Annotated in this window: 42 protein-coding genes and 1 tRNA gene; 35 read left to right on the forward strand and 8 right to left on the reverse strand. The window is 42.5% G+C overall.

Annotated elements, in window-relative coordinates:
• Positions 1-329: 329 nt before the first annotated feature.
• From A9Z07_RS12420 to A9Z07_RS12575, 32 genes are all read left to right on the forward strand, one after another.
• The gene (locus A9Z07_RS12420; protein ID WP_069578989.1) at positions 330-1,601 is read left to right on the forward strand and encodes a glycosyltransferase family 4 protein; all 1,272 of its coding nucleotides are present in this window, start codon (positions 330-332) and stop codon (positions 1,599-1,601) included.
• Between the two features lie 32 nt (positions 1,602-1,633).
• A complete protein-coding gene (locus A9Z07_RS12425) occupies positions 1,634-2,185 on the forward strand; it encodes a phosphatase PAP2 family protein (RefSeq protein ID WP_004775631.1) in 552 nt (183 codons plus the stop codon).
• A 107-nt stretch (positions 2,186-2,292) separates the two neighbouring features.
• Positions 2,293-2,493, forward strand: coding sequence for a Fe-S cluster assembly protein IscX (iscX, locus tag A9Z07_RS12430; RefSeq protein ID WP_004775630.1), 201 nt, complete (start codon positions 2,293-2,295; stop codon positions 2,491-2,493).
• Positions 2,494-2,601: 108 nt separating this feature from the next.
• Positions 2,602-3,033 (forward strand): nucleoside-diphosphate kinase, encoded by a 432-nt coding sequence (ndk, locus tag A9Z07_RS12435; protein ID WP_004775629.1) that lies wholly within the window; start codon positions 2,602-2,604, stop codon positions 3,031-3,033.
• A 121-nt stretch (positions 3,034-3,154) separates the two neighbouring features.
• Positions 3,155-4,390, forward strand: coding sequence for a 23S rRNA (adenine(2503)-C(2))-methyltransferase RlmN (gene rlmN, locus A9Z07_RS12440; RefSeq protein ID WP_004775628.1), 1,236 nt, complete (start codon positions 3,155-3,157; stop codon positions 4,388-4,390).
• 17 nt (positions 4,391-4,407) lie between these two features.
• Positions 4,408-5,214: a type IV pilus biogenesis/stability protein PilW gene (gene pilW, locus A9Z07_RS12445; protein ID WP_004775625.1), complete on the forward strand. Its 807-nt coding sequence runs from the start codon at positions 4,408-4,410 to the stop codon at positions 5,212-5,214.
• Positions 5,205-6,002: a helix-turn-helix domain-containing protein gene (locus A9Z07_RS12450; protein ID WP_069578992.1), complete on the forward strand. Its 798-nt coding sequence runs from the start codon at positions 5,205-5,207 to the stop codon at positions 6,000-6,002. Before pilW ends, A9Z07_RS12450 begins: the two co-directional genes overlap by 10 nt.
• A 22-nt stretch (positions 6,003-6,024) precedes the next feature.
• Positions 6,025-7,140 (forward strand): flavodoxin-dependent (E)-4-hydroxy-3-methylbut-2-enyl-diphosphate synthase, encoded by a 1,116-nt coding sequence (gene ispG, locus A9Z07_RS12455; protein WP_005259644.1) that lies wholly within the window; start codon positions 6,025-6,027, stop codon positions 7,138-7,140.
• Positions 7,137-8,429: a histidine--tRNA ligase gene (gene hisS / locus A9Z07_RS12460; protein WP_047429258.1), complete on the forward strand. Its 1,293-nt coding sequence runs from the start codon at positions 7,137-7,139 to the stop codon at positions 8,427-8,429. Before ispG ends, hisS begins: the two co-directional genes overlap by 4 nt.
• Positions 8,430-8,458: 29 nt before the next feature.
• Complete coding sequence (locus A9Z07_RS12465) at positions 8,459-9,157, forward strand: YfgM family protein (protein WP_004775619.1); 699 nt, start codon at positions 8,459-8,461, stop codon at positions 9,155-9,157.
• A complete protein-coding gene (gene bamB / locus A9Z07_RS12470) occupies positions 9,157-10,299 on the forward strand; it encodes an outer membrane protein assembly factor BamB (protein ID WP_047429262.1) in 1,143 nt (380 codons plus the stop codon). Before A9Z07_RS12465 ends, bamB begins: the two co-directional genes overlap by 1 nt.
• A gap of 378 nt (positions 10,300-10,677) precedes the next feature.
• A complete protein-coding gene (der, locus tag A9Z07_RS12475; protein WP_004775614.1) occupies positions 10,678-12,087 on the forward strand; it encodes a ribosome biogenesis GTPase Der in 1,410 nt (469 codons plus the stop codon).
• A 253-nt stretch (positions 12,088-12,340) separates the two neighbouring features.
• Positions 12,341-12,955, forward strand: a complete 615-nt coding sequence (locus tag A9Z07_RS12480) for a beta-ketoacyl synthase chain length factor (protein ID WP_069578996.1) — start codon at positions 12,341-12,343, stop codon at positions 12,953-12,955.
• Positions 12,940-13,761 (forward strand): lysophospholipid acyltransferase family protein, encoded by an 822-nt coding sequence (locus tag A9Z07_RS12485; protein ID WP_139126642.1) that lies wholly within the window; start codon positions 12,940-12,942, stop codon positions 13,759-13,761. Before A9Z07_RS12480 ends, A9Z07_RS12485 begins: the two co-directional genes overlap by 16 nt.
• Positions 13,745-14,005 carry a phosphopantetheine-binding protein gene (locus A9Z07_RS12490; protein ID WP_004775609.1) on the forward strand — a complete coding sequence of 87 codons (261 nt, stop codon included), beginning with the start codon at positions 13,745-13,747 and terminating at the stop codon, positions 14,003-14,005. Before A9Z07_RS12485 ends, A9Z07_RS12490 begins: the two co-directional genes overlap by 17 nt.
• Before the next feature lie 11 nt (positions 14,006-14,016).
• The gene (locus tag A9Z07_RS12495; protein ID WP_004775608.1) at positions 14,017-14,265 is read left to right on the forward strand and encodes an acyl carrier protein; all 249 of its coding nucleotides are present in this window, start codon (positions 14,017-14,019) and stop codon (positions 14,263-14,265) included.
• On the forward strand, positions 14,262-14,813 hold the full coding sequence (locus A9Z07_RS12500) for a septation protein IspZ (RefSeq protein ID WP_069579000.1): 552 nt from the start codon (positions 14,262-14,264) through the stop codon (positions 14,811-14,813). The genes A9Z07_RS12495 and A9Z07_RS12500 overlap by 4 nt, the downstream gene beginning before the upstream one ends.
• Positions 14,814-14,819: 6 nt before the next feature.
• Positions 14,820-16,493 (forward strand): AMP-binding protein, encoded by a 1,674-nt coding sequence (locus A9Z07_RS12505; RefSeq protein ID WP_069579003.1) that lies wholly within the window; start codon positions 14,820-14,822, stop codon positions 16,491-16,493.
• 8 nt (positions 16,494-16,501) lie between these two features.
• Entirely contained in the window at positions 16,502-17,242 is a 741-nt protein-coding gene (locus tag A9Z07_RS12510; protein WP_069579009.1) for a glycosyltransferase family 2 protein, read from the forward strand.
• A 4-nt stretch (positions 17,243-17,246) separates the two neighbouring features.
• Positions 17,247-18,176, forward strand: coding sequence for an acyltransferase (locus A9Z07_RS12515; protein ID WP_069579013.1), 930 nt, complete (start codon positions 17,247-17,249; stop codon positions 18,174-18,176).
• A 1-nt stretch (position 18,177) separates the two neighbouring features.
• The gene (locus A9Z07_RS12520) at positions 18,178-19,743 is read left to right on the forward strand and encodes an HAL/PAL/TAL family ammonia-lyase (RefSeq protein ID WP_069579087.1); all 1,566 of its coding nucleotides are present in this window, start codon (positions 18,178-18,180) and stop codon (positions 19,741-19,743) included.
• A gap of 9 nt (positions 19,744-19,752) precedes the next feature.
• Entirely contained in the window at positions 19,753-20,181 is a 429-nt protein-coding gene (locus tag A9Z07_RS12525) for an acyl-CoA thioesterase (RefSeq protein ID WP_004775601.1), read from the forward strand.
• Entirely contained in the window at positions 20,174-20,845 is a 672-nt protein-coding gene (locus A9Z07_RS12530) for a LolA family protein (RefSeq protein WP_069579017.1), read from the forward strand. Before A9Z07_RS12525 ends, A9Z07_RS12530 begins: the two co-directional genes overlap by 8 nt.
• Positions 20,820-23,132, forward strand: a complete 2,313-nt coding sequence (locus tag A9Z07_RS12535) for an MMPL family transporter (RefSeq protein ID WP_069579023.1) — start codon at positions 20,820-20,822, stop codon at positions 23,130-23,132. The genes A9Z07_RS12530 and A9Z07_RS12535 overlap by 26 nt, the downstream gene beginning before the upstream one ends.
• 24 nt (positions 23,133-23,156) lie before the next feature.
• Entirely contained in the window at positions 23,157-24,452 is a 1,296-nt protein-coding gene (locus A9Z07_RS12540; RefSeq protein WP_069579027.1) for an NAD(P)/FAD-dependent oxidoreductase, read from the forward strand.
• A 1-nt stretch (position 24,453) separates the two neighbouring features.
• Positions 24,454-25,008: a DUF3261 domain-containing protein gene (locus A9Z07_RS12545; protein ID WP_069579032.1), complete on the forward strand. Its 555-nt coding sequence runs from the start codon at positions 24,454-24,456 to the stop codon at positions 25,006-25,008.
• The gene (locus tag A9Z07_RS12550) at positions 25,005-26,207 is read left to right on the forward strand and encodes a beta-ketoacyl-[acyl-carrier-protein] synthase family protein (protein WP_069579037.1); all 1,203 of its coding nucleotides are present in this window, start codon (positions 25,005-25,007) and stop codon (positions 26,205-26,207) included. Before A9Z07_RS12545 ends, A9Z07_RS12550 begins: the two co-directional genes overlap by 4 nt.
• Positions 26,208-26,645 carry a 3-hydroxylacyl-ACP dehydratase gene (locus A9Z07_RS12555; protein ID WP_069579043.1) on the forward strand — a complete coding sequence of 146 codons (438 nt, stop codon included), beginning with the start codon at positions 26,208-26,210 and terminating at the stop codon, positions 26,643-26,645. It abuts the gene before it with no gap.
• 8 nt (positions 26,646-26,653) lie between these two features.
• A complete protein-coding gene (locus tag A9Z07_RS12560; RefSeq protein ID WP_004775592.1) occupies positions 26,654-27,379 on the forward strand; it encodes a 3-ketoacyl-ACP reductase FabG2 in 726 nt (241 codons plus the stop codon).
• Positions 27,379-28,602 carry a beta-ketoacyl-ACP synthase gene (locus A9Z07_RS12565; protein WP_069579050.1) on the forward strand — a complete coding sequence of 408 codons (1,224 nt, stop codon included), beginning with the start codon at positions 27,379-27,381 and terminating at the stop codon, positions 28,600-28,602. The genes A9Z07_RS12560 and A9Z07_RS12565 overlap by 1 nt, the downstream gene beginning before the upstream one ends.
• A gap of 14 nt (positions 28,603-28,616) precedes the next feature.
• Complete coding sequence (locus tag A9Z07_RS12570; RefSeq protein WP_004775590.1) at positions 28,617-29,051, forward strand: hypothetical protein; 435 nt, start codon at positions 28,617-28,619, stop codon at positions 29,049-29,051.
• A 25-nt stretch (positions 29,052-29,076) separates the two neighbouring features.
• Positions 29,077-29,730, forward strand: coding sequence for a 4'-phosphopantetheinyl transferase family protein (locus A9Z07_RS12575; protein WP_069579055.1), 654 nt, complete (start codon positions 29,077-29,079; stop codon positions 29,728-29,730).
• A gap of 84 nt (positions 29,731-29,814) precedes the next feature.
• Here A9Z07_RS12575 and secF read toward each other — a convergent pair whose 3' ends face one another.
• From secF to queA, 7 genes are all read right to left on the reverse strand, one after another.
• The gene (gene secF, locus A9Z07_RS12580; protein ID WP_047429292.1) at positions 29,815-30,783 is read right to left on the reverse strand and encodes a protein translocase subunit SecF; all 969 of its coding nucleotides are present in this window, start codon (positions 30,781-30,783) and stop codon (positions 29,815-29,817) included.
• 10 nt (positions 30,784-30,793) lie between these two features.
• The gene (gene secD / locus A9Z07_RS12585) at positions 30,794-32,695 is read right to left on the reverse strand and encodes a protein translocase subunit SecD (protein WP_005259597.1); all 1,902 of its coding nucleotides are present in this window, start codon (positions 32,693-32,695) and stop codon (positions 30,794-30,796) included.
• A gap of 51 nt (positions 32,696-32,746) precedes the next feature.
• Complete coding sequence (gene yajC, locus A9Z07_RS12590) at positions 32,747-33,076, reverse strand: preprotein translocase subunit YajC (RefSeq protein WP_004775585.1); 330 nt, start codon at positions 33,074-33,076, stop codon at positions 32,747-32,749.
• Positions 33,077-33,174: 98 nt separating this feature from the next.
• A complete protein-coding gene (gene tgt, locus A9Z07_RS12595; RefSeq protein WP_005289237.1) occupies positions 33,175-34,305 on the reverse strand; it encodes a tRNA guanosine(34) transglycosylase Tgt in 1,131 nt (376 codons plus the stop codon).
• 176 nt (positions 34,306-34,481) lie between these two features.
• Positions 34,482-35,051, reverse strand: a complete 570-nt coding sequence (locus A9Z07_RS12600; RefSeq protein WP_004775583.1) for a LemA family protein — start codon at positions 35,049-35,051, stop codon at positions 34,482-34,484.
• A gap of 62 nt (positions 35,052-35,113) precedes the next feature.
• On the reverse strand, positions 35,114-36,142 hold the full coding sequence (locus tag A9Z07_RS12605; protein ID WP_069579062.1) for a hypothetical protein: 1,029 nt from the start codon (positions 36,140-36,142) through the stop codon (positions 35,114-35,116).
• A gap of 175 nt (positions 36,143-36,317) precedes the next feature.
• Positions 36,318-37,355 carry a tRNA preQ1(34) S-adenosylmethionine ribosyltransferase-isomerase QueA gene (gene queA, locus A9Z07_RS12610; protein WP_069579068.1) on the reverse strand — a complete coding sequence of 346 codons (1,038 nt, stop codon included), beginning with the start codon at positions 37,353-37,355 and terminating at the stop codon, positions 36,318-36,320.
• Between the two features lie 180 nt (positions 37,356-37,535).
• Between queA and A9Z07_RS12615 the strand changes: the two genes are divergently transcribed.
• Together A9Z07_RS12615 and A9Z07_RS12620 are read left to right on the forward strand one after the other, a co-directional pair.
• Positions 37,536-37,622: transfer RNA gene (locus A9Z07_RS12615), tRNA-Leu, on the forward strand.
• Between the two features lie 157 nt (positions 37,623-37,779).
• Positions 37,780-39,078 (forward strand): tyrosine-type recombinase/integrase, encoded by a 1,299-nt coding sequence (locus tag A9Z07_RS12620; RefSeq protein WP_069579073.1) that lies wholly within the window; start codon positions 37,780-37,782, stop codon positions 39,076-39,078.
• A 3-nt stretch (positions 39,079-39,081) separates the two neighbouring features.
• Here the strand turns inward: A9Z07_RS12620 and A9Z07_RS12625 are convergent, their stop codons facing one another.
• On the reverse strand, positions 39,082-39,483 hold the full coding sequence (locus tag A9Z07_RS12625) for a hypothetical protein (protein ID WP_004775576.1): 402 nt from the start codon (positions 39,481-39,483) through the stop codon (positions 39,082-39,084).
• Positions 39,484-39,655: 172 nt separating this feature from the next.
• Here A9Z07_RS12625 and A9Z07_RS12630 point away from each other — a divergent pair, with 172 nt between their 5' ends.
• Positions 39,656-40,231, forward strand: coding sequence for a hypothetical protein (locus A9Z07_RS12630; RefSeq protein ID WP_227516942.1), 576 nt, complete (start codon positions 39,656-39,658; stop codon positions 40,229-40,231).
• Positions 40,232-40,423 lie beyond the last annotated feature (192 nt).

The raw sequence follows: 40,423 nt of genomic DNA on the forward strand, positions 1-40,423 counted from the left end.
AGCCTGCGGCTCGCCCTACTTTTCTTTTGGGAAAAGTAGGCAAAACCATTGTCATCAGCAAAACCTGTTCACTTTTGGAATTTATTCCAAATGTATCGCAAAAACATTATCTTGCTTAAATCGCGCAGGTTGCTGATGACCTTTCCGAGTACCATATTTCTGATCAAATTTAGGTTAAGTATTTATTGTGTTATGTATAAATACCCAGTTTCAGGTTGGGTATTTTTTATTTTTAGACTGTCAAAAAACTGTCATACACTGATCATTAAAGTGTCAAAAAATGCTTTTAAGCTGAAAGCATGAAAATAACGACACAAATGGATGGCGATATGCAGAGTACATACGCGACATCTCTATTAAAGCAAGAGTTTCCTGAAAATTTTAAATTTTACTTTAAAAGGAAACAACTCAAAAATAAACAAGATGAATTGTCTGAACTTCAAGATTTAGTTCGTCCTCGTCTCAGAATTGCAATTGTGACAGAAACCTGGCCCCCAGAAATTAATGGTGTGGCTTTATCAATGATGCAATTGTGTCAGGGTTTACAGCGACTTGGACATAAAATTTTACTGGTACGACCAACACAAAAAGCAGTATGTACCGAATTCCACCCAGATCAGGAATGTCTGGTGATGTCACAGCCGATTCCTAAATATCCAAGTGTACAATTCGGATGGCCGCAATACCTCAAGGTTTCAAAAGCCTTTGAAAAATTTATGCCTGATGTAGTGCATATCGTCACAGAAGGGCCATTGGGTCTAACCGCTTTGCAGGCCGCAAAATCGCGAAAGGTTGCAGTTTCTAGTGGCTTCCATTCAGCCTTTCATGATTTTAGCCGTTTCTTTGATCTGGCTTTTCTGGTCAAGCCGATTCAGCGTTACTTAACATGGTTTCATAACAGTACAGATGTGACCTGCGTACCAAGCCAATATACAGAGCAGGCCTTACGCGGTTTTGGCGTAACGTGTCCTTTGGTGGTGGTGGGTCGTGGTGTGGATACCGAAAAGTTTTCACCGAAACATCGTTCAGAGCAGCTGCGCCAACAATGGGGCGCTGATGCTGACACCCGTGTCATGCTATATGTTGGACGCTTATCACCTGAAAAAGAAGTCGATGTGTTGGTGAAAAGCTTCCATGCTTTACAGGCACGACAAGGTAAAAATATTAAATTCGTGATTGTTGGAGAAGGGCCAGATCAGACACGTCTGAGCAAGATGGCGCAATCCAGTGATGTTGTCTTTATGGGGAGCTTGAGTGGAAAGGAACTTTCAGCGGCTTATGCCAGTGCCGATGTATTTACCTTTGCCAGCCAAGCCGATACATTCGGGAACGTCGTTTTAGAGGCCATTGCCAGTGGCCTACCTGTGGTTGCCTATGACTATGTCTGTGCGCATCAACATGTGAGACATGAAGTGACAGGCTGGCTGAGTCAGCTTGGAGAGACGACTGATTTTATTCAATCGATTTGTCATTTACCTGCGCTGCCACAGTTGAGACAAATGGGATTGCTTGCCAGCGAAAGCGTACAACAAAGCAGTTGGCAGTTTCCGGTACAACAATTAGAACACGCATTTTATCAGGTCGTGAGGAGTCTCCCATGACGACGACCTAAATCCTGAAGAGGAGAAAGAGTATGAAATTTCAAAATGCAAAAATAAAAATGCTGGATCTCGATTTAAAAGGGTGTGTCTACCTGAATCATCTTTCACAGTCGCAACGTGTCGCTTTATTTTTTAAGACGATCAGTCGTTTGGGCGATGGTCCATTTTGGTATGTCATGTTGTTGTCGGTATGGGTGATGCACGGTTTGGCGTACGGTGTGCAGATCTTGTATCTGATTGGGGCAGGGTCGGTGGGAACCTTAATTTATAAGTTTTTAAAAAATAAAACCACGCGTCCAAGACCTTATCAGGTACATCAGGTGATCATCTTGGGAGAGCGACCACTAGATCATTTTAGCTTTCCCTCTGGTCATACCCTACATGCTGTTATGGTGACCATCACATTGGGCTATATTGAGCCGTTGTTATTGATCCTGATGTTACCGTTTACGATCTTGGTCGCATTGTCCCGCATGATTCTGGGACTACACTATCCAAGCGATGTCATTGTGGGTGCAGTGATTGGTGCATCGGTTGCAAGTGCAATCATTTTGCTGGCACCGAGCTTTAATCTCATTTTGTAACGCATTATATAAATGTTTTAGCGACAATTTAGCACTTCAACACTATCTCTTAAATCTGGTGTTTTGTTAAAGTACGCTCAATCACATACTTTTATTCAGGTTGTTATATGGGCTTACGCTGGACAGATACGATTGATATTGCGATTGAACTCACTGAAGCGCATCCAGAAGTCGATCCACAGTGGATTCGATTTACGGATCTACATGCATGGGTGTGTGCTTTACCAGACTTTAGTGATGATCCTACTAAATCAACTGAAGGTTTGCTTGAAGCCATTCAAATGGCTTGGCTGGATGAAGTTCGTTAGAAATTCGTCAGAAATCGCTGAACTTTTGCATATTCAAGCTGATTATTAGCGATGACATCGGTATAATGCGGCAAATTTTTTTAGTTTAAACCATAATAGGAGTCAATCATGGCGATTGAACGTACTTTATCTATCGTAAAACCAGATGCAGTTTCTAAAAACCACATCGGCGACATCTTTGCTCGTTTCGAAAAATCAGGTTTGAAAATCGTTGCAACTAAAATGAAACACCTTTCTCAAGCTGATGCTGAAGGTTTCTATGCAGAGCACAAAGAACGTGGTTTCTTTGCTGACCTCGTTGCATTCATGACTTCTGGTCCAGTTGTTGTTTCAGTTCTTGAAGGCGAAAACGCAGTTCTTGCTCACCGTGATATCTTGGGCGCGACTAACCCTAAAGAAGCGGCTCCAGGCACAATCCGCGCTGACTTCGCTGTAAGCATCGACGAAAACGCTGCTCACGGTTCTGACTCAGTTGCTTCTGCTGAGCGCGAAATCGCTTACTTCTTTGCTGATAACGAGATTTGCCCACGCACTCGTTAATCCAAAGTATTCGAGCCAGATAAGTGGTATACTACTTATCTGGTTTTTTATTTTTTATAGATTGTATTGTGTAAATAATGCACAGTATTTTTTAGCGCTGATATTGTTTAGGTAAATATACATGAGTTCTGCAGTGGTCGTTTCATCAGAAAATTTAGATGAAAAACAACAGTCTGTTCCTACGCCTGTCGTTCAAGCTGCCGATAATAAAGTAAATTTACTTGGCATGTCTCGAGCTGAACTGGAAAAATTCTTTGAAGATCTGGGCGAAAAAAAGTTTCGTGCGGGTCAGGTCATGAAGTGGATTCATCAATATTTTGTGACAGATTTTGCCGAGATGACCAATATCTCGGGAAAATTACGTGAAAAATTAGAAAAAATTTGTGAAATTAAAGCGCCTGAAGTGGTGCATCGTAACTATTCCAAAGATGGTACCCGTAAGTGGGTATTCCGTGTCGGTGATGGTGATGGTTCGCTGGTTGAAACCGTATTGATTCCAGCAGATGATAAAACTGGCGCGCGTAAAACCTTGTGTATTTCTTCACAAGTGGGTTGTGCACTGGATTGCTCATTCTGTTCTACCGGTAAGCAAGGTTTCCAGCGTGACTTAACTCCAGCGGAAATTATTGGTCAGTTGTGGATGGCGAACTACTCCTACATGGAAGATGTTCCTGTTGCAGAGCGTGAACGTACCGTGACCAATGTGGTTATGATGGGTATGGGCGAACCTTTACTCAATTATGATGCTGTTCTAAGTTCTATGCAGTTGATGCTTGATGATTTTGCTTATGGCATGTCTAAGCGCCGTGTGACCTTATCGACTTCTGGTGTTGTTCCGAAGATTGATCAACTGGCGCAGGATATTGATGTTGCATTGGCAATTTCACTGCATGCACCAAATGATGAACTGCGTAATGAATTGGTGCCGATCAATAAAAAATATCCGTTACAGCAACTGATTGCGGCTTGCCAACGTTATTTGGGCAAAGATGGCAATGAAAGCTCTCGTCGCCATGTCACGATTGAATATGTGATGCTTGAAGGGGTCAATGACCAACCTGAGCATGCACAGCAATTGTTAAAATTATTGAAAAACTTACCAAGTAAAATCAACCTGATTCCATTTAATCCGTTCCCGCATGCACCATATGGCCGTTCGAGCCGTAACCGTATTATTTCGTTCCAAAAAACTTTGTCGGATGCCGGATTTGTGTGTACGATTCGTCAGACACGTGGTGATGATATCGATGCGGCGTGTGGACAATTGGTAGGACAGGTTGCTGACCGTACTCGTCGTGCTGAACAGTGGAAAAAGAAAGTGGCGCAACGACAAGAAATATTGCGCACACAAGGATAAAACTTGGGGAAAAAGCGTTGAATACAACTCGATCAAAAACGATTATAGCGACAGCTGTTGTGTTTACTTTACTGGGCTTAACAGCTTGCCAGACGCCATCTACAACATTAAAAAAAGATCCGGAAAAAGCGGTGCAGGTTCGTACACAACTTGCGGCAGAATATATTCGTACACGTGATCTGGATTCAGCCAAGCGTTCGCTTGATCAGGCGTTAAAACTGAATTCCCGAGATGCCAACGCCAATATGATGATGGGCATCTTGCTGCAACAAGAAGGTAGTGCAGCAAATATGGAAAAAGCGGAGTCTTATTTTAAGCGCGCTATTTCTACCGAACCGGATAACGCTCAGGCTCGTAATAATTACGGTACATATTTGTACCAGCAGCAACGCTATAATGAAGCCATTGAGCAATTTACCCGTGCGGGCGCAACCCTAGGTTATGATCAGCGTTTTCAGTCGCTGGAAAATCTGGGGCGAATCTATTTAAAACTTGGCGATGTTGCGAATGCTGAAAAATCATTCAAACAGGCGCTACAAGCGAATCGAAACGCAACAATTTCAATGTTAGAGTTGGCGGAAATTTTCTATTTGCAACAAAATAATAGAGATGCATCGCAACTATACGAACAATATGTTCGTAATGTAGGTCAGAAAAACCAGGGTGCCCGTGCGCTTTGGATTGGTTTACGCATTGCTCGCGCAAATGCGGATCAGTTAGGAATGCAAGTGTTAGTCAATCAGTTACGCGCTTTATTTCCTGATAGTCCAGAATATCAACGTTATTTGCAATTACAGTACAGTACTGAGGCCGTATGGAAATAAATCCAAATTCACATCAGCCAACTGGCTCAACCTCGCCATCGTCTGCGTTAGGAAATATTCAACGACCTGGTGAGTATTTGCGTCAAATTCGTATTGCACAAAAGAAAGAAATTGAAGAGATTGCAAACGTATTGAACATGCCTGTCAAAACCTTGACGGCATTAGAGCAAGATGATTATAAGTCATTGCCAGAAGCGACTTTTATCAAAGGTTATTATCGTGCTTATGCAAAGCATTTAAATGCGGATGCAAGTGCGATTATTCAGCGTTTTGATGAAATCTATGTTAATGATACAGGTCTTAAAGCCAGCCATGCCTTGAATAATTCTCCGATTAAAATCATGGGGAAATTATCAGGCTCAAAAAGCGTGCGTAACCGTAAATGGTTGAAACGCATTGCGATTGTGGCGGCTGTTGCATTGTTGGCATGGTTAGCAGTCCTGGCTGTACAGAATTGGACATCAAGCCATAAGGATGATGCGGATGTACCAAAGATTAAAAACTCTGAAGTTGAAATTCTGCCAATGAGCGGAAATACAACGGCAGCAACATCTGGTGACCAATTAGTCCTGAACTTTAACCGTCCAACCTCTGTGCATATTGTGGACGCAACAGGTAAAGTATTGGCAACAGGTCGTCAGGCATCGACATTGAATTTGAGTGGTCAGTCTCCATTCCAGATTCGTTTAGATGATGCGACCGCTGTATCTCTGGTGCTAAATCAGGAACAAATTTCGTTGTCTCCATATACCGTCAATGGAAAAGCAGAATTCCGTTTGTCTCGTTAATGACAAAGAGTAGAGCTATACGATGATTGTGAACCCAATTAAACGCCGTCCAACACGTAAAATCCGTGTCGGTTCAGTGTATGTCGGTGGTGATGCCCCGATTAGTGTTCAAAGTATGACGAATACTGAAACTTGTGATGTCGATGCGACCGTGGCGCAAATCCAGCGCTGTGCAGATGCTGGTGCAGACATCATGCGTGTTTCTGTTCCTTCAATGGAAGCGGCAGAGGCATTTGGTGCAATCCGTAAACGTGTGAGCGTGCCGTTGGTTGCGGATATTCATTTTGATCATCGTATTGCTTTGGCTGTCGCGGATTATGGCGCGGATTGTTTGCGTATTAACCCCGGCAATATCGGTTCAGATCAGAAAGTACGTGAAGTGGTTGCTGCGGCAAAACATCATGGCATTTCGATCCGTATCGGTGTAAATGCGGGTTCATTGGAAAAAGACTTACAAGCAAAATATGGTGAGCCGACAGGGCAGGCTTTGCTTGAGTCTGCAATGCGTCATATCGATATTCTAGACCGTTTAGATTTTCATGAGTTCAAAGTCAGCGTAAAAGCGTCGAATGTGTTTTTGACCATGGACGCTTACCGCTTATTGTCACAACAGATTGATAATCCGTTGCACCTCGGTGTTACAGAGGCAGGAATTTATCGTACAGGTACGGTGAAATCGGCGATTGCGCTTGGTGGATTATTGATGGAAGGCATTGGCGATACCATGCGTATTTCGCTTGCTGCCGAACCAGAAGATGAAATTAAAATCGGTTTTGATATTTTAAAATCGTTGGGCTTGCGCTCAAACGGCATTAACTTTATTGCTTGCCCAAGCTGCTCACGTCAAGAATTCAATGTGATTCAGGTGATGCAGGCGCTGGAAGAGCGTTTAGAAGATATTCGTACTCCGATGGACTTGTCTGTCATCGGATGTAAAGTGAATGGTCCAGGTGAAGCCAAAGAAGCGGATATCGGGATCGTGGGAGCATCTCCTCGTTCACTGGTCTACCGTAATGGCGAAAAGAGCCATTTAATTGACACAAATCAGTTGGTTGATGAAATTGAAACAATGGTTCGTCAACGTGTTCAAGAGCTTGAAGAAGCAAAATCTAAAGAAATTATTCGTAGTTCATCATGAGTTCAATCGTCGCTATCAAAGGTTTTAATGACATCCTTCCAACGCAAACAGCGGCTTGGAGAAGTCTGGAACAACAACTTGCATCTTTAATGGATGCTTATGGTTATCAACAGATCCGCTTACCGATCGTTGAGCAAACCGGTTTATTCAAACGTGCTATTGGCGATGCGACCGATATCGTTGAAAAAGAAATGTATACCTTTTTCGACAAAGGTAATCCGCCTGAATCACTAACCTTACGTCCAGAAGGGACTGCGGGCTGTGTACGTGCGTTGCTTGAACATAATTTGTTGCGTGGCGCGACACCGCGCGTGTGGTATATGGGACCCATGTTCCGTTATGAAAAACCGCAAAAGGGCCGTTACCGTCAGTTCCACCAGTTTGGTGTGGAAACCTTTGGTGTGGCAACCCCAGATATCGATGCAGAGTTAATTTTACTCACCGCGCGTTTATGGAAGCGTATGGGTGTTGCTGACAAGGTTCAACTTGAGTTGAATACTTTAGGTGAAACCGACGAGCGTGCAGAATACCGTGCAGCATTGGTTGAGTTTTTAAATCAGCACAAAGATGCTTTGGATGAAGACTCTCAACGTCGTTTGACCACCAATCCATTGCGTATTCTGGATTCTAAAGTCGAATCAACGCAAAAGATTCTGGAAAATGCGCCAAAGTTGCATGATTTTCTCAAAGAAGATTCAATCAATCACTTCCAGCAATTACAGCAATATTTAACCGATGCTGGTATTGAGTTTGTGATTAACCAAAAGTTAGTACGTGGTTTGGACTACTACAACAAAACCGTATTTGAATGGACCACCACTATGTTGGGTTCACAAGGTACGGTATGTGCCGGTGGTCGCTATGACGGCTTGGTTGGACAGCTAAAAGGTAAAGCAGATCAGTCTGTCCCTGCGGTTGGTTTTGCGATGGGAATGGAGCGTTTGCTACTGTTACTTGAGCAAGTTGAACAAGCCAAAGCTGTACGTGATTGCGAAATCTTCTTATTGGCTGAGCCTGCTTATCAAGCCAAAGCTTTGGTTTTGGCTGAACAGATTCGTGATCAGTTAGAAGCGGCAAATAGCCCGATTCGTTTAAAAACAGGTTCACAAGGTAGCATGAAAAGCCAAATGAAAAAGGCCGATCAGTCTGGTGCGATCTTTGCGATGATCTTGGGTGAGCGCGAGTGGGAATCACAGCAGCTTCTCATTAAAGAACTTGCGACAGCAGAACAGTCACAGGTTGCCTTAACTGAGCTAACGCCATTTTTGATCGAAAAATTTAAACAATAAGTTGAAAAATTTAGGAAAAGGACAATCACATGAGTTTAAGTGATGATGAACAGCTCGACAGTTTAAAGTCGTTTGCCAAAAAATATGGTTCTGCAATCATTAGCGGAATTCTCATTGCCTTGATTGCCTTTTTCGGATGGGAATACTGGCAAAAAAAGACCCTTGCTGAATCTCAGAACCAGACCGCGAAGGTACAGAAGTTGATGGATGAGGCCAAAGCTGCCACGGGTCAGCCAAATGCCTTTGCAACCTTATCTGAAGCTGCAGATAAAATTGTGAAAGATGATGCTGATTCTGCTCAAGCGATTCAGACGCAATTTATCATGGCGAAGCTTGCGTATGAAAAGCAAGACTATGCTGCTGCTGAGAAAGCTTTGAAGAAAGTTGAAAACTCAAAAGTGAAAGATGAGGGTTTGCTACAAGTTGTTAAATTACGTTTGGCTGATGCTCAGTTGGCACAAAACAAGTTTGATGATGCGTTAAAAACTTTATCTGCTGTGACAGAGCCTGCGTTCAAGGCCACTGCTGATGAGCTTCGCGGTGACATTTTTGTTGCGAAAAAAGATAACGAATCTGCGCGTAAAGCGTATCAAAGTGCATGGGATAACTTGCTCGAGCGTAAACAAGAGCGTCAGCTTTTACAAATTAAACTCGAAAGTGTTGGCGTTTTAGTAGATGATCCTGAGTTTGAGCGCCCGATCTTAGATACCAAAGTGGATGAGTCTTAATGCAGAATAAACTAAAACTTCCTTTGGCAATTGCAATTGCTTCAGCTTTACTTGTTGGATGTTCGAGCAATAAAGTAAAAGAGGCAAAACCAAACCCATTGCCAAAAATCACGCAAGAACAAAGTTTAAACCTTGTTTTTTCACAAAGTGTTTCGTCTACAAAAGCTGCTGAAGCATTGCGCTTGCAACTGGATACAGACAATGGTGTGATTTTTGCGATTGACCCTGATGGTCAGGTTTCTGCTTACAAAGGTAAAGAACGCCTTTGGAAAAGCAAGATTACCAAACAAGAACTGACTGCGGGTGTTGAAGCCGGAGAAGGGATTGTTGTAATCGGTAATCGCAAAGGACAGTTATTTGGTTTAGATCAGGCCACAGGCGAGCAAAAGTGGACAGCAAAATTGTCTGGTGCAATTCTGTCGCCATCTTTGATTCAGTCTGGTCGCGTCATTACCATTGCCAATGATGGTACTGTGTTTGCACATGATACGGTAACAGGTCAGCAAGTCTGGGCTTATAAACTGCCAAACGTACAGTTTAGTTTACGTGGTCAGCCAGCCCCAGTTCGCTTGGATGATCGTACCGTGTTGATTGGTTCTGCAAATGCTTATGTGTATGCGCTAGATATCATCAGTGGTGTACCTCGCTTCCAGCGCCGTGTTGCGATTAGCGATGGTCGTTCAGACATTCAACGTTTGATTGATGTGGTTGGCGATCCAGTGGTTGCTGGTCAATTCCTTGTAACGACCAGCTTCCAAGGTCAGGTAACCGTGACAGATCTTGCTTCACAACGTGTGGTGTGGAGTGAAGATGCAAGCAGTACCAACAGTGCTGAAGTTGCCGAAGATAAAGTATTTGTGACTACAACCGATGGTAAGTTAAACGCTTATAGCTTGGCGACTGGCGAGTTGGTTTGGCAGAATGAAGAATTGTTAAATCGTCAGTTGAGCAACCCTGTGATGTTGGGACAAAACCTTGTTGTTGGTGACTTGGATGGAGTACTTCATCTGATTAATCCAGCATCAGGCAAGTTGATCGGTCGTGCGAAAACCAGCGGTGAAGTCCGTTCATTACGTGTGATTGATAATCAGCTTTATGTTGCCACTCGAAAAGGTGCATTAACCATTTGGCAGAATCGATAATTTTGCCTTAGCTTGTGGTAAAATGCTCAATTAGCTATTGCTAGACAAAACATATATCGGGGTGTTTGATTATCAAAGCCCCGAATTTTTATTTTATTTACTTGAGTTCGGTATCAAATTTTAACTGAAATATGGTACTCGAAAACGTCATCCGCAACTGTTTGAGACAGGACTACATTGATTAGATGTGGTTTCTGTGATGGGTCAAGAGACTCGATGACAATGAACGAGTTTTGCGGATGACAATGGTTTTGCCTACTTTTCCCGAAAGAAAAGTAGGTCGAGCCGACGGCTTATTCCAAAATAGGATGAGTACTCGGCAAGATCCCATTATGATCATTCATACCTCAAGGTTATTCTCTATATCAAGGTTAATCTATGAAACCCGTTATTGCGCTCATTGGTCGTCCAAACGTCGGAAAATCAACGCTATTTAACCAAATCACCAAAAGTCGTGATGCTTTGGTTGCTGACTTCGCTGGTTTAACTCGTGACCGCAAATATGGCGATGCGGTTTATCAAAATAAATCATTCATTGTCGTAGATACGGGCGGTATTGGTGAGAATGAAGGTGGCATTGACTCCTACATGGCAGAGCAGTCAAAAACTGCAATCCATGAAGCAGACATCATTGTTTTTGTCGTTGATGCACGTGCTGGCTTATTGGCTTCGGATGAGCAAATTGCTCGTGAGCTACGTACATTGGGCAAGAAAGTACATTTGGTTGCCAATAAGGTCGATGGTGTACATGCAGAAGCTGCATTAGTTGAATTCTATAAGCTCGGTATGGGCGAACCGATGCAGGTTGCGGCCAGTCATGGTCGTGGGGTGCAGCAAATGCTTGAAGAAGTGTTGGCTGAAGTTCCAGAAGATGAAAATCCAGACGAGCACAACAAAAATACAGGTTTACGTTTAGCGATTATTGGTCGTCCAAACGTCGGTAAATCGACTTTGGTAAACCGTTTACTGGGCGAAGAACGTGTTGTTGCGTTTGACCAGCCGGGTACAACGCGTGACTCGATTTATATTCCTTATGAGCGTGATGGTCGTCAATATACCTTGATTGATACTGCGGGTGTACGCCGTAAAGGTAAGGTTGATGAGATGATTGAGAAATTCTCAATCGTTAAAACCTTGCAAGCGATGAAAGATGCGCATGTTGTGGTTGTGGTTGTCGATGCACGTGAAGGGATTGTTGAACAAGACTTACATTTGATTGGTTATGCGCTCGAAGCGGGCCGTGCCATGGTCATTGCGATCAACAAATGGGACAACATGACCGAATATGATCGTAAGCAATGTAAACTTGATGTTGAACGCCGTTTTGACTTTATTCCATGGGCAAAAATCCATTTAATTTCAGCTTTACATGGTACTGGTGTAGGCGAGCTTTATCCTTCGATTCACCGTGCTTATGAGTCAGCAAACTTAAAAGTTTCACCTGCAAAACTGACTCAGATTCTAAGTGATGCAACTGAGGCACATCAGCCGCCAATGATCAGTGGTCGTCGTATTAAAATGCGTTATGCGCATATGGGCGGACAAAATCCACCAACGATCGTCATTCATGGTAATAAGGTGGATAAGACCCCAGCGGATTATCGTCGTTATCTGGAAAATGTATTCCGTAGAGTGTATAAGCTTGAAGGTACACCCGTTCGTATTGACTTTAAAACTTCTGAAAACCCATTTGAAGGACGTAAGTCGCAAGTGGATGAACGCGTTGCAGCACGTAAACGTCGTTATGTTCAGAAATTTAAAAAAGCAGAAAAGAAATTCAAGCGTTAAGCCGTACTTAATGCTCAAAAGCCCAAAGTTTGCTTTGGGCTTTTTTTGGTTCTATTGTTTTATTAATAAATATTAATAATCAGGTTTTTTGTTTAGCTAGACTTTAGAGAAAATTGACAATAAGTATTTAGGTGTAAGTTATTGAAATATAATGAAAATATATTTTTTGTTAATTTTCGTGCTAGTGCTATAATGCCACCGCAAAATTTCCTTAAATTGTCTATTTTTTAAACCAGATTGGATTGTGCATTGCATGTTTAAATTACATCTAACGCAGCCTCAGCTTACCTATGCACAGCAAAACTATGCTGCGCTAGAGGCTATTCCTGCAATGCAACGTCGTCGTTTATCTCCATTGGCAAAAATGGCTCTCCATGGCGCATTAACCGCTTTGGCAGGCAAGCATGCAGATTATATCGTCTGGGTTTCAAAATACGGGGATGAGCAAAAAACTTTAGATATTCTAAAAGATGTATTACAAGAACAAACACCATCACCTACACAATTTTCAACCTCTGTCCATAATGCGATTGCAGGCTTATATTCGATTTTGTGTCAGGACGATACACCTTCTACAAGCCTGAGTTGTGAATGGACCGAAGCCTTGATCGAAGCCTATGCCATTTTAAAATCCAGCACCACAGTAAAGCGTGTTTTGGTGGTGGCTTATGATCAAGCTTTACCTGATCTCTATAGTGATGCATCTGATTTTCCAGCATTTTCGTTGGCAACGGTTGTGAGTCTGGAAGAACCTAATTTAGAGGTTCTAGCATTATCTGGTTCAGAACACATGGAAAGTTTGGCTTTTTACCAATTTTGGCAATCTGTAGAAGAAAACCTGTCTGTAGTGAGATGGAAAAAATGTTAAAGCTCAAGCAGATTAAACAAAAAACCAATTATTTTTGGCGTGTTGCCGCCACAGGATTTAGCTTTGCAAGTTTTGGTGCAGGCGGTATCGGCATTGCAACATTGGTTGCGCCTCTGGTTCATGTGACCAGCCGTGATCCACAAATCCGCCAGCAACGTGCACAGCAAGTGATTCGTTATAGCTTTAAAGGCTTTACCGAAATGATGGTTAAGTTAGGCGTCATGACCTATTCGGTAGAAGGGCTGGAAAAACTACAAAATAGTCGCCAAGAACTGGTGATTGCCAATCATCCCACCTTGATTGATGTGGTGGTAATGATTGGTCTGATGCAACAAGCCAATTGTGTGGTTAAGCAATCGCTATGGTCAAATCCCTTTACGCGTGGGCCAGTCCGTAGCGCAGGTTATATTCTAAATGCAGGTTCGCAGCAGTTTATTGAGGATTGCGTAGTTCGCTTAAAAGAGCAGGGCGCAGCTTCATTATTGATCTTTCCTGAAGGAACCCGCACGGAAAAAGGCGAATCTCTGAACGAGTTTCAACGCGGTGCTGCAAATATTGCCATCCGTGCCAATGTGCCAGTGCGTCCAGTGTTGATACGTTGTACACCGTCGACCTTAACCAAAAATGAAAAATGGTATCATGTGCCTGCGCAGCCTTTTCATATTGAAATTAAGGTACTCGATGCAATTGAGGTCAAAGACCTATTAGCGGATTCAGACGTTAGCCCTAAGCAGGTACGTCAGTTGAATCAACAGTTTTATCAAATTTTTAATGATGAGTTATCTAAAAATGAGCAATCTTGCTGATGAATTAAAGCAAATGATTATTGATGTTCTCGCACTTGAGGATATTAGCATCAGTGATATTGAAACCGACGCTCCACTTTTTGGTGAGGGTTTGGGTTTAGACTCAATTGATGCTCTAGAGTTGGGCTTGGCATTGAAAAAGCGTTACAACATTCATTTGAATGCCGAGTCAGATGAGACCAAACAACATTTTAAATCAGTTCAAAGTCTAGTGGCTTTGGTTGAAGCACAGCAAGCAGTTTAAGGAGTAGAGCGATGTTAACTCAAGAACAGGTGCTGGCAAAATTAAGAGAATGGATGCAGGATTTATTTGAAATTGAGCCTGACGATATTCAGCTTGATTCAAATTTATATGAAGATCTCGATGTCGACAGTATTGATGCTGTGGATTTAGTGGTGAAAATTAAAGAACTGACTGGCAAGCAGGTGAAGCCAGAAGACTTTAAAGCCGTTAGAACAGTACAAGATGTGGTTATTGTCATTCAGAATATGACGGCTGAATGAAACATCTGTTCAGAGGGGGCGTGATCACATTTTTTGTGTTATACCCCTTTATTGTCGGATGGAGTCTATCGCATGGTCAGTTTCTCTGGGTCAGTGGTTTACTCGTCGTTTTGGGTATACTTCGTTTAGTCAGTGCGAAAAAAGACTTGATGTTACCTTTGACTGGACTGGCCATTATTTGTGGTGGTTTGAGTCTGATTTTAAAAGATCATGCCTGGCTAAAGCTTTATCCCGTTGGGATGAGTTTGGGCGCTTTGCTTATCTTTGCCCTGACATTATATAAGCCACCTTCCATGATTGAGCGTTTTGCCCGTCTGATGGAACCTGATTTACCTGCATCGGGAGTACAGTGGACACGTAAAGTGACTGTGGTCTGGTGTATATTTTTTAGTATCAATGCCCTGATTGCATTGGCAACCTGCTTTGCGCCAATGAAGTTTTGGGTGATCTATAATGGTTTTATCTCTTACGTTTTGATGGGAATTTTATTATTGGGTGAGTTTATCTTGCGCAAAAGACATCAACGTTTAAATCAAACAACATCTTAAAATACTATGCCTATCTTCTTTTATAACGATACAGATTCAGCGAAAACGTTTTGTATTAGTGCTGAATTTAAAACCATTTCTTATGCGGACTTTTGGCAAGATGTTGCTGAACAGACAGCGGCTATTCAAAATTTACCTCAACAGATCTGGGCGTTATGGGAGCAGGACAGTTACCAATTTAGCGTTCTGTTTTTTGCAGGCTTGCTCGCGAACAAAAAAATTATTTTACCGCCGCATCGAGTGCGTGATTTAGAGCAACAATTTTTACAGCAAGATATCCATTTTCTTGAACGTCAACCTGTTCAAGCATCTTTAAAGCGCAGTGAACATGAAGCGAACCTGATCAGATTACAAAAAGATGAATTCCTCGATCAGGCGGAAGTGATGTTTTTTACCTCTGGCTCAACAGGGGAACCGAAAAAGATTGAACGGACCTTAAAGCAGCTTTTAAATGAAGTTTCAGGCTTGGCCAGTAGTTTCCAGCTCAATGAAAAAAGTGCTGCGATTGCGACGGTTAGCCACCAACATATCTATGGATTATTGTTTAAGCTGCTTTTACCGTTAGCTACGGGCCGTCCTTTTTTCAATACACAACTGGCTTTCCCAGAAGATGTTATTCAAGCACAACAGCGTTTAGCTCAAGCGGGTTGGACAAATTATGTGATCTCAAGTCCTGCGCTATTAAAACGTTGGAGTCAGGATTTAGCCTTAAAACATTGTGAAATGGCCTTTAGCTCAGGTGGAAAACTGGATGCAGGTATTCGTCCGCATCTGAATGTACCGATTGTGGAGGTTCTGGGTAGCTCCGAAACGGGAGGCATCGCACACCGTCATCAGGATGAGGCCGCGTGGGCAGCATTTGATAATGTTGAGATTCAGATTTCGGCGACTACGCAGCTTATGGTGCAAAGTAACCATGCCGGTGAGTCTGGCTGGATCGTCACTGGGGATGCTGCTGAATGGATCGATATCAATCTGAAGCAATTTAAACTATTGGGGCGACTTGATCGGATTATCAAGCTCGAAGAAAAGCGTTTAAGTCTGGATGCCATTGAACAGCAGATCAATACTTTGGTTGAGGTTGAACAAAGTCATGCCTTGGTGACGGAACATCAGAATCGCCAAATTCTGGCGTGCATTGTGGTGCTTACACCAGCGGCTCAGCAACAACTGATTGAACTGGGTAAAGCTACATTTGTGAAGAAGTTAAAGCAGCAACTCCAGTTTCAGCTTGAAACCATTGCGATTCCAAGACAATGGCGTTTCCTCAGTCAGATTCCACAAAATGCGCAGTCAAAACGAGATAAAAACTATTTAAAAGCGCTTTTTGCACCAATGCTACAACCCGTGGTTTTATCACAGTGGCAGTTGCAGGATGAGCAGTATCTTTTACTCGAGTTCCCTCCTGAACTGGAATGTTTTAAAGGACATTTTCCAAATCAACCGATTTATCCTGGCGTTGGGCAGATCAGTTTTATTCAACAGTTTGCCAAGAATAGCTGGTCTGATTTAAATGAGTGTCAGGGCTTGGAGCAGATCAAGTTCCAGAATCTGATACGTCCTTATGCGGTGATACAATTAAAATTAACGCGAAAACAGCATAAAATTAGCTTTGAAATGACTGCCGTAGAACAGACTTTGGCTTCTGGTCGTCTTTCGTTTGCCGTTGATGAGGTTTAGGGGTAGTTATGTTGATATATAGCATTGTGATTCCTGTTTATAATCATCCGCATTATCTGGCTGATCTGGTACAGCATTTATCTCAGTTCCAGTATCCGATCATCTTGGTTAATGATGGCAGTGATGCTGCCTGTACAGCGATTCTGCATCAACTGGCACAACACAATGCTTTGGTCGATTTGGTTGAGCATCCAGAAAATTTAGGCAAAGGCCAAGCCGTGATCACAGGCCTGCAACATGCAGCACAACGGGGCATGAGCCATGTATTGCAGATCGATGCAGATGGTCAGCATTGTTGGGACGATGTGGCGAAATTTATTGCGTTATCGCAACAGCATCCACAGGCGATGGTAATTGGGCAACCTGTTTTTGATGCTTCTGTACCTAAAAAGCGCCTCTATGGTCGTTATGTCACACACTTTTGGGTCTGGCTGAATAGCCTGTCTTTTGAGATTAAAGACAGTATGTGCGGTTTCCGCATCTATCCATTGGCGCAAACAATGCCAGTCCTGAACACAGCTCGATTCCAGCCACGAATGGGCTTTGATAGTGAGATTTTGGTACGGTTAAAGTGGGAAAATATCCAGTTTGTAAATGTGCCGACCAAGGTGATTTATCCTGAACATGGCATTTCTCATTTTAATGTGTGGCGGGATAATCTCGGTTTAAGCAAAGCCCATGCAAGGCTATTTGCTGGCATGCTGATTCGGTTGCCTAAATTAGTCTGGCATAAGATCAAGGCTGACTAATTTTATGGTACAGCACAGAACAGATCGCACTTGGCACGATATTAAAGAGCGTGGCGGGCTTTTACCCTTGATGCTCATGCTTGGTTTTTATCGTTGTGGCGGGCGCTGGTTATGCCGTGTCGTGCTGTACTTTATTATCATGTGGTATTGGCTCTTTGCCGTGACTGCACGTAAGGCATCGCTGCAATATTTACAACGTTTGCATCAGTTTGCAGGCACACAATCGCCGTTTGAAGCGATGCCGAACTGGACCAATAGCTATACGCATTTTATGCAATTCGGCGAATGCATTTTAGATAAAATTGAAGGCTGGTTAGGTCATATTCCTGAACAAAAATTACAGCTATTCGGGCATGAGCATTTTCAGCAGCATTATCAGAAAGGTACGATTATTGTGGTGTCGCATTTTGGCAATATTGAATTGTTGCGTGCGATAAAATCTGAACATCCACAAAAAATTAACGTGCTGGTCTATCAAAAACACGCGTCTCAATTTAACCAGTTTTTAAAAAAAATTAATGATAAAGCCGATGTGAATTTAATTTCTGTCGATGAACTGGGAATTGAAACCGCGATATTGTTGCAGGAAAAAATGCAGCAAGGTGAGTGGGTCATCGTGGCCGCAGATCGTGTCCCTGTGCAATCAGATCGTGTGCAAACTGTACAATTTCTAGGGCAAGCGGCAGCTTTACCTCAAGGTGCATGGATTCTGGCAAATTTACTCAAGGTGCCTGTGCTGGCAGTGTTTTGTTATCGTGCCCAGCAAAACTTTCAGGTGCATATTCATTCGATTGCTGAACAGGTCGATTTACCGCGTAAAACCCGTTTAAGCAGTATGCAACACATCACACAATCCTATGTCACCGTATTAGAACAGCATTGCTTACGTGCACCGTATCAATGGTTTAATTTTTATCAGTTTTGGACAAAATAACGTGAATGCAAGTCAAATTGAAGTAAGGGTCAAGCCTGTTCTGGTTGTGGGGGAACAAGCGCTGAGTATCGAAGATGTGGTGGCTGTTGCCCGCCAAGAGATGCAAGTGGCTTTACCTACGTCAACGGCTTGGCGTGAATTGATTCAACGCGGGGCTGACTTTTTAGATCAACTCTTGCTTGATGAAGGTGTGATTTATGGTGTAACCACGGGTTATGGCGATTCCTGTCTGGTTGAAATTCCCATGCATCAAGTCAATGAACTGCCTTTGCATTTGTCTCGTTTTCATGGCTGTGGTTTGGGTGAAAATCTGGACCTAATCACTGCACGTGCGGTTGTGATCACACGTCTTTGTTCATTGGCGCGTGGTTATTCAGGTGTCTCTTTGGCATTGCTGGAGCGTCTGGTCTGGATGCTCAATGAAAATATCATTCCTGTGATTCCATCAGAAGGTTCTGTCGGCGCAAGTGGTGATTTGACCCCTTTATCGTATATTGCTGGTGCTTTAGTCGGCGAGCGGGATGTCTATGCACAAGCTAAGGTTGTGCCGATCGCCCAAGTCTATGCAGAGAAAGGAGTTCAGCCGCTCATCTTGCGTCCCAAAGAAGGGTTGGCTCTGATGAATGGTACCGCTGTGATGACAGCGATTGCTTGCTTAAACTATAAAAAGGCTGAACAGGTGGCATTGGCAAGTACCTTGATTACGGCCTTAAATGTACTGGCACTTGAAGGGAATCCAAGTCATTTTGATGAAGTTCTATTTGCACAAAAGCCTCATCCGGGGCAGCAGCTGATTGCACAGCAACTACGTGAATGGCTGAATAGTGAAGTACAAACAGCACATCAAAGTCCACGTTTGCAGGATCGTTACTCCTTACGTTGTGCACCGCATATTATTGGGGTGTTTGAAGATTCAAAAACATGGTTGCGCCAGTTTATTGAAAATGAATTAAATTCGAGTAACGATAACCCGTTGATTGATCCTGTGAACTTACGGGTCCTTCATGGTGGACACTTCTATGGCGGGCATATTGCACAGGCTATGGACAGTTTAAAGATCATGATTGCCAATATTGCGGATCTGATGGATCGCCAAATTGCACAACTGGTTGATCATAAGATGAATCATGGATTGCCGCGTAATCTGACAGGCTCTGGTGCAGACCGCTTGCCACTAAATCATGGTTTTAAAGCGGTACAAATCGGGGTGTCGGCCTGGACTGCCGAGGCATTGAAGCATACGCTAGCGGCCTCTATTTTTTCTCGTTCTACCGAATGTCATAATCAGGACAAAGTCAGTATGGGTACCATTGCAGCACGGGATGCAACTCGTGTGATTACCTTGACTCAGCAGGTTCTGGCGGCTTTATGTTGTGCCAGCGTACAGGCGGTGCATTTAAAAGGTGTGGTTTCACAACTCAGTCCAAGTTTAAAAGCCTTTGTCGAATGGACCTTACAAAGTTTTGCATTACTTGAAGAAGACCGTCCATTACAAACTGAATTACAACAAATCATTGATCGTTTCGACAACTTTGAATTGTTCAATCAGTTTCGGGAAAAGGCATAGGAGCGCACAATGCAGGCAGATGTAATCATTGAGATTCCTTTTCATGATGTTGATACCATGAATGTGGTCTGGCATGGACATTATTTAAAGTATTTTGAAATCGCCCGTTGTAAGTTGCTGGAACAGTTTAATTATAACTACAACCAGATGAGAGCATCAGGCTATGCATGGCCCGTGATTGAAAGTCATGTGCGTTATGTACAGGGCATTGAGTTTGAGCAGAAAATCAAAGTCCGTGCCATTTTAAAAGAATGGGAAAATCGTTTAAAAATCGAGTATTTGATTCTGGATGCAGAAACTGGACGCCGTTTAACCAAGGGTTATACCACACAAGTTGCAGTGAACATTGCCAATCGTGAAATGTGTTTCCAGTCACCGCAAGTTTTACTGGACTGTTTGAATGCCTGGGATGCATTTAAGGAGCATCATCATGATTAATCTGCTCTCGAACGTCTTACAGCGTCTGCTGCAAAAACGTCACTGGTTAGCACTGCACAGTGTTGTGTGGAGTTTATTGCTCGGTTTCAGTGTGGCTGCTTCTGCCAATACCGAACAGGTATCTTCGATTTTTAAGCAGCTGTCTAAAAGTGACATCGTACGCGCTGATTTTGAGCAGCAAAAGAAACTCGCCAGTTTGAATAAAACCTTTACTTCTAATGGTGCCTTGACCTTTGCCAAAGCTAATGGCGTGCTGTGGCAAATTAAGCGTCCTGTTCAGGCAGATCTGATCGTTACGCAAAAGAAACTCGTCCAGAAAACACAGAGAACCTATAGCCAGATTCAGATTGATCAGTCACCTTATAGTTCGGTTGCAACTTTATTTTTACAGTTGATGTCTGGTGATGAAAAGGCACTGGCAAAGAATTTTAATGTCGTTTCAGCGGATTATCGACCAACAGGCTGGAATATTGCTTTAACACCTAAATCAGGATTATTTAAAAAGCTGTTTGTGCGAATAGATGCACAAGGACAGCAATATGTGAATAAAATTGTGATTCAGGAACAGGGCAATAACAGCACCACGATTTTATTCCGTAATCAAAATCCTCAACCGAACCAACTCACGGCTGCTGAAGATGCGCTTTTCCAATTGGCAAAATAAATTTACTGCCATCTGGTTAGTTCTTTTAACCATTGTTGGACTTGCGCTTGCAGTGGCATGGTTGAAAAAGGATATTCATATCCAGACCAATATTTTTGCTTTGTTGCCTGAAACACAGCAAAATCCTGAACTCGCGCAAACTCAGAAATATATAAGCGATCAACTGAATGAGAAAGTTTTTGTCGTTTTAGAGAGCTCTGATCAACAGGTCTTAGCGCAAGCGACTCAACTGTTTCAGCAGCAACTGCAACAAAGTGATTTGTGGCAGCCGCTTAAGCCACAACTCGATTTAGAACAATTTTCCAAACAGTTATATCAGCATCGGGCAGGCTTACTGAGCCAGCAAGATCGGCAGTTTTTACAGCAACAGGATTATGAGGCACTGACTGAACAGAGCCTAATGCAACTCATGAGTGTCGGCATGCCGATTACTGCGACCTCATTGCAGCAGGATCCATTGCTGTTATTTCCACGTTATATGCTAAATGTGGTAAATCAGGCGGGAAGTCATATCGAGCTGGAAGACGGATTCGCCACGATTCATGATGAGCAGAAAATATCACGTTTATTGGTGTTGGAATTAAAGAACAGTCCTTATAACATCGATTATCAGGAACAGGTCACAGGCTGGATTGAACAGCTAAAACCGCAGCTTGCACAGCTCAAGGTAACGTCCCATTGGACTGGAACTATTTTATTTTCTAATTTCGGTACGCAGTCTGCAAAACAGGAAATTTCAACCATTGGGTTAGGCTCGACGTTTGGATTAATTTTATTGGTCTGGTTTGGTTTCCGTTCATTTCGTCCACTCATCACTGAATTTATCGCTGTATCAACAGGCAGCTTGCTGGCATTTGCAGTGACCCATTTGGTGTTTGGGGAAATTCACTTGATGACGCTGGTGTTTGGGGCAAGTTTAATCGGGGTCTGTGTCGATTTCTCTTTCTATTTTATGGCGATGCAATCCCAGCACCGTCAGCTGGATGGCTTTAAAATTCTAACACCGTTGTTACCCAGCTTATTTATGGGCTTAATGACAACGGTGGTGGCTTATATTTTTCTAAGCTTCACGCCATTTCCTGCCTTTAGACAAATTGCAGTCTTTTCGATTGTCGGTCTGGTTGCGGCCTGGATCACCAGTGTCTTGTTATTGCCACGCTTACCGCCTTTAAATGCACAGCCTGCAATTCGCCGTCTGGTCTGGATCGGACAGGTGAGACAATGGTTCCAGCAACATCAGAAAGTTCGTTATGGCTTTATTTTAACTATTCTGGTGATCGGTGGTGTCAGTCTATTCGCTTTGCAAGCGAATGATGATATTCGTAATTTGCAAAGCATGGACAGCAAGCTGAAGCAGGAAGATCAGTATATTCGTTCTCTGTTTGGGCAACAGCAAAGTAGTGACTATTTTGTGGTACGGGCTAACTCAACTGCTGAACTTGAACAGCAGGAGTCAAAATTAGTCCAGCAACTGCAACACTTGCAGGCGCAAGGCCAGATTGAAAGCTTTCAGGCCTTGGGACAATGGATTCCACCCTTCGCTCAGCAACAGCAAAATGTGAAATTGCTGCAGCAAATTCCAGCAACGGCACTGAAAAACTATGCAGAAAGCATGGGTTTAAAGTTTGCAGATGTACAGCAGTGGCAACAGCAATTGCAGCAGCAACCTTTATTAACACAGCAGGTTTTTCAACAGCATCCATTGGCATTTTTGCAGCCTAATCCAACCGAACGTCTGGTCATGGTCAGTGGGGTGAAACAGGTTGATATATTGCAGCAACTGGAATCGTCCCATATTGATTTTCAGCAACCTGTCAGTACGCTTTCGCATGCTTTTGCACAGCATCGCCAGCAAGCCCAGCACTTACTGATTTATGCTTTGCTGAGCTTGGCTATCGGGTTGGGTATCATCTATGGCAAGCGTTCAATCATGCCGCTGGTTCTACCAGTCAGTTTGGCGTTATTGACGACGTTTGCCATTCAGGCATGGCTAGGTGTGGAAATTAACCTGTTTAGTATCATGGGAACTTTTCTGATTATCGGGATTGGCGTGGATTATGCGATTTTCTATCGACATGGACATGATCATCCCCAGATCGTTGGCATGGCCCTGTTTTTGTGTATGATGTCGACCTTATTGGGCTTTGGTTTATTATCATTAAGTCATACCTATGCAATTCATTGTTTCGGTTTAACTGTTTTATTGGGCGTCATCTTTTCATTTATTTATGCGACATTGCTTACACCAGCAGATCAAAAACATATTGTGAACTTACAAGAGCATTAGAAGATTTAAGTTTTAGGGGTTGAAATGAGTACTTTACAACACACAGATGTGGTGATTATAGGCGCTGGGCCTTCGGGCAGTTCAGCCGCAGCCTTGCTTCGTCAAAAAGGCTATGCCGTGACGGTGATTGAGAAGCAATATTTTCCACGCTTTTCAATTGGCGAATCGCTATTGCCACAATGTATGGTGTTTCTGGAAGAAGCGGGACTATTGGAAACAGTGCGTGCGCATGTTGAAGAGCATGCTTTCCAGTTTAAAAATGGTGCTGCATTTCTATGTGGTGAGAAACGTAGTCACTATGATTTCACTGAGAAATTTAGTGAAGGTCCTGGTACCACTTGGCAAGTTCGCCGTGCTGATTTTGACCATTTACTGGCTCAGCAGGCTCAGCACTATGGTGCTGATATACGCTTTGGACACGAAGTGATTGCAGTCGATGTTGAGACCGAACATCCGATTTTGACGGTGATGGATGAAGCACAACAACACTATCAAATTCAGGCCAGATTTTTATTAGATGCCAGTGGATTTGGGCGCATCTTACCGAAGTTTCTAGAATTAGAAAGTCCGTCAAATTTTCCTGTTCGTCGTGCCTTATTTACCCATATCGAAGATGGTATTGGTGACCGTGCCGATTTCGATCGTGAGAAAATTCTGATTACGGTCCATGAAAAAGATCGCCGTGCATGGTACTGGCTGATTCCTTTTGCGGATGGTCGTGCATCATTTGGTGTGGTGGCAGAACAGGATTTCTTTGACCATTATCATGTGGAAGATGCGACACAAAATGAGCCAGAAGCATTATTGAAACGTATTCTGGCAGATGATCCCGCTTTATCTGCGGTGTTGCAGCAAGTAAAATTTGATACACCAGTGCGTACTTTGGTCGGTTACTCTGCCAATGTAAAACATTTGGCAGGGCGTAATTACGCTTTACTCGGCAATGCGGGAGAGTTTCTTGATCCGGTATTTTCTTCGGGCGTAACCATTGCACTGAAATCTTCCAGTCTGGCGATTCCTTTGCTTGACCGTATGTTGCAAGGTGAACCAGTGGACTGGATGCAGGAATATGAAATGCCTTTACGTAAAGGCATTCAGGTGTTCCGTGCTTATGTGGAGTCGTGGTATGAAGGTGAATTTCAGGATGTGGTATTTGCCACGCATCAAAATGAAGGAATTCGCCGTATGATTTCCTCACTTTTGGCGGGGTATGCATGGGATGATCACAACCCAATTCATAAAAATGCCAAGCGCCGTTTAAGTACTCTGGCTGAGTATTGCCGTGATGGTGTGGCGCAAGAGAAAGCCTTTGAGGTTTAATATGCAACGGATTTGGACCAGCCTATTGTGCTGTAGTGTATTAGTATTTACGGGCTGTCAGCTGACACCGCATGCGCAAGGGCTGCAAAGCAGTCATTGGCCTGCGCAGCAATATCAACGACAAGATCAAGTTGAAGTGCAGTGGAAAGACAAGAGCTTTAGTTTTTTGCTATATCAGCAGCAGCAGGGACAACAGCTTAGTCTGGTGGGTCTTGGGCTGACAGGACAAGCCTTGTTTCAGTTGCAGTTTGATGGACAGCAGGTCAAGGTACAGCAACGCATTGACCAGATGCGCTTACTTCCTTTTGAGTTTGTGGTTCGGGATATTTTATTTGCAACTTATCCTGAATTTGCAACCTTGGGACAGCAGGGCGTCACTGTTAAAAATGGCGAGTATCAGCAGCAGGTGTTGATTCAGCAGAAAGTCATTTTGCAGATCCAGAAAAATGGCAGTTCAATTGAGCTGGATAATGTGCAAGTCCCTTATCGCATGACTTTAAGTCCGATTGAAAATACCTTAAATAGTGATCAATCTGAGCAAGGGATGCAGCCATGAGTCACTCTTTATCTCAGCAAGCACCGTTGCAAGCGGTTGGTATTCCCCTCAGTGTCGGACTATCCGCATTAGGTCAGGATATTCCGCACATTCGCGAACGTTTAACGACGCCTGACAATACCCTAACACTGGAAACAGGATTTTTAGCTGATCGTCCAGTTTGGGGAGGGCGTTATGCAGATGCATTAATTGAAACCGTGCCAGAGTCTTTAAAGACATTTGATTCGCGGAATCTACGTTTTGCCTTGACTGCGCTGCAAAAAATTGAGGTTGAGCTCCAACAGCAGATTGCGGGGATTGATCCAAAACGTCTCAGTATTGTGATGGGAACTTCAACTTCAGGCATTTCTGACAGTGAGAAATTACTCAAGCAGTATTTTAATGGCGATGAAACGCTTGAAATTTCACATCAGCCACAGGAAATGGGCTGTCTGGCAAAAGCACTGCAACATTATCTAGACTGGCAGGGCGCTGCTTATACCATTTCGACAGCTTGCTCATCGAGTGCCAAAGCATTTGCTGCGGGACAGCGTTTAATTCAGGCTGGATTGGCAGATGCTGTATTGGTGGGTGGTGTCGATAGCTTATGTCAATTGACCTTAAACGGGTTTAATAGTCTGGAAAGCTTATCTGCTGATATTTGCCAACCCTGCGGTGTCAATCGTGATGGAATTAATATTGGTGAAGCTGCTGCATTATTTTTACTAACCAAGGCATCTGCACCCATCATGCTCTACGGTGTGGGTGAGTCGATGGATGCATGGCATATTTCTGCACCTCACCCTGAAGGTTTAGGGGCTGCGACAGCGATGCAACGTGCTTTGGAGAGTGCCGCGGTTGCACCTGAACAGGTGGGATATATCAATTTGCATGGGACTGCCACACCGCAAAATGATGCAATGGAAATCAAGGCAGTTCGGCAAATCTTTTCCGCTCAGCATGTGGCATTAAGCAGTACCAAGCACAAGACAGGGCATTGTTTAGGCGCGGCGGGTGCGATAGAGGCTTTTATTTGTACCCAGCTATTAAAAGATCAGAACTGGTTGCCATTACATCAGCACACAGAAATTGATCCTGATCTGGCGGATCAGCACTATGTTACTGATTCTCAGCAGACTGGGAATATTCATTATGTGTTGAGTAACTCTTTTGCCTTTGGGGGCAGTAATATCAGCTTATTATTTGGTGTGGGAACATAAATGAAACTGGATGCAATTCAATATATTCCGCACGAACAGCCCATGGTCTTTATTGATCATCTGGTTGAGGCCAATGAAGGTTATGCGATTGCTGAACTGACCATTCGCCCTGAGCTAATGTTCTGTGAAGCAGCAGGTTTGCCAACATGGACAAGCATTGAAATTATGGCACAGACCATTAGTGCTTATTCTGGCTGGATGGGACAGCAATTACAGCAAGCGCCCAAGGTCGGCTTCCTATTGGGAACACGAAAACTTCAATTACCTTTTGCCTATTTTTCACTTGGGCAGACACTAAAAATTCGGGTTGAACAGCAATATCTGCATGAAGGCTTAGGGCAGTTTTCTTGTGAAATTCACTGCAATGCGCAGGTGATTAGTGCCATGTTAAGTGTTTATGAGCCGACAGATCCATCGACACAGACTTTATCGTTTTAGGAACAACAATGAATAGAAGAATATTAGTGACAGGCTCAAGTCGTGGCATTGGTAAAGCAATTGCATTGCAACTGGCTCGAGCGGGTTTTGATGTCACCATTCATGCGCGTTCACGTGAAGCTGAAGCCGCTCAAGTGGTTGAACAGATTCAAAGTCTTGGGCAAAACAGCCATTATTTATTATTTGATGTGAATGAACGGGAACTGGTAAAAAGCCTATTAGAACAAGATGTAGAGCAGCATGGGGCTTTCTATGGTGTGGTGCTGAATGCGGGTCTTACCCATGATGGTGCATTTCCAGCTTTAACCGATCAGGACTGGGATGAAGTTATTTCGACCTCGTTAGATGGGTTTTATAATGTGCTTAAGCCTTTGATTATGCCGATGATCCATTTGCGTAAAGGTGGACGTATTGTCACACTTTCTTCGGTATCTGGGATTATGGGCAATCGTGGACAAGTGAATTATAGTGCAGCAAAAGCAGGGTTGATCGGCGCGACTAAAGCATTGGCTCTGGAATTAGCCAAGCGCAAAATTACGGTGAATTGTGTTGCACCAGGCCTGATTGAAACCGAAATGGTCACTGAGGAAGTTAAAGAGCACGCCTTAAAAATGATTCCAATGCAACGCATGGGACAGGTCGATGAAGTTGCTGGTGTGGTGAAATTCTTGTGTTCAGATGAGGCATCGTATATTACCCGTCAGGTGATTTCGGTCAATGGAGGACTGATCTGATGAAGCGTGTTGTGGTTACAGGCATGGCAGGTATTACCTCATTAGGCGAAACTGCGGATGAAATTTTTGCGCAATTCCATGCAGGTAAAAGTGGCATTTGCTATATGCCTGAGTGGGAGCAATATCCAGATTTAAGAACCAAGCTGGCGGGACCTGTTAGTAGCTTTCAGGTTGCCAAGCATTTTAACCGCAAGGTCACGCGTGGTATGGGACGGGTTGCGCTTATGTCCGTGATCAGTGCGGAAAATGCATTGCAGGATGCGGGACTTATTGATCACGAGATCCTGAAAAGTGGTGATGCTGGGGTGGCTTTCGGTTCTTCGGCAGGTAGCGTCGATGCCGTTCGCGAGTTTGGTAATATGTTGATTGATCAGGATATGAGTAAGATCAATGCCACCACTTATATCCGGATGATGTCCCATACCAGCGCCGTGAATATGACGGTGTACTTCGGTTTAAAAGGATTAACATTACCGACTTCAAGCGCATGTACCTCAGGTTCAATGGCTATTGGTCAGGCTTATGAGGCGATTAAATATGGCAAACAGACTGTCATGATTGCAGGTGGTGCAGAGGAACTGAGTGCCGCAGGAGCAGCAGTTTTTGATGTGCTATTGGCCACCAGTGGAATGAATGATCATCCTGAAAAATCACCCCGTCCATTTGATACACAACGTGATGGCTTAGTGATTGGTGAAGGTGCGGGTAGCCTGATTCTTGAAGAATATGAACATGCCAAGCAGCGTGGCGCCACGATCTATGCTGAAATTATTGGCTATACAAGCAATACCGATGGACAGCATGTCACCAGACCTGATACTGAAAGAATGGGACAATGCATGCAAATGGCGCTTAAAGATGCCAAGCTGGATGCCAGCCAGATTGATTATGTTAATGCACATGGAACTTCTACCGATCAGGGTGATATTGCAGAAAGTCAGGCCACTGCACGAATATTAGGACGTAAACCGATTAGTTCCTTAAAAAGCTATTTTGGACATACTTTAGGTGCTTGCGGTGCAATCGAGGCATGGTTAGGAATTGAAATGATGCAGCGCGGACAATTGATTCCAACGCTAAATCTGGATGAAATCGATCCACAATGCGGTGATCTGGATTATATTACTCAGCAGGTAAGAACGAGTGATATCAATATAATGATGAGCAATAACTTTGCTTTTGGCGGTATTAATACGTCACTGATTTTTAAACGTGTAACATAACGAGGGGCATAATAATGTCAATGAAACAATTATTTCTAGCAACAATTTTAAGCACAGGTTTTGCTGCATCTGTTCAAGCTGCCGATACTGTACATAATTTTGATTTTAAAGCTGCTGTGGATCGCGCAGTTGCTGATGGTACTTTAGATGGGAGCGTAAAGTTCTATCTGAAAGGAAATAAAGCAGGTGGCAAGGTGTTAGAACAAGATATCGTGACCAATCAGAAGACCAATGGCTTTGGCAAGTCGGCTGAAAAGTCATGTGACTGGGTGCTCCGTTCTGCATTGATACAGTTAGATAAAGCTGCGAAAGCACGTGGTGCCAATGCTGTGACGAATATTGTGAGCTATTTTAAAAAGAATGAAGCACAAAGCTCAACCACCTATCAATGCTATAAAGGCATGGCGGTAGCGAGTGTTGCGCTCAAAGGCGATCTTGTTAAATTTTAAGCATAGATAAGATCAGGTTAGGCCAATGACGACACGTGAAATTGAAATCCATGTTCAGGCATTGGCTCAACTGCTTGAAAAGAATAAAACAGATTTTTCTGATTTAAGAAGCTTTAATCATTATAAAAAACAGCAGATTCAGGCCCGACGTAATCAGTTGCTTTCCCATCAACTGGATTGCTGCATAGATAAATTGATTTTTGCCAAACATGAGCATGGCAAACCTTTTTTAAGCTCTCATTCCTTACATTTTAATCATTCGCATAGTCAGCAATATTATGCGTTGGCAATGAGTGAGCGTGTTCAAGATATCGGTATTGATGTTGAGGAGCTAGATCGAAAAGTCCGTTACGATGCTTTGGCGCAGCATGCATTTCATCCCGAGGAATACCATATTTGGCAACAGCAAGATCAGGATCTGGAATATTGGTTTAGAGTTTGGACCACCAAAGAAGCGATTTTAAAAGCCTCTGGTTTAGGGATTCGTCTGGATCTGAATAGCTTGAATACGCAGGTTCATCCCTCAAATCAGGGCGGCATGTGTTCACATCCATTGATTGGAACTTTTGCGTATCAGAACTTTATCCTGAACCAGAAAATCGTGGTGACTATCGCATGGCGGGCAGAGCAATCTTGCCGAGGTTTTCAGTTTCCAAAAATTCAGATTGTTCAGCATTAAGGCCGACAGGTATTGTAGATTTTAACGCGATAAAAAATGCCAGCATATTGCTGGCATTTTATTTGAATCCAAGAGGAGAGGGATTTAAGGAATCTCTTCTTCTTCAAATTCAGGTTTAACTTGAACAATAAAGTCCTGACGATTCAGACCACGCCATAAAGCGAATGCTGTACCGATATAAATCGATGAGTAAGTTCCCACGAATACACCGACAAACATAGCAACAGAGAACCAGTGTAAGCCATCACCACCCAAGAACATCATGGCAAGTACCACGAGTAATAAAGTCATCGAGGTGTGGATGGTACGACGTAAGGTTTCTGTCAGTGCAATATCAACGATTTCACGAGGTGTTGCACCGCGAATCTTACGGAAGTTCTCACGGATACGATCCGATACAACGATGTTATCGTTGAGCGAGAAACCAATCACCGCAAGTACCGCAGCCAATACGGTTAAGTCGAAAGGCCACTGGAACAATGCGAATGCACCGATAATAATGACGATGTCGTGGAATAACGACATGACCGCACCCATCGCGAGTTTAAACTCGAAGCGGATGGTCACGTAGATCAGCATCAAGATCAATGCAAGCGCCACTGCACCCGCAGAACGCACATAAAGCTCATTACCTACTGCACCGCCGACAGAGTCCACTTTATGAACTTCTACGGTGTTATTTGGCAATTGAACGGCTTTGGTGATGCTATTGCTAAGATCTTCGACGTCCAGATCTTCTTGTACAGGCATACGGACGATCAGATCCGTATTACTTCCTAGAGTTTGTACTACTGCATCTTTAAAGCCAGCACGATCAAGTGCCTGAACCACTTGCGATGGCTGCACGCCTTGCTTGTAGTTCAATTCAGCAGAAATACCACCAGTGAAGTCCAAACCGAGGTTTAGACCTTTGGTCGCGATAAAGAAGATACTCGCAATCGTCAGCAGGATCGAGAAGATAGCCGCAGGTTTGGCAATCTTCATGAACGGGATAATTTTCAGGTTATCCGGGCGACCGTATTGTTTTGAGTCTTGTTGAGTCAGATCAGTCATGTGAATCTCCTTAAATACTCAACTTTTTCAAATTACGGCGTTTGCCATAAATGAGCTGTACGATGGCACGAGTTACGGTAATTGCAGTAAACATCGAACACACAATACCAATCATCAAGGTCACAGCGAAGCCTTTAATCGGGCCTGTACCAATGGCGAATAAGATAAACGCAACGAGGAATGTGGTTAAGTTCGAGTCAAGAATGGTGTTATAGGCTCGATCATAACCCGCCACAATCGCCTGTTTTGGCGAGGCGCCCCAGAGCATTTCTTCCCGTATTCGTTCACAGATCAGGACGTTGGCATCGACCGCCATACCGATGGTAATGACGATACCCGCAATACCTGGCAAGGTGAGGGAAGCTCCAATCCAAGACATCACGGTTAAGATCATGGCAAGGTTAAAAACCAAGGCAAAGTTTGCGATTAAACCGAATAAACGGAAGAATACAACCATCCAGATCGCAACCAGTAAGAAGCCGATCTGAGTTGATAACACACCTTTGTCAATGTTTTCCTGACCTAAGCTTGGACCAACCACACGTTCTTCTACAAAGTACATCGGCGCAGCAAGTGCACCTGCACGAAGCATTAAGGCAAGCTCAGCCGCTTCTTGTGGTGAATCTAGACCTGTAATACGGAATTGTGAACCAAGCACAGCCTGAATGGTTGCAGCATTGATCACGACAGATTCAGTATATGGGGTACGAACTTCGGTTTGAACGCCAGTATTCGGGTCTGCAACGTAAGAGATTTTTTGTTTATTTTCAATAAACAGTACCGCCATACGTTTGCCGACAGCACCACGCGTTGCATCTGACATGAGCTTACCGCCCGCAGTGTCTAACGTGATGTTTACTTCGGCGCCGCCTGAGTCCTGACTAAAGCCAGAGCTTGCGTTCTGAACACGTTCACCGGTCAAGATACGGTTACGTTGCAACAGCAACTGACGACCGCTATCAAGTGATTGGTAAGCGAACACTTCAGTGCCTGGAGGAAGTGGCTGACCGTTATATTTACCCGTATATGGATCGATATATTGATCATTACTATCCGCAACCAGACGGAACTCTAAGTTTGCTGTACGACCCAAGACACGTTTTGCTTCCGCTGTATCCTGAACACCGGGTAATTCAACCACAATACGGTTGCTACCTTGTGTTTGTACCAAAGCTTCTGCCACACCGAGTTCGTTAATACGGTTACGTAAGGTGGTTAAGTTTTGGTTGACTGCATAAGATTGAATTTCCTGACGACGTGTATCGGTATAATTCAGTCTTAAGGTTGCACCAGATGAAGTCGCAACAGCCTGTTGTGTAAACTCATTCCCATTGCGACGCAAGAAATCAGTCGCTGCATCACGGTCTGCATTGTTTGCAAACTGGACAGTAATGGTGTTGTTGTTTAACGCCAAGTTGTTAAATTTGATTTTGTTATCACGGAATTGACGACGCAGATCAGTCGCAGATGTTTCCATACGCTGACTAATTGCTTTATCCATGTCGACTTCGAGCAAGAAGTGTACACCGCCACGTAAGTCCAAACCGAGTTTCATCGGTTTCGCACCAATCTTCTGCAACCACTCAGGTGTGGTTGGTGCAAGGTTGAGTGCAACTACATAGTCATCACCGAGATCACGACGAAGGACTTCTTTCGCTTTTAACTGCGCTTCAGAAGAACTTAAACGTAATAATGCCGCGTTGTTGGTGAAGCTATTGTCGTGACTGCTAATATCGGCAGTTTTTAAAATCTGCTCAGCTTTTTGCACGATAGTCTGATCAATCTTGGTGCCTGCTTTGGCCCCAGAAATCTGGACAGCAGGTTCATCTGGATACAGACTTGGAAGTGCATATAACGTACTGATCACAAGGACAACCAGGATCAGTAAATATTTCCATGCAGGGTAACGCATTCGCTTTCTTCTTAAATGAAAAAGTCGTGCTGAGGCACGACTATTTTATGATTAAAGGTTATTTAATGTGCCTTCAGGTAATACTGAAATGACACTCGCACGCTGGATTTTTACTTCAACACCACGAGTGAGTTCAACAACTGCAAAGTCACCTTCGAGTTTGATAATTTTCCCCATTAAACCACCAGCAAACACGATTTCGCTGCCTACACCCAAGCTCTCGATCAAAGAACGATGTTCTTTGGCACGTTTCGCTTGTGGTCTCCAGATCAAGAAGTAGAAAATTGCGATAAATACCGCGATCATCAACAAGTTAGCCATCAAGCTTGGACCTTGTGTCGCAGCAGGGGCAGCGTGAGCAGTAGAGATGAAAAGACTCATTTCGTTTTCCTAAAATTAAAAAGCCAAAAAATTAACAATAAATTCCAATTCGTTTTGCAATGTACCTTGTCTTGCGATCAGGCGCAAATCTTGATGAATTAATCTTCAGGGCAAGGTGGAACGTCTAATCCACGACGTGCATAAAAGTCCTGAACGTATTCATCAAATGTGCCGTTATCCAGTGCATCACGCATACCTTGCGTAAGGCGTTGGTAGTAACGCAAGTTATGGATTGTGCCGAGCATTGATGCCAGCATCTCACCGCACTTCTCTAAATGATATAAATAGGCACGCGTAAAGTTTTTACAAGTGTAGCAATCGCAATGTGGGTCTAATGGCCCTTTATCATGACGATATTTGCTGTTACGGATTCTAACCAGACCATCGGTCACAAAATAATGGCCATTACGTGCGTTACGGGTTGGCATCACGCAATCAAACATATCGACACCACGGCGCACCGCTTCCACGATATCTTCTGGTTTACCTACACCCATCAAGTAACGTGGTTTGTCTTGTGGCATTTTGTTTGGTAAATAATCAAGTACCTTGATCATTTCTTCTTTCGGTTCACCTACCGACAAGCCACCAATCGCATAACCATCAAAACCAACTTCTAACAAGCCTTTCAGTGACTCATCACGTAGGTCTTCGTACATGCCACCTTGAATGATCCCGAATAAAGCATTTTTATTCTTAAGCTCATCATGGTGGTGGGTTTTACAACGTTTTGCCCAGCGTAAAGAAAGCTGCAATGATTTTTGCGCTTCTTCATGTGTCGCAGGGTAAGGGGTGCACTCATCAAAAATCATCACGATGTCTGAATTGAGTACCTGTTGAATCTCCATCGAAATTTCTGGAGATAGGAATACTTTTGAACCATCGATTGGCGAACGGAAAGTTACACCTTCTTCTTTGATCTTACGCATTGCGCCCAAGCTAAAAACTTGGAAACCGCCAGAGTCGGTCAAAATCGGTTTATCCCATTTGATAAACTCATGCAGACCGCCGTGCTCTTTAATGACTTCCAAGCCAGGGCGTAAGTAAAGATGGAAGGTATTACCCAGAATAATTTGTGCCTGAATGTCTTCAATATCGCGTGGCAACATGCCTTTCACAGTACCGTAAGTACCGACCGGCATAAATACAGGTGTTTCAACCACACCATGCTCTAAAGTGAGTCGACCACGACGGGCGCGCCCCGACTGGCCTAATTTTTCAAATTTCATGACACTATCCATCAAGGCGAAAAAACAGTTCGCTGATCAAAAGCGGCTATTTTCCTTGATTATGGCGTCCAGTTCTACTACTAAATGTAGCCATAGCCAAAAAATAATAATCTCCCCTAACCCCTCTTTGAAAAGAGGGGAATAAAAGAATATTTTTTATGAGAAATTCAAATGCACTAAAAATTCGGCTTATAGTCAAAATTTTCAGTCGCCAGATTATCTTTAAACGGACGAATCGTCTTCTTGGATAAGGTTAGGGTATTGATCAAGTTGTTTGGAAACACTTCGATCTGGTTATTAAACAATTCTACGTTACGGTTAAATATCGTGATTGCCGCACCGACATTTTCATTTTGTTCCTGAATGTCATCCATCATTTTGCTATACAGCGCATCCGCTTTCAGTTCAGGATAATTCTCAACCACCACATTTAAGCTGCGGATCAGCTCTTTGCTCATTTTCTCAATCTGTTGTAATTGTGAAATATCCGTGTCATTGACATTAAGATTCAGAATCTGTTGACGTAACTCGGTGACTTTTTCCAAGGTTGATTTTTCAAACTGGGTATATTGATCCAGCGTTGCTTCGAGAGCTTCCAATGTCTTTACTTTTTGACGCTCGAAGTTAGCCACTTCTGACCACGCACGTTTGGTGGCATTAAAATATCGTACGATGTTGTTGCGAATAGAAACGCCCCATACGATTAGTACTACAAAAATCCCCAAAAAGATCAGTAAACCTGTCATCACATTCCCCTTATTGTTATTTCCCTTAAATTCTCGCTTTATTAAAAGAGAGCTTGGGAGAATTATTGAATTACATTCAGCATCAATTGTTGAAATTTCTGATATTGCGGCATGGTCATGGTGCGCAAGTGTCCGCGTAATGCTGGAATATCATGAATTTCACTGCGTTTACTGGCGGTTTGGAAAAGATTTTGTTCGCCCACGTAACACAGGATTTGCTCTTGATGATGATAAATTAAATCACCTGTAAAATGTTGAAAAAAATCATGTAATTTTAGGGTTAAACTCGGGCTGATTTCCTTGGCTAACTGATGTTGATTCAATCCAAAAATATTCAATTCCTGATTAATCAAAATATCGCTGCTTTGCCATGAACTGGTATAGGGTTCAAAAAAACGGGAACGCTGATTACTGACAGCAATCCCTAAGTTGGGCATTTGAAAAATAAAAGCACCCCACAAATCTTTATGAATTTCTTTGACGATTTTCTTATTGTTGCCTTGATCTTGCAAAATCGGCATTTCATTGACGTAGTGATATTGAAAAAGCAGCACTTGATGCGTGGTCGTGCCATCATTCCATGTCGTTGATGCATAGTGGGTGATTTCGTTGGATTCACTGCCACGATTAAATAAGGGAAAATGTTGCTTTAATTTACTCATCACCAGTAGTGGTTGCGCCTGAATGGGTAAATAAGCAGGCAATTGCTGGAACTGTAAACCATAACGCAGCACGGTAATGCGTTCTTCTAAATAATGGATCACGCGAGTCAGTGGTTCTTGCGGTTCATACAATAGATAAGCGAGAAAACCGATCAGAAATGCCCCGAGCAGACTCCAGATGTATTGAATATGCGGATGGAGAAAATAGCCGAAGACCAGCGTTCCGATGCTGATGATGCCCAGTAGGTAGGGAAGGGCATTAAAGAAACACAGATTATGATCTTCACGCCAAGGATGCAGAGCATCTAACAAATCCTGATCGCTATGCGATTTTTGTCCAGCCTCCCATAAACGGGCTATATTACGGAACACCTGCGCATTTTTTTTACGTCGGATATGGAGAGCTTGTTGTACTGTATCGATCGGCATGGAAGTTTTATTTCATTATAATTGCTTTGTATGAGCTGAATTATGCTTTAAATTTCAGAAACTAAGAAGTGTATAATCTGAATCTGACGGTCTTTTTTATTTTAATAAATAGTGCTCTGTTTAATCTATTCTGAAAAAAATAGGCTAAATCAGAATTTAGCCTATTTATCTGTTTTTAAGCGTTGAGCTTGTCCACCAACATCGCATCACCATAACTAAAGAAGCGATAACGTTGTTCCACTGCATGTTTATAAGCAGCCAAGATATTATCCCGATTCGACAAAGCTGAAACCAACATCAATAAGGTCGATTCTGGTAAATGGAAGTTGGTAATCAAACGATCCACGATACAGAACTGATAACCTGGATAAATAAAGATTTGCGTATCACCTGTCCATGCTGCAATTTTGCCTTGATTGGCTTGTGCTGCACTTTCCAGCGCACGAGTCGCTGTAGTGCCTACCGCAATCACTTTATTACCGCGTGCTTTGGTTGCTAAAATTAGGTCAATCGTCGCTTGCGGTACATCACACCATTCACTGTGCATAATGTGATTGGTAATGTCTGTAGTACGTACAGGCATAAAAGTCCCTGCACCGACATGCAAAGTCACAAAGGTTTTTTGCACGCCTTTTGCTTCTAATTTTTCTAATAAGCCTTGGTCGAAATGCAAACTGGCTGTTGGCGCAGCAACACTGGCAATTTTTTCAGGATCATGGAACACGGTTTGATAACGTTCAGTATCAATCTCTTCGGCTTCACGGTTGAAATAAGGTGGAATCGGGAGCTGACCGTATTGATCCAGTACCGACAAAATCGGTTGTGAAAACTTCACCACAAACAGATTTTCATGGCGACCTTGTACGGTGACAGGTACAGCATCTTCACCGATATACAGTTCTGCGCCTGCTTTAGGTGAGTTGCTTGATTTGATATGGCAATGAGCAGTGTGGGTATCCAACATGCGTTCAACCAGCACTTCGATTGCACCACCTGTAGCGCGTTTGCCTTTTAAGCGTGCTTTCATGACTTTTGTGTCATTCAGTACCAGCAAATCACCGTCTTCAAGTAGATCAAGAATATCGGTAAAGGCATGGTCATGGTATTGACCTTGGTTATCGATATGGAGCAGGCGAGATGCGCTACGGCTGTCTAACGGATAGCGAGCAATAAGTTCATCGGGGAGATCAAACGAAAAGTCGGAGAGTTGCATACATCGGAAACATTGCAAAAATTGGGCGTAGTATAGTCTTTTTTGTGTTTTCTCGCTGAGTTCATGTGTTTATTGAGAGAAAAATATCTGAATGATTTAAAAGTGAGCAATAAGCGTGAGTTAGTATTTGACAATAAAATCAAACAGGTTATTATACGCAACACAAAGCATCGCACTCTTCCCGAGGTGGTGAAATTGGTAGACGCGGCGGACTCAAAATCCGCTGTCAGAGATGACGTGTCGGTTCGAGTCCGACCCTCGGGACCATATCTTTCAAGATATATTAATTATTATAATAAAATGTCTTTAAAAATTCCTAGTTTATCTGAAATTCCCATATTTATATCACCTTATATACCTTGATACACTTGTGTTAAATGAGTACCTTTAAGAGCACCTCATCGTATAGGCATGTTTGTATTCAATGGCAATAAAGGTTAAACCGCTTTCAGATACCAAATGTTCTTCTGCAAAGCCTAAGAATAGAGAGTACTCTTTACATGATGGTGATGGTCTATATCTTCTTGTAAGAGCTTCTGGTACAAAGAGTTGGCAATTCAAATACAAAAATAAAATTACAAATAAGGTGATTAAGCTTAGCGTAGGGACTTACCCCGATTTAAGTTTAAGTAAGGCTAGGGAAAAGAGAGCAGAATTTAAGAAGTACTTGGCAGAAGGATTAGATCCAAAGCAGCAAAGAGAAATACAGTTTCACAAGCAAAATAATTCTTATTCTTTAGAAAATGTAACTAGAAGTTGGTTAGATTCTTATGCTTTAAAGTCATCTTTAAGTGCGGATACCAAACACAAGCGTTTAAGAAAGTTTGAAAATCATTTATTTCCGAAATTTATAAATAAGACAATTGATCAAATTGGATTAAATGAGTTACGAGCTGCCCTAAACCAAATTTATACAGACTCACCTGATAATGCTCAAAGGATTAGAGCTGACCTTATTTCAATCTTTAGTTATGCTGTGCAGCATAATATTATTGGCTTTAATAGTGCTCGGGAACTAGAGGACATGGACTTGTCAGCTCAAAAAAATCATAGGGCTACATTTAAAGAACTAGAATCTATACCTGAACTGATGAATAGAATAAAAGCAGATAATGGACGTAGCCTTACTAAATTATTTTTACAATTTGCTTTGCATACCTTTGCAAGATCTAGTGAGTTAAGATTTGCTAGATGGTCAGAGGTTAATTTCGATAAGAAACAATGGGTAATACCTGCTACTAGAGATAAAGTTGAGGGGATTAAGCATTCTTCTCGAGGGGCTAAGATGAAAAGTAACCACATTGTACCTTTGTCTCCTCAAGCTATAATTTTACTTGAGGAAATACAAAAATATAGTGGTAATTGTGATAAAGTTTTTCCAAGTTTAAATGATAAAGATAATTTTCTTAGTGAGAATACACCAAATGATGCTTTACGCCGTATGGGATATTCCAAAGATGAAATTAGTTTGCATGGCTTTAGAGCACTTGCAAGATCAGCATTAGGAGAAATGTCTGTTTTTCAAAAAGATGCTCTTGAAAAGCAAATGAGTCATGAAGAGAGGAATAATACAGTTGGAGCTTATACTCATATTGCACAATATATTGAAGAAAGAATAAAAATTATGAATGCTTGGAGCGATTGGTTAGAGACTATCGAGCAAAAAGCTTATATCACGCCTTATGATTATGCGCAGCGAAACTTTATAGACAAACAAAATTGAATCTCAATATTTATTTTGATTGGATAGCGCAATAATTAACTCTCTAACTAGTTTTTTATGGTGAGAGGGGAGATTGATAAAGGCTTCAAATACTTCTTTATCTTTATATCCAATATCTTGTTTCCAACGCGCTTCACGTTGAGCAATAGCTTTTTGAATATCTTTTTCGAAGGCTAATTCTTCTGGTGGAACTTCAAGCCATTTAGCAAGCGTAAGCAGTTTGTCACCTGATGGAATAGATTCCCCGATGAGCCATTTTCTAACCCCATGTAGTGTCATGGGCTTGCCAGAATAGTTCAAATTGAACTCTCTTTCTAGAACAGAAGCCTTAGCTTCATAACCTTTAGCTTGCATAGCTTTTATCAAACGATTTGCAAATAAGGTTTTTTCATCATCATTTTTCATTCCCTCAAAATAAGCAGCTTAACTAATAGTTACGTAATATTTGATTTTAATTACGTAAATTATTAAACTTTAGTTACGTTCGCTGCTTAACTTTTTAAATCTAATCTCACGCTTGAAAAGGGTTTATTGAGTGAGTAAGTAATGGGTTATGACTCTTAATGGTGGGGAAAATATGATTAAAAAATCGTTGTATTGCAGTGTAATGGTGACATCTCTATATTTTGTAATAGGATGCAGTGAATCTAAAAATACACAAGCTGTAGGAGCAGAGACAGCACAAGCCGCAGCAGAAGAAGCGGTTGCTTCTGCTGAAGATGTTGTTGGTATTCTAGCTGATGCGAGTGCTAAAGCAGATGAAGGTGCTGCTATAGAGAGTGGTGATGCTAATATTACAAGTGATGAGGGATATACAGATGAAGGTAGTGTAAATCCTGTTAAACAACTATTAGAAGGGGAGCCTGTAGAGGTATCATATAGTCCTAATCAATTTATGACGCAAATGTATGAAAGACCAGTATATGATATTGTAATCCAAGCAAAAACGGATCAAGTCACTGTAAATGACATCATCATTAATCGTGGAAATAACTGTCATATAACTAAATATGATCGTGATAAGAAGTTACCAGCTAATTTATCTTTTGGTCGTATGATTAAACTATCAATTGGTTGTGAGCCTAATTATGTTCGGGAAGTTGAAGTTAAAACCAATTATGGCAATTATAAGTTTGGTAGTATAAGAAATTAAAATACTTTTTAAGATGTATAGAGGCTTATCATGAGATAAGTCTTTTTTATTTTCAATAACAGTTAACTTTTTAAGATAATAGTATGGAACTTGACTTTTTATGACGTCTATGTAATAATAAATACTAGTTATTAATATTAACTATACATTTGTTCAAATTTTGAAAACAAAATAAATATAATAATATTTTTC

Source organism: Acinetobacter sp. YK3 (assembly GCF_001729365.1).
Classification (GTDB): Bacteria; Pseudomonadota; Gammaproteobacteria; order Pseudomonadales; family Moraxellaceae; genus Acinetobacter; species Acinetobacter vivianii.

What these genes read in the sequence shown, in the direction of transcription:
- A9Z07_RS12420 (WP_069578989.1), top strand. Translation starts at nt 330, where the DNA reads ATGCAGAGTACATACGCGACATCTCTATTAAAGCAAGAGTTTCCTGAA.
- A9Z07_RS12425 (WP_004775631.1), top strand. Translation starts at nt 1,634, where the DNA reads ATGAAATTTCAAAATGCAAAAATAAAAATGCTGGATCTCGATTTAAAA.
- iscX (WP_004775630.1), top strand. Translation starts at nt 2,293, where the DNA reads ATGGGCTTACGCTGGACAGATACGATTGATATTGCGATTGAACTCACT.
- ndk (WP_004775629.1), top strand. Translation starts at nt 2,602, where the DNA reads ATGGCGATTGAACGTACTTTATCTATCGTAAAACCAGATGCAGTTTCT.
- rlmN (WP_004775628.1), top strand. Translation starts at nt 3,155, where the DNA reads ATGAGTTCTGCAGTGGTCGTTTCATCAGAAAATTTAGATGAAAAACAA.
- A9Z07_RS12450 (WP_069578992.1), top strand. Translation starts at nt 5,205, where the DNA reads ATGGAAATAAATCCAAATTCACATCAGCCAACTGGCTCAACCTCGCCA.
- ispG (WP_005259644.1), top strand. Translation starts at nt 6,025, where the DNA reads ATGATTGTGAACCCAATTAAACGCCGTCCAACACGTAAAATCCGTGTC.
- hisS (WP_047429258.1), top strand. Translation starts at nt 7,137, where the DNA reads ATGAGTTCAATCGTCGCTATCAAAGGTTTTAATGACATCCTTCCAACG.
- A9Z07_RS12465 (WP_004775619.1), top strand. Translation starts at nt 8,459, where the DNA reads ATGAGTTTAAGTGATGATGAACAGCTCGACAGTTTAAAGTCGTTTGCC.
- bamB (WP_047429262.1), top strand. Translation starts at nt 9,157, where the DNA reads ATGCAGAATAAACTAAAACTTCCTTTGGCAATTGCAATTGCTTCAGCT.
- der (WP_004775614.1), top strand. Translation starts at nt 10,678, where the DNA reads ATGAAACCCGTTATTGCGCTCATTGGTCGTCCAAACGTCGGAAAATCA.
- A9Z07_RS12480 (WP_069578996.1), top strand. Translation starts at nt 12,341, where the DNA reads ATGTTTAAATTACATCTAACGCAGCCTCAGCTTACCTATGCACAGCAA.
- A9Z07_RS12485 (WP_139126642.1), top strand. Translation starts at nt 12,940, where the DNA reads ATGGAAAAAATGTTAAAGCTCAAGCAGATTAAACAAAAAACCAATTAT.
- A9Z07_RS12490 (WP_004775609.1), top strand. Translation starts at nt 13,745, where the DNA reads ATGAGCAATCTTGCTGATGAATTAAAGCAAATGATTATTGATGTTCTC.
- A9Z07_RS12495 (WP_004775608.1), top strand. Translation starts at nt 14,017, where the DNA reads ATGTTAACTCAAGAACAGGTGCTGGCAAAATTAAGAGAATGGATGCAG.
- A9Z07_RS12500 (WP_069579000.1), top strand. Translation starts at nt 14,262, where the DNA reads ATGAAACATCTGTTCAGAGGGGGCGTGATCACATTTTTTGTGTTATAC.
- A9Z07_RS12505 (WP_069579003.1), top strand. Translation starts at nt 14,820, where the DNA reads ATGCCTATCTTCTTTTATAACGATACAGATTCAGCGAAAACGTTTTGT.
- A9Z07_RS12510 (WP_069579009.1), top strand. Translation starts at nt 16,502, where the DNA reads ATGTTGATATATAGCATTGTGATTCCTGTTTATAATCATCCGCATTAT.
- A9Z07_RS12515 (WP_069579013.1), top strand. Translation starts at nt 17,247, where the DNA reads ATGGTACAGCACAGAACAGATCGCACTTGGCACGATATTAAAGAGCGT.
- A9Z07_RS12525 (WP_004775601.1), top strand. Translation starts at nt 19,753, where the DNA reads ATGCAGGCAGATGTAATCATTGAGATTCCTTTTCATGATGTTGATACC.
- A9Z07_RS12530 (WP_069579017.1), top strand. Translation starts at nt 20,174, where the DNA reads ATGATTAATCTGCTCTCGAACGTCTTACAGCGTCTGCTGCAAAAACGT.
- A9Z07_RS12535 (WP_069579023.1), top strand. Translation starts at nt 20,820, where the DNA reads ATGCGCTTTTCCAATTGGCAAAATAAATTTACTGCCATCTGGTTAGTT.
- A9Z07_RS12540 (WP_069579027.1), top strand. Translation starts at nt 23,157, where the DNA reads ATGAGTACTTTACAACACACAGATGTGGTGATTATAGGCGCTGGGCCT.
- A9Z07_RS12545 (WP_069579032.1), top strand. Translation starts at nt 24,454, where the DNA reads ATGCAACGGATTTGGACCAGCCTATTGTGCTGTAGTGTATTAGTATTT.
- A9Z07_RS12550 (WP_069579037.1), top strand. Translation starts at nt 25,005, where the DNA reads ATGAGTCACTCTTTATCTCAGCAAGCACCGTTGCAAGCGGTTGGTATT.
- A9Z07_RS12555 (WP_069579043.1), top strand. Translation starts at nt 26,208, where the DNA reads ATGAAACTGGATGCAATTCAATATATTCCGCACGAACAGCCCATGGTC.
- A9Z07_RS12560 (WP_004775592.1), top strand. Translation starts at nt 26,654, where the DNA reads ATGAATAGAAGAATATTAGTGACAGGCTCAAGTCGTGGCATTGGTAAA.
- A9Z07_RS12565 (WP_069579050.1), top strand. Translation starts at nt 27,379, where the DNA reads ATGAAGCGTGTTGTGGTTACAGGCATGGCAGGTATTACCTCATTAGGC.
- A9Z07_RS12570 (WP_004775590.1), top strand. Translation starts at nt 28,617, where the DNA reads ATGTCAATGAAACAATTATTTCTAGCAACAATTTTAAGCACAGGTTTT.
- A9Z07_RS12575 (WP_069579055.1), top strand. Translation starts at nt 29,077, where the DNA reads ATGACGACACGTGAAATTGAAATCCATGTTCAGGCATTGGCTCAACTG.
- secF (WP_047429292.1), bottom strand. Translation starts at nt 30,783, where the DNA reads ATGACTGATCTGACTCAACAAGACTCAAAACAATACGGTCGCCCGGAT.
- secD (WP_005259597.1), bottom strand. Translation starts at nt 32,695, where the DNA reads ATGCGTTACCCTGCATGGAAATATTTACTGATCCTGGTTGTCCTTGTG.
- yajC (WP_004775585.1), bottom strand. Translation starts at nt 33,076, where the DNA reads ATGAGTCTTTTCATCTCTACTGCTCACGCTGCCCCTGCTGCGACACAA.
- tgt (WP_005289237.1), bottom strand. Translation starts at nt 34,305, where the DNA reads ATGAAATTTGAAAAATTAGGCCAGTCGGGGCGCGCCCGTCGTGGTCGA.
- A9Z07_RS12600 (WP_004775583.1), bottom strand. Translation starts at nt 35,051, where the DNA reads ATGACAGGTTTACTGATCTTTTTGGGGATTTTTGTAGTACTAATCGTA.
- A9Z07_RS12605 (WP_069579062.1), bottom strand. Translation starts at nt 36,142, where the DNA reads ATGCCGATCGATACAGTACAACAAGCTCTCCATATCCGACGTAAAAAA.
- queA (WP_069579068.1), bottom strand. Translation starts at nt 37,355, where the DNA reads ATGCAACTCTCCGACTTTTCGTTTGATCTCCCCGATGAACTTATTGCT.
- A9Z07_RS12620 (WP_069579073.1), top strand. Translation starts at nt 37,780, where the DNA reads ATGGCAATAAAGGTTAAACCGCTTTCAGATACCAAATGTTCTTCTGCA.
- A9Z07_RS12625 (WP_004775576.1), bottom strand. Translation starts at nt 39,483, where the DNA reads ATGAAAAATGATGATGAAAAAACCTTATTTGCAAATCGTTTGATAAAA.
- A9Z07_RS12630 (WP_227516942.1), top strand. Translation starts at nt 39,656, where the DNA reads ATGATTAAAAAATCGTTGTATTGCAGTGTAATGGTGACATCTCTATAT.